Source organism: Streptomyces pinistramenti (assembly GCF_020564935.1).
Classification (GTDB): Bacteria; Actinomycetota; Actinomycetes; order Streptomycetales; family Streptomycetaceae; genus Streptomyces; species Streptomyces pinistramenti.
Genome location: NZ_JAJCXB010000047.1, coordinates 1 through 55,774 on the forward strand (window position 1 = coordinate 1; position 55,774 = coordinate 55,774).

Annotated in this window: 55 protein-coding genes, 3 tRNA genes and 1 pseudogene (1 of these 59 cut by a window edge); 37 read left to right on the forward strand and 22 right to left on the reverse strand. The window is 71.0% G+C overall.

What is annotated here, in order from left to right; all coding sequences use genetic code 11:
- Positions 1-2,672, reverse strand: a 2,672-nt coding sequence (locus LIU39_RS26070; RefSeq protein WP_227049349.1) for a PAS domain-containing protein, incomplete at its 3' end; no start/stop codon positions are given.
- A 238-nt stretch (positions 2,673-2,910) separates the two neighbouring features.
- The gene (locus LIU39_RS26075; protein WP_227049350.1) at positions 2,911-3,471 is read right to left on the reverse strand and encodes an SSI family serine proteinase inhibitor; all 561 of its coding nucleotides are present in this window, start codon (positions 3,469-3,471) and stop codon (positions 2,911-2,913) included.
- A gap of 238 nt (positions 3,472-3,709) precedes the next feature.
- Here LIU39_RS26075 and LIU39_RS26080 point away from each other — a divergent pair.
- The 3 genes from LIU39_RS26080 (at position 3,710) to LIU39_RS26090 (ending at position 5,013) form a co-directional block, all read left to right on the forward strand.
- Positions 3,710-3,800, forward strand: a tRNA-Ser gene (locus tag LIU39_RS26080).
- A gap of 340 nt (positions 3,801-4,140) precedes the next feature.
- The gene (locus LIU39_RS26085) at positions 4,141-4,806 is read left to right on the forward strand and encodes an HD domain-containing protein (protein ID WP_227049351.1); all 666 of its coding nucleotides are present in this window, start codon (positions 4,141-4,143) and stop codon (positions 4,804-4,806) included.
- 134 nt (positions 4,807-4,940) lie between these two features.
- A tRNA-Arg gene (locus LIU39_RS26090) sits at positions 4,941-5,013 on the forward strand.
- A gap of 101 nt (positions 5,014-5,114) precedes the next feature.
- Here the strand turns inward: LIU39_RS26090 and LIU39_RS26095 are convergent.
- The gene (locus LIU39_RS26095; RefSeq protein WP_227049352.1) at positions 5,115-5,288 is read right to left on the reverse strand and encodes an integrase; all 174 of its coding nucleotides are present in this window, start codon (positions 5,286-5,288) and stop codon (positions 5,115-5,117) included.
- Positions 5,285-5,551 carry a hypothetical protein gene (locus tag LIU39_RS26100; RefSeq protein ID WP_227049353.1) on the reverse strand — a complete coding sequence of 89 codons (267 nt, stop codon included), beginning with the start codon at positions 5,549-5,551 and terminating at the stop codon, positions 5,285-5,287. The genes LIU39_RS26095 and LIU39_RS26100 overlap by 4 nt, the downstream gene beginning before the upstream one ends.
- 763 nt (positions 5,552-6,314) lie before the next feature.
- On the opposite strand from LIU39_RS26100, the gene LIU39_RS26105 reads away from it, so the two are divergent.
- Positions 6,315-7,103 carry a GntR family transcriptional regulator gene (locus LIU39_RS26105; RefSeq protein WP_227049354.1) on the forward strand — a complete coding sequence of 263 codons (789 nt, stop codon included), beginning with the start codon at positions 6,315-6,317 and terminating at the stop codon, positions 7,101-7,103.
- Between the two features lie 2 nt (positions 7,104-7,105).
- Positions 7,106-7,864 (forward strand): glycosyltransferase family 2 protein, encoded by a 759-nt coding sequence (locus tag LIU39_RS26110; RefSeq protein ID WP_227049355.1) that lies wholly within the window; start codon positions 7,106-7,108, stop codon positions 7,862-7,864.
- 29 nt (positions 7,865-7,893) lie between these two features.
- On the opposite strand, the gene LIU39_RS26115 is transcribed toward LIU39_RS26110, so the two are convergent.
- Positions 7,894-8,844, reverse strand: coding sequence for an FkbM family methyltransferase (locus LIU39_RS26115; protein WP_227049356.1), 951 nt, complete (start codon positions 8,842-8,844; stop codon positions 7,894-7,896).
- A 199-nt stretch (positions 8,845-9,043) separates the two neighbouring features.
- Here LIU39_RS26115 and LIU39_RS26120 point away from each other — a divergent pair, with 199 nt between their 5' ends.
- Entirely contained in the window at positions 9,044-9,493 is a 450-nt protein-coding gene (locus tag LIU39_RS26120) for a DoxX family protein (protein ID WP_227049357.1), read from the forward strand.
- Here the strand turns inward: LIU39_RS26120 and LIU39_RS26125 are convergent.
- Entirely contained in the window at positions 9,490-9,906 is a 417-nt protein-coding gene (locus tag LIU39_RS26125) for a hypothetical protein (protein ID WP_227049358.1), read from the reverse strand. The genes LIU39_RS26120 and LIU39_RS26125 overlap by 4 nt on opposite strands.
- 96 nt (positions 9,907-10,002) lie before the next feature.
- On the opposite strand from LIU39_RS26125, the gene LIU39_RS26130 reads away from it, so the two are divergent.
- The 3 genes from LIU39_RS26130 to LIU39_RS26140 all read left to right on the forward strand — a co-directional run bounded on the left by LIU39_RS26130 (position 10,003) and on the right by LIU39_RS26140 (position 12,238).
- A tRNA-Met gene (locus LIU39_RS26130) sits at positions 10,003-10,079 on the forward strand.
- Between the two features lie 193 nt (positions 10,080-10,272).
- On the forward strand, positions 10,273-11,229 hold the full coding sequence (locus LIU39_RS26135; protein WP_372464043.1) for a DUF2797 domain-containing protein: 957 nt from the start codon (positions 10,273-10,275) through the stop codon (positions 11,227-11,229).
- Positions 11,230-11,347: 118 nt separating this feature from the next.
- Positions 11,348-12,238 (forward strand): amidohydrolase family protein, encoded by an 891-nt coding sequence (locus tag LIU39_RS26140; protein WP_227049359.1) that lies wholly within the window; start codon positions 11,348-11,350, stop codon positions 12,236-12,238.
- A gap of 58 nt (positions 12,239-12,296) precedes the next feature.
- Here the strand turns inward: LIU39_RS26140 and LIU39_RS26145 are convergent, their stop codons facing one another.
- Positions 12,297-12,836, reverse strand: coding sequence for an NADPH-dependent FMN reductase (locus LIU39_RS26145; RefSeq protein ID WP_227049360.1), 540 nt, complete (start codon positions 12,834-12,836; stop codon positions 12,297-12,299).
- Positions 12,837-13,136: 300 nt separating this feature from the next.
- Here LIU39_RS26145 and LIU39_RS26150 point away from each other — a divergent pair, with 300 nt between their 5' ends.
- From LIU39_RS26150 to LIU39_RS26165, 4 genes are read left to right on the forward strand one after another with little or no spacing between them, the layout of a single operon-like run.
- A complete protein-coding gene (locus tag LIU39_RS26150) occupies positions 13,137-13,955 on the forward strand; it encodes a response regulator transcription factor (protein WP_372464044.1) in 819 nt (272 codons plus the stop codon).
- Entirely contained in the window at positions 13,931-15,616 is a 1,686-nt protein-coding gene (locus LIU39_RS26155) for a sensor histidine kinase (RefSeq protein ID WP_372464052.1), read from the forward strand. Before LIU39_RS26150 ends, LIU39_RS26155 begins: the two co-directional genes overlap by 25 nt.
- Before the next feature lie 26 nt (positions 15,617-15,642).
- Positions 15,643-16,929, forward strand: coding sequence for a bifunctional glycosyltransferase family 2/GtrA family protein (locus LIU39_RS26160; protein WP_227049362.1), 1,287 nt, complete (start codon positions 15,643-15,645; stop codon positions 16,927-16,929).
- Positions 16,929-19,010, forward strand: a complete 2,082-nt coding sequence (locus tag LIU39_RS26165; RefSeq protein WP_227049363.1) for an ArnT family glycosyltransferase — start codon at positions 16,929-16,931, stop codon at positions 19,008-19,010. The genes LIU39_RS26160 and LIU39_RS26165 overlap by 1 nt, the downstream gene beginning before the upstream one ends.
- Before the next feature lie 72 nt (positions 19,011-19,082).
- On the opposite strand, the gene LIU39_RS26170 is transcribed toward LIU39_RS26165, so the two are convergent.
- Together LIU39_RS26170 and LIU39_RS26175 are read right to left on the reverse strand one after the other, a co-directional pair.
- Positions 19,083-19,616, reverse strand: coding sequence for a GNAT family N-acetyltransferase (locus LIU39_RS26170; RefSeq protein ID WP_227049405.1), 534 nt, complete (start codon positions 19,614-19,616; stop codon positions 19,083-19,085).
- Positions 19,617-19,645: 29 nt separating this feature from the next.
- Positions 19,646-20,443 (reverse strand): annotated as a pseudogene (locus LIU39_RS26175) (NsdA family TPR-like regulatory protein); the annotation flags it as partial.
- Positions 20,444-20,493: 50 nt separating this feature from the next.
- On the opposite strand from LIU39_RS26175, the gene LIU39_RS26180 reads away from it, so the two are divergent.
- The 6 genes from LIU39_RS26180 (at position 20,494) to LIU39_RS26205 (ending at position 24,807) form a co-directional block, all read left to right on the forward strand.
- Complete coding sequence (locus LIU39_RS26180) at positions 20,494-20,751, forward strand: hypothetical protein (protein ID WP_227049365.1); 258 nt, start codon at positions 20,494-20,496, stop codon at positions 20,749-20,751.
- A gap of 335 nt (positions 20,752-21,086) precedes the next feature.
- The gene (locus LIU39_RS26185) at positions 21,087-21,332 is read left to right on the forward strand and encodes a hypothetical protein (RefSeq protein WP_227049366.1); all 246 of its coding nucleotides are present in this window, start codon (positions 21,087-21,089) and stop codon (positions 21,330-21,332) included.
- Positions 21,329-21,604, forward strand: coding sequence for a DUF7848 domain-containing protein (locus tag LIU39_RS26190; RefSeq protein ID WP_227049367.1), 276 nt, complete (start codon positions 21,329-21,331; stop codon positions 21,602-21,604). The genes LIU39_RS26185 and LIU39_RS26190 overlap by 4 nt, the downstream gene beginning before the upstream one ends.
- A gap of 206 nt (positions 21,605-21,810) precedes the next feature.
- Positions 21,811-22,008: a hypothetical protein gene (locus tag LIU39_RS26195; RefSeq protein ID WP_227049368.1), complete on the forward strand. Its 198-nt coding sequence runs from the start codon at positions 21,811-21,813 to the stop codon at positions 22,006-22,008.
- A gap of 365 nt (positions 22,009-22,373) precedes the next feature.
- Positions 22,374-23,921: an MFS transporter gene (locus LIU39_RS26200; protein ID WP_227049369.1), complete on the forward strand. Its 1,548-nt coding sequence runs from the start codon at positions 22,374-22,376 to the stop codon at positions 23,919-23,921.
- 115 nt (positions 23,922-24,036) lie between these two features.
- The gene (locus LIU39_RS26205; protein WP_227049370.1) at positions 24,037-24,807 is read left to right on the forward strand and encodes a TetR/AcrR family transcriptional regulator; all 771 of its coding nucleotides are present in this window, start codon (positions 24,037-24,039) and stop codon (positions 24,805-24,807) included.
- 75 nt (positions 24,808-24,882) lie between these two features.
- Here LIU39_RS26205 and LIU39_RS26210 read toward each other — a convergent pair whose 3' ends face one another.
- The 3 genes from LIU39_RS26210 to LIU39_RS26220 form a co-directional block, all read right to left on the reverse strand.
- On the reverse strand, positions 24,883-25,725 hold the full coding sequence (locus LIU39_RS26210) for a YceI family protein (RefSeq protein WP_227049371.1): 843 nt from the start codon (positions 25,723-25,725) through the stop codon (positions 24,883-24,885).
- A 178-nt stretch (positions 25,726-25,903) separates the two neighbouring features.
- The gene (locus LIU39_RS26215) at positions 25,904-28,408 is read right to left on the reverse strand and encodes an MFS transporter (protein WP_505016425.1); all 2,505 of its coding nucleotides are present in this window, start codon (positions 28,406-28,408) and stop codon (positions 25,904-25,906) included.
- 92 nt (positions 28,409-28,500) lie between these two features.
- On the reverse strand, positions 28,501-28,974 hold the full coding sequence (locus tag LIU39_RS26220; RefSeq protein WP_227049373.1) for a MarR family winged helix-turn-helix transcriptional regulator: 474 nt from the start codon (positions 28,972-28,974) through the stop codon (positions 28,501-28,503).
- Positions 28,975-29,377: 403 nt separating this feature from the next.
- Between LIU39_RS26220 and LIU39_RS26225 the strand changes: the two genes are divergently transcribed.
- Together LIU39_RS26225 and bla are read left to right on the forward strand one after the other, a co-directional pair.
- On the forward strand, positions 29,378-29,602 hold the full coding sequence (locus LIU39_RS26225) for a hypothetical protein (RefSeq protein WP_227049374.1): 225 nt from the start codon (positions 29,378-29,380) through the stop codon (positions 29,600-29,602).
- Positions 29,603-29,819: 217 nt separating this feature from the next.
- Positions 29,820-30,761 carry a class A beta-lactamase gene (bla, locus tag LIU39_RS26230; protein WP_227049375.1) on the forward strand — a complete coding sequence of 314 codons (942 nt, stop codon included), beginning with the start codon at positions 29,820-29,822 and terminating at the stop codon, positions 30,759-30,761.
- Positions 30,762-30,787: 26 nt separating this feature from the next.
- Here the strand turns inward: bla and LIU39_RS26235 are convergent, their stop codons facing one another.
- The 5 genes from LIU39_RS26235 to LIU39_RS26255 all read right to left on the reverse strand — a co-directional run bounded on the left by LIU39_RS26235 (position 30,788) and on the right by LIU39_RS26255 (position 34,594).
- On the reverse strand, positions 30,788-31,660 hold the full coding sequence (locus LIU39_RS26235; protein WP_227049376.1) for a hypothetical protein: 873 nt from the start codon (positions 31,658-31,660) through the stop codon (positions 30,788-30,790).
- A 114-nt stretch (positions 31,661-31,774) separates the two neighbouring features.
- Complete coding sequence (locus LIU39_RS26240) at positions 31,775-32,611, reverse strand: RNA polymerase sigma factor SigF (RefSeq protein ID WP_227049377.1); 837 nt, start codon at positions 32,609-32,611, stop codon at positions 31,775-31,777.
- A gap of 201 nt (positions 32,612-32,812) precedes the next feature.
- Positions 32,813-33,622, reverse strand: coding sequence for an RNA polymerase sigma factor SigF (locus LIU39_RS26245; protein ID WP_227049378.1), 810 nt, complete (start codon positions 33,620-33,622; stop codon positions 32,813-32,815).
- A 448-nt stretch (positions 33,623-34,070) separates the two neighbouring features.
- The gene (locus LIU39_RS26250; protein WP_227049379.1) at positions 34,071-34,364 is read right to left on the reverse strand and encodes a Dabb family protein; all 294 of its coding nucleotides are present in this window, start codon (positions 34,362-34,364) and stop codon (positions 34,071-34,073) included.
- A 65-nt stretch (positions 34,365-34,429) separates the two neighbouring features.
- Complete coding sequence (locus tag LIU39_RS26255; protein WP_227049380.1) at positions 34,430-34,594, reverse strand: hypothetical protein; 165 nt, start codon at positions 34,592-34,594, stop codon at positions 34,430-34,432.
- Between the two features lie 605 nt (positions 34,595-35,199).
- On the opposite strand from LIU39_RS26255, the gene LIU39_RS26260 reads away from it, so the two are divergent.
- The 4 genes from LIU39_RS26260 to LIU39_RS26275 all read left to right on the forward strand — a co-directional run bounded on the left by LIU39_RS26260 (position 35,200) and on the right by LIU39_RS26275 (position 37,290).
- Positions 35,200-35,973, forward strand: a complete 774-nt coding sequence (locus LIU39_RS26260) for a DUF2127 domain-containing protein (protein WP_227049381.1) — start codon at positions 35,200-35,202, stop codon at positions 35,971-35,973.
- A 71-nt stretch (positions 35,974-36,044) separates the two neighbouring features.
- Positions 36,045-36,524: a hypothetical protein gene (locus tag LIU39_RS26265; RefSeq protein WP_227049382.1), complete on the forward strand. Its 480-nt coding sequence runs from the start codon at positions 36,045-36,047 to the stop codon at positions 36,522-36,524.
- A gap of 206 nt (positions 36,525-36,730) precedes the next feature.
- Positions 36,731-37,018: a hypothetical protein gene (locus tag LIU39_RS26270; RefSeq protein WP_227049383.1), complete on the forward strand. Its 288-nt coding sequence runs from the start codon at positions 36,731-36,733 to the stop codon at positions 37,016-37,018.
- Positions 37,019-37,107: 89 nt separating this feature from the next.
- Entirely contained in the window at positions 37,108-37,290 is a 183-nt protein-coding gene (locus tag LIU39_RS26275; RefSeq protein ID WP_227049384.1) for a hypothetical protein, read from the forward strand.
- Positions 37,291-37,311: 21 nt separating this feature from the next.
- Here LIU39_RS26275 and LIU39_RS26280 read toward each other — a convergent pair whose 3' ends face one another.
- From LIU39_RS26280 to LIU39_RS26295, 4 genes are read right to left on the reverse strand one after another with little or no spacing between them, the layout of a single operon-like run.
- Positions 37,312-38,769: an amidase gene (locus LIU39_RS26280; RefSeq protein WP_227049385.1), complete on the reverse strand. Its 1,458-nt coding sequence runs from the start codon at positions 38,767-38,769 to the stop codon at positions 37,312-37,314.
- Entirely contained in the window at positions 38,760-39,974 is a 1,215-nt protein-coding gene (locus tag LIU39_RS26285) for an MAB_1171c family putative transporter (protein ID WP_227049386.1), read from the reverse strand. The genes LIU39_RS26280 and LIU39_RS26285 overlap by 10 nt, the downstream gene beginning before the upstream one ends.
- A gap of 7 nt (positions 39,975-39,981) precedes the next feature.
- Positions 39,982-40,491 carry a hypothetical protein gene (locus tag LIU39_RS26290; protein ID WP_227049387.1) on the reverse strand — a complete coding sequence of 170 codons (510 nt, stop codon included), beginning with the start codon at positions 40,489-40,491 and terminating at the stop codon, positions 39,982-39,984.
- A complete protein-coding gene (locus LIU39_RS26295; RefSeq protein ID WP_227049388.1) occupies positions 40,488-40,925 on the reverse strand; it encodes a helix-turn-helix domain-containing protein in 438 nt (145 codons plus the stop codon). Before LIU39_RS26295 ends, LIU39_RS26290 begins: the two co-directional genes overlap by 4 nt.
- A gap of 985 nt (positions 40,926-41,910) precedes the next feature.
- Here LIU39_RS26295 and LIU39_RS26300 point away from each other — a divergent pair.
- Entirely contained in the window at positions 41,911-42,915 is a 1,005-nt protein-coding gene (locus LIU39_RS26300) for a LuxR C-terminal-related transcriptional regulator (protein ID WP_227049389.1), read from the forward strand.
- Positions 42,916-43,127: 212 nt separating this feature from the next.
- Here the strand turns inward: LIU39_RS26300 and LIU39_RS26305 are convergent, their stop codons facing one another.
- Positions 43,128-44,495 (reverse strand): MFS transporter, encoded by a 1,368-nt coding sequence (locus LIU39_RS26305; RefSeq protein ID WP_227049390.1) that lies wholly within the window; start codon positions 44,493-44,495, stop codon positions 43,128-43,130.
- Positions 44,496-44,659: 164 nt separating this feature from the next.
- On the opposite strand from LIU39_RS26305, the gene LIU39_RS26310 reads away from it, so the two are divergent.
- The 11 genes from LIU39_RS26310 to metF form a co-directional block, all read left to right on the forward strand.
- Complete coding sequence (locus LIU39_RS26310; RefSeq protein ID WP_227049391.1) at positions 44,660-45,214, forward strand: winged helix-turn-helix transcriptional regulator; 555 nt, start codon at positions 44,660-44,662, stop codon at positions 45,212-45,214.
- Between the two features lie 263 nt (positions 45,215-45,477).
- Positions 45,478-45,849 (forward strand): carboxymuconolactone decarboxylase family protein, encoded by a 372-nt coding sequence (locus LIU39_RS26315; protein ID WP_227049392.1) that lies wholly within the window; start codon positions 45,478-45,480, stop codon positions 45,847-45,849.
- A 143-nt stretch (positions 45,850-45,992) separates the two neighbouring features.
- Positions 45,993-47,852, forward strand: a complete 1,860-nt coding sequence (locus LIU39_RS26320) for an FAD/NAD(P)-binding protein (protein WP_308409417.1) — start codon at positions 45,993-45,995, stop codon at positions 47,850-47,852.
- 31 nt (positions 47,853-47,883) lie between these two features.
- The gene (locus tag LIU39_RS26325; protein WP_227049394.1) at positions 47,884-49,080 is read left to right on the forward strand and encodes an acyl-CoA dehydrogenase family protein; all 1,197 of its coding nucleotides are present in this window, start codon (positions 47,884-47,886) and stop codon (positions 49,078-49,080) included.
- A 30-nt stretch (positions 49,081-49,110) separates the two neighbouring features.
- Entirely contained in the window at positions 49,111-49,542 is a 432-nt protein-coding gene (locus tag LIU39_RS26330) for a PaaI family thioesterase (RefSeq protein ID WP_227049395.1), read from the forward strand.
- 28 nt (positions 49,543-49,570) lie between these two features.
- Complete coding sequence (locus LIU39_RS26335; RefSeq protein ID WP_227049396.1) at positions 49,571-49,996, forward strand: PaaI family thioesterase; 426 nt, start codon at positions 49,571-49,573, stop codon at positions 49,994-49,996.
- A gap of 111 nt (positions 49,997-50,107) precedes the next feature.
- Positions 50,108-51,106, forward strand: coding sequence for a methyltransferase (locus tag LIU39_RS26340; RefSeq protein ID WP_227049397.1), 999 nt, complete (start codon positions 50,108-50,110; stop codon positions 51,104-51,106).
- A 2-nt stretch (positions 51,107-51,108) separates the two neighbouring features.
- Entirely contained in the window at positions 51,109-52,698 is a 1,590-nt protein-coding gene (locus LIU39_RS26345; protein WP_227049398.1) for an AMP-binding protein, read from the forward strand.
- An 89-nt stretch (positions 52,699-52,787) separates the two neighbouring features.
- Complete coding sequence (gene metK / locus LIU39_RS26350; protein ID WP_227049399.1) at positions 52,788-54,011, forward strand: methionine adenosyltransferase; 1,224 nt, start codon at positions 52,788-52,790, stop codon at positions 54,009-54,011.
- A 36-nt stretch (positions 54,012-54,047) separates the two neighbouring features.
- A complete protein-coding gene (locus LIU39_RS26355; protein ID WP_227049400.1) occupies positions 54,048-55,025 on the forward strand; it encodes a carbohydrate kinase family protein in 978 nt (325 codons plus the stop codon).
- Positions 55,022-55,774, forward strand: partial view of a methylenetetrahydrofolate reductase [NAD(P)H] gene (metF, locus tag LIU39_RS26360; RefSeq protein ID WP_227049401.1) — the 5' portion only. The gene runs 171 nt beyond the window's last position; only the first 753 of its 924 coding nucleotides appear in the window; the start codon lies at positions 55,022-55,024; its stop codon lies off the right edge, out of view. Before LIU39_RS26355 ends, metF begins: the two co-directional genes overlap by 4 nt.

Genomic DNA, 55,774 nt, shown 5'->3' on the forward strand with positions numbered 1-55,774 from the left:
CCGGGCTGCGCTCCGGCCGCGCCCGCCGGTCCTTCGGCCACCGGGCGGCGGGCCCGGCGGCGGCCGGTGCCCTCGGACTGCTCGGGCGTCCGGCCGGGGAGCGCGGGCAGCGCAGGCAGCGCGGACGGTGCCTGGTCGGCCGCGGCGGGCGGCAGCGCGAAGGGGGAGCGGGCGCCGCCGGCCGGCAGCGCCTCCGCGGGTGCCAACTCGCCCGGCCCGCGCTGTCCTTGCTGCCGCTGCTGTTCCTGTTGTGCCTGCTGCCGCGGGTGCGCCGACGACGGTCCGCTGCCGGTGCGCTCGCCCGGTACGGCGCGCTCGGGCGCCTCGGCCAGCGCGCGACGGGCCCGTCGGCCACCGGCCTGCTGCTGCGCCAGGCCCTGCGGCCCGCCCTGACCAGGAGCCTGGGGATGACCCTGACCCGGCACCTGGGGGCGCCCCTGAGACGGTGTCTGCGCTCCCCGTGACGGCTGTGGTGTCTGCGACGGCCGGGATGCCTGCTGCGGGAACCCGGCCGGGGTGAGATGCGCGGGCCCTGAACCGTCACCGCCGGGCTGCGCGCCACCTTCGGGCGCCGCCTGGCGCGCCCGCCTGCGCCCGCTCGCCGGCACGGCCTCGGCGCCCGCCGTGCCCGCCGGCCGCCCCGCCCCGTCCGTCCCGGAACCGGCCGTCGCGTCACCACGCCCGTCGCCGCCCTGGGACACCCCGGAGCCGTCCGTGCCGGGCCCCTGCCCCGGGCCCGAGTGCCGGGCACGCCGACGGCCGGTCGGCGACGCGCCGTCCGCACCTTCCGCACCACCGGCCGCACCGCTGCCCGAGCCCGCGCCACCACCGTTCGTGCCACCGCCCGCCGGACCACGCCCTCCCGGACGCCCACCGCCGGCAGGCCCACCGCCTCCGGACCCACCGGGCCCAGCACCCCCGCCCGGACCGCCCGTACCGTCCGGCCCCTCCGCACCGCCCGGCTTTTCCGGACCGCCCGAACCCTCGGCGCCACCCCTGCCCGCACCACCGGCACCATCCGCGCTTCCGGCCTGCTGGGTGCCGCGTGCCCGCGCCACGGGAGACGGCATCACCGTCGTCTCGTTCCCGGTCGCCTCGCGCGCCCGCTCCGCCTCCGACGGCACCGTGCCGTCCGGCGACACCGGCAGCTCCAGCACGTACGCGCTGCCGCCCGCGCCGGGCCCGCCCGGCACCTTGTGCGTCTGCATCAGCCCGCCGTGCTGCCGCACGATGCCGCGCACGAGGGGCTCATGGACCGGATCGCCGCCGCCGTACGGCCCGCGCACCTCGATCCGTACGACCGCACCGCGCTTCGCCGCCGCGACCACGATCGTGGAATCCCCCGCCGGTCCCCTACGGGCTCCAGCGGCCTGCCCCGCAGGGGTGCCCGCGCCGCCACCGCCCTCAGCGGTCGGCATCCGGCCCGTCGAGTCCACCCCCGCCACATCGGCGATCAGATGCGACAGCGCCTGCGCCACCCGCTCGGCGTCGACCGTGGCCTCGATCGGCGGCGCATGCACGGCGAACTGCGCGCGCCCCGGCCCGATCAGCTCGATCGCGCCCTCCACACCGGCCGCCACGACCGTGTCGAGCGAGACCTTCGTCCGCTTCAGCCGCTCCGCACCGGCGTCCAGCCGCTGATAGCTCAGGACGTTGTCCACCAGCGTCGTCATCCGGGAGTGCCCGGCCGCGAGATGGTGCAGGATCTGGTTGGCCTCGGGCCACAGCTGGCCCGCCGGATCGGACGCCAGCGTGTTCAGCTCGCCGGTCAGTTCCTCCAGCGGCCCGCGCAGCGACTGCTCCAGGACCGCGAGCAACTGCGCGTGCCGGGCGGCCAGCGCGTCGTACGGGCGGCGGTCGGTGAACGTCATCACCGCGCCGACGAGCTGATCGCCGTCCCGCACCGGAGCCGTCGTCAGATCGACGGACACCGAACGCCCGTCCTTCGCCCACAGCGCCTGCCCGCGCACCCGGTGCTTGCGTCCCGACCTGAGCGTGTCCGCGAGCGGCGTCTCCTCCCACGGCAACGGCGAACCGTCCGCCCGCGAGTGATGCATCAGCGGATGCAGCTCCTGCCCGCCCAGCTCGCTCGCCCGGTAGCCGAGGATCTGCGCGGCCGACGGGTTGACCAGGACGACCTTGCCCTCCGAGTCGACCCCCACCACACCCTCGGCGGCGGCCCGCAGAATCATCTCCGTCTGCCGCTGCTGACGCGCCAGCTCGGTCTCGGTGTCCAGCGTCCCCGTCAGATCCCGCACCACCAGCATCAGCAGCTCGTCACCGGTGTACCCGGTGCGGTGATCGGCGTACGCGGCCTCGAAGGCCGATTCGTACGGGGTCCTGCCGTCCTCCAGGTTGGCGCTGGTCACCTCGACCAGCAGCTCGGTCCCGTCGGTACGCCGCGCCACCATCCGCGTCGGCTTCGTCCGCCCGCCCTCGGACTCCTCGTCCCGGCGCCGCATGGAGCCCGGGATGCGCTTGGAGTCGAACGAGGGGAGCAGATCGAGGAGTCCGCGCCCCACCAGGCCGGTACCGGGCGCCTCGAAGGTCTCCAGCGCGATGGTGTTGGCGTTGACGACGGTGCCGTTGCAGTTGACGAGCAACAGGGCGTCAGGGAGGGCGTCAAGTATGGCTGCGAGGCGAGCAGCGCCTCGGGATGGCCTGCTGCTCACGACGACGCTTCCTCCCTGGGACCACCCCCGCACTCGCGGGGCCGACCTCCCTGTTACGCACCTTGCCGACCCGTCGGGGCGGATCGCTGGAAGGGAGTCTACGGGCAGTTGCCCGGGACGCGGAGGCGGATGACGAGGAGGTAGCGCCACGGCCCTGTGCGACTCGCCGCACGCCCGACATGTGCCCCGCGTCCTGACCTGCCCTCCCACTCCGGCACGAACCGGGTCGGGCAACTCGTTACGAACCGGTCTTCGGGAGCAGTGGCTCGAAGCGGTCCCAGCGGGCGATCTCACACCCGTCGGTGCGCCGGAAGTCGGCGTTCACCGGTCGCCCCGCCCAGGTTCCGGTGATCCGCGCGGTGGCCGCGCCGCCGTACATCATCGTGCACTTCGCGTTCTGCGGGACCGGCGCGAAGGCGTCCTTGCCCCACCGCGTCATCCGGTCGAGCCGGTCGCAGGCGTCCGCGGCCTGGAAATGATTTCCCCCGTCGGGGTGGCAGTACAGCTCGAAGGTGCCATCCGTCCGCTCCGAACCGGAACCGCTGACGGTCACGGTGAGGTGATCCGTGGGGCCCTGGAGACCCGGGGTGCCCCAGAGGCGGCGGTGCCCCGTGCGGTCGAGGACGCCGGTGGTGTCGGTGGCGTCGGCGGGACCGGTGGGGTTCGGCCCGGTGGCGTTGCGCGGACCGGAGACCGGGAGCGGGATCGGCGCGGCCGATGCGGCAGGCGCGAGCACGGCGAGCGCGGACACGGCGGCGGTGGCGGCAGCGGTGAGGAGGGACATCGGGCGGTGCGGCATCACAGCTCCAGTGGACGGACCGATGACGGGTACGCGACACGTACGCGCCGGGTACGCACGGCGGAATACCGGCACGACCCGACACTCTTAACGCGCCGCCGACCCCGACGTTTCGCTGCAGGAACGTCTTTGCCGGAGGGCCTGCCTGCCGAGTACCGTAGGGGGCGATTGGTGACAGCCCGCAGAGCTGTGCCATCATCTGGACACGCCACAGCGCGCAGACGCGCGTGAGGTGTGTGGAGGCGTCGCCTAGTCCGGTCTATGGCGCCGCACTGCTAATGCGGTTTGGGGCTTACCCCCCATCGAGGGTTCAAATCCCTCCGCCTCCGCTCCTCTTGTTCGGGCCCCGTTCCTCCTGGAACGGGGCCCGGATGCGTTTCGGGGCCTGGTGATTCCGGGGGGCCTGGGGTTCCTGGGGCTTCCGGGGATCTTCCGGGGGCTTGGGGGTGTCCGCCGTCCTGGTCCCGGGGCGCGTCAGCCGCCCCCTGGGAGCGTCCCGCCGTCCCGGAGCGCCACCGTCCCACCCGGGAGCCGCACGCCGCAGAAGCAGCGAGCCGCTATCCGTACAGCGCCCCGCCCCGCCTCCCCATCCCTCCTGCCACCCGGACCTTTGAGCCATCCGTCCGCCGTGGACTGGGCACCCGCCGTCCCGCGGGCCACGCTGGACTCATGACGAACGCCACCCCGGGCCCCACCGCCCCCCTCCGTATCGCCGGCATCCCCGTCCCCGACAGCAAGCTGGCCCAGGAGGCCACCGAGCTGGTCCGCGACGTCACCGACGAGCTGATCTACCACCACTCCCACCGCGTCTACCTCTTCGGCGCCCGGCACGGCATCCAGCACGGCCTGGAATTCGACGCCGAGCTGGTCTACGTCGGCGCGCTCTTCCACGACCTCGGCCTGACGGAGAAGTTCCGCACCTCACAGCAGCGCTTCGAGATCGACGGCGCCGACGAGGCCCGCGCCTTCCTCGCCGCCCGCGGCATCCCCGAAGACCGCACCCGCCTGGTCTGGGAAGGCATCGCCCTGCACACCACGCCGGAGATCCCGCACCACATGGCCCCGGAGATCGCCCTCGTCACCGCCGGTGTCGAACTCGACGTCCTGGGCATCGGCTACGACACCCTCCCGCCGCAGACCCGCGAGGCGATCGTCGCCGCCCATCCCCGCCCCGACTTCAAGCGCCGCATCCTGCACGCCTTCCACGCCGGCCTCGCCCACCGTCCCCAGACCACGTTCGGCAATGTGAAGGCCGACGTCCTGGACCGCTTCGAAGAGGGCTACACCCGCCCGAATTTCGTCCGGATCATCGAGGACTCCCCCTGGGAGCAGTAACCCCCAAGACTCGACCACAAGGGCGTTTGTGCAGGTCAGAGGCGGTGTGGGCAATGGATTTCGCCTCACGGCGCGGTTCATGTAATGTTGTTCCCGCAACGCCGACCGGCAAGAAAAACCGCCGGGAAAGCCAAGCGCTCGTAGCTTAACGGATAGAGCATCTGACTACGGATCAGAAGGTTGCAGGTTCGAATCCTGCCGAGCGCACAGCAGGCCGGAGGCCCCGTCGAGAAATCGACGGGGCCTCCGGTGTTTCTCTCGACGGCAGTGATTGACGGCAACCGCCTCGGAGGGTGGGGCGCGGGGGATCAGATGGCAGCCGGGAGACCGGCCGCTCCGTCGTCATCGTCCGGCGGGTTGCCGTCACGCCTCAGCGCGTCCCCGACGCGGTCGAACGCGGAACGCTGGGAGTCGAGCCGTACGAAGGCGTAGACGTCCATGGTCAGGCGAATCGGGCCGTGGCCCAGGACTTCCATGATCATGCGGGCATCGGCGTCCTGTTCGTGGAGCAGGGACGCGCAGGTGTGACGCAGAGGTGAAAGCGGACCTTGCGGACCCCGGCGCGGGTGCACAGCACATCGAAGGGCCGGTTCAGGTGGTGCGGCTCGATGGGCGTCCCGTTCTTCGTGGTGAAGACCAGCCCGTTTCCCGTCCCCTTCCAGCCGTCGTCCGCAGCCTTCTCGTCGGCGATGTGCTGGGCGCGCTGGGCACGGAGCGCCGTCACACGCTCGGACGGCAGCGTCACGCGACGGGTGGAGCGCTGCGTCTTCGGCGCGACGATCAGTCCGTGCCGGCTGCGCCGACCACAGTCGCGTTGCGCAGTTCGCGGTAAGGAGTCGACGGGCATTCTCTCCGGTAACCCGGCATCGGCCGCCCCGGACCCAACTGGACAACCAAATCGGATCCCGGGCCGGCCAGTTCGGTCGACCACGAGACGGCATAAGGCGCCAAGGACGGCTTACGCACCGGGCACTCAGACACTTCCGAACTCCTGGCCATCGACATGCCCGTGCCTCTCGTCCCGCCCCTCAGGAAGCCACCCTTCCGCAGGCAGGCCCTCCAGCGCCGACCGCAACAGCCCCACACGTCAAGCAAGTTGAAGCAGTCGCTGCGATCCCGCGCGGACCGGAACGCCAGAGCCCTCGCCGCCTCCACCTCACCGGCCGTGAACCTCGGACCACCGGCAGAAAATCCACCGGCACATTCGGATTCAGCACCGCGTTCAAACGCGTCCGCGGTATCACCCCGCGCATCCACCGAACCGGCCCACCCTCCGCGCGGACGCCCAGCGACCAGCAAGAAGCTGCGTCACATTTCTCCCGCAGGTCACGGGCATGATGCGCGACCGGAGAGCAAAGGTCCTCCGGACATCGGCGAATTCCAGGGGGCCTTTGGCGTATGCGGCTGTGGGCGGCGCGGAACCGGGGGCGGCTTTTCGGGCGATGCCGGCAACTCCTCTTGAGGACTTATGCTGGGTTCGTCCGGAGAGCAGGGGCGGTGAGCGCTGCGTGGCCAAGAAGTACGAGCGGATTGCCGGGGCGTTGCGGCAGGCCCTTCGGGCGGGCCGGCTGGAGCCGGGGGAGCGGTTGCCGGCGGAGACGGCTCTTGCGCGGCAGTACGGGACCAGCGTGCCGACGATGCGTGACGCGCTGGCAGAGCTGCTTGCCGAAGGGCTCATCGACAAGCGGCACGGCGTCGGCAACTTCGTTCGCGAGCCCCGGCGGCGGGTGGAGTGTTCCAACGCGCGTCATCAGCGGGAAAAGGACTGCGCGCGCCCGGTGGAGACCGAGCGTCAGCGGGCCGGGTCCAGGGAGCGTGACACCGGGCTGACCGTCTCCGATGTCGCCTTCAGCGCCGAGTACCGGGAGGCGGAGGCCGAGGGGGATCTGGCGGCCGTGTTCTCCGTGCCCGTCGGCACCAAGGTGCTCCGGCGGAGCTATCGCACCTTCGCCCGCGACGGCGAGGCACCGTTCAGCCTCATCACGTCGTACCTCGTGCACGGCGTGGCCGCGCCCAACCCGGATCTCCTGGACGAGACCAAGGAGCCCTGGCCGGGCGGCACGCAGAACCAGCTGTTCACCGTGGGCATCGAGCTGGACCGCGTTGTCGAGCGGGTGACGGCCCGGCCTCCCACATCGGAGGAGGCCGAGGAGCTCGGCCTCCGGAAGGGCGTCTCCGTGATGCAACTCCGCAAGATTTCGATCGGCACCACCGGGCGGACCGTGGAGGTCGCCGACGTGGTGCTGCCCGGCGACCGCGCCGAGCTCGTCTTCACGACCCCGCTGGACAGGTGGTGACCGTGACGCACCTGATCTCGGTGATCACGGCCGTCCACCCGCCGTCCGCCCGCTACCTCGCCGACGCCTACGCGTCGCTCCTGGAGCAGGAGTTGCCGGCCGGCTGGGACTGGCAGTGGGTCGTCCAGGAGGACGGCGAGACGGAGAGCGTCGCTCCGTATGTTCCGGACGATCCCCGGATCAGCTTCGGGCAGGGGCGGCAGGGCCGCGCGGCGATGGCCCGCACGCTCGCGCTCTCCCGCGCCGATGGCGAGTTCGTCAAGGTCCTCGACGCCGACGACATGCTCGCGCCCGGCGCCCTCGCCCGCGACCTCAAGGCCCTCACGGACGACCCCTCGCTCGGCTGGGCCACGTGCCGGGTGCTGGACCACCTGCCCGACGGCACCACCGTCGGCTTCGACCAGGACCCGCCCCAGGGGCCGCTCGACCGCGGCACCGTCCTCCGGTACTGGCAGGAGAACAACTACCGTGCCCAGGTCCATCCGGCGACCCTGTTCGTGCGCCGCGACCTGCTGCTCGCGCTCGGCGGCTGGATGGCGCTGCCGGCCTCCGAGGACACCGGCCTCCTCCTGGCGCTCGGCGCGGTGAGCCGCGGCTGGTTCTCGGCGGACACCGGCCTGCTCTACCGGAAGTGGCCCGGCCAGGTCACGAGCCAGCCCGCGCACGCCGACGAGGCCGAGCGGAAGGCCCGTTTCGCGGTGGTGGAGGCGCGGGCGCGGACGCTGGCGTCCATGGGCGGGTGGCGGTTCGGCGGGGTGTAGCGGGGGCGTGCGCCGCGGCTGCTGTCTGCTCAGCCGGTGCCATCGGCGGGCGCCCGGGAAAAGATGAGCTCGCTCTCGTCGGCGGCGTCGCTGATCGGCTTCTGCCAGGGAGCGACCGCGATCACCGGAGGCGCTTGGCGGGCGGATGCCGGGTAGCCGCCGGCTGCGTACGCGTTGGGCAGCCGGTGGGCGCGGAAGCCGTGGCACGCCAGGGTCTCCAGCAGTTCTTCGGCGGAGTCGCCCAGTTCGGCCATCCGCCGCGGGGTGACCTCGATGGCCAGTTCCGCGTCCGGGCGCAGCGTGTGCAGCATCGGGGCCAGGCCGCGCAGGACGGAGCCCTCGGCGCCCTCCACATCGATCTTGATCACTCTCGCTCGGGCTATCTCCTCTTCCGTGACGACCGTGGGCAGAGGGCGAGCGACCGCGTCGAAGGTCGATTCCGCCGTTCCGTCGTACGGCACGATGCTGTTCGCGCCCAGGTTCCGCGAGCTGGCGAGGATGAACGTGACCGTCTTCTCGCGGTCGGACACGGCCGCGTTCACGGCGCGTATGTTGTGGCAGCCGTTGATACGGGCATGGGTGCGCAGCCGCGTGTGAAAAGCCGGCGATGCTTCGATGGACACGACGCCGCCGCTGGGTCCGACGAGTTTCGATGCCAGCACGCTGTAGTAGCCGATGTTGGCTCCGACGTCGATGAACACGTCGCCGGGCTTGAGGCGTTGCTCCAGCCAGTGCGTCAGGTGCGGTTCCCAGATGCCGAATGCGTAGAGGTAGCGCTGGATCAGATCCTGGGTGTCGGTGAGGAACGTCGCGCCGAAGAGGGTGCGGGACCGTCGCAGCCGGGGGTGGTCGCGGAGGCCGGTGTTGAGGAAGTGCTCGACGACGGCGGCCTTGCCGGTGGTGCCGGGGGCATGGCGGACGTACCAGCGGGCGAGGTCGAGGGCGATCTCGCGGGCGGCGGCGGATACGTCGGGGGACACGGCAGCTCCTGAGGTCGGACCGATGACGCCGTCTCCAGCCTACGGACGGGGTGTGACAGGACGGACGGATCTGCCGGTGCTGCGGTCCCTCGCGGCCGGGTGCGCCGGGTACGGCATCTTGCGGGCTCGCTCTCTTTGCGCTGAACTGACGGATCGTCAGGTAAGGAAGCTGGGCAACCCGCAGGAGGTCGTGCACGCCATGCAGACGATCTGGCTCGACGGTGCCGAATGGCTCGCCGTACTCCGCATCGGCCTCGGCCTGTGGTGGCTGGAGAGCTGGCGCCACAAGGACAAGAAGGAATGGTTCACCGGCGGTGGCGTGAACTGGGCCGTCGGTATTGCCGAAAAGCATCGATGGCCGGTGGTGAGCCGGGGATTCGCGGCGGTCGTCAAGCCGCGGCCGAAGGCGATGGCGTACGTCGTCGCCTATGCCGAACTGGCCCTCGGCCTCGGCCTGATAGCCGGATTCCTGACCCCCGTCGCCCTGGTGGCAGGGCTGCTGCTCAACCTGCTCTATTTCGTCCTGATGATCCACGACTGGGCGGAGCAGGGACAGAACCTGATGATGGGGCTCATCTCGGCGGTGGCGCTGTTCGGGGTGAGCTGGCAGAGCTGGTCGGTGGATGGGGGGCTGGGGTTGTTCACCTAGGGGATGTGGCGGGGGTCACGCAGGGGTTGGCGGGGCGGGGTGACGACGACCTGGTCCGGGTCCTCGTAGATGACGTGGCCGGGGGTGAGGGAGTGGAGGCGGTGGCAGGGGATGCGGTGGGCGCGGAGGACGGCGAGGTAGCCGTCGACGCGGGCGATCAGGTGGGGGGACGTCGACTTGAACCAGGAGGCGGCGCCGGGGTGCAGGTCGCGGTCGTAGACGTCGGGGTCGATGGTGGAGGGGTTCAGGAAGTTCGCGTCGTACCAGTCGTTGTGGGTGCGGCGGAAGTGTTCCTGGGCGGGGGTGAGCCGGCCTTCCTCGGCGAGGTTGTTGACGAGGGCGAAGACACCGGGGAAGTGGCCGTTGCGGTGGCGGGTCGCGGACTGGAAGCGGACGTAGTGGTGGGTCGGCACGGAGCCTCCTGCGGGTGGTGGGGCGGGGCGGGTGCGGGGTGCTGAGGACAAGGATTAGGCGTTGGGGATGAGTTCGCGTAGAGTCGTGTTTACCGACGCGGGGTGGAGCAGCTCGGTAGCTCGCTGGGCTCATAACCCAGAGGTCGCAGGTTCAAATCCTGTCCCCGCTACCAAGGCCGTAGGCCCGGGGGATTCGTCCACCGGGCCTACGGTTTTTTGTCGTGGAGCGGGGGATCGTGTTGCGGGGCCGGGGCCGGGTCTGCCGTGGGAGCAGGAGGGGCGTCCGTGGTGCGGCCCGGCGCTGCCGGTGCGGTGCGTAGTCGCAGGTCAGGGCGTTGCGTCGGTGGTCGGTCGTACGCTGGCGGGGTGTGGCGATGTACGGGACCGCGGTGGGCGGAAGGCGGCGGGCCGGCCGGGGGGTACGGGCAGCGGCTCGGGTGGTACTGCGCCGAGCGCGGTGCGCGGCGGACGAGTGCGCTGCCCACGGGCAAGGTGCTGGCGTTCGCCGCGACGGGGGAGCGGCGCTGCCTGGGGGTGTGGCGGGGCGGGCGGTGGATCGTCTGCCCGTACGCGGCGGTGATCGACGGCGCGGCGGCCAGGGATCAGTGCGCGGCATGTGCCCGGCTCGACCGGTCGCGGTCGGTGGCCGCCGACACCATGGCCGACGATCCGCGTCCGTACGGCCTCTACCTCGCGTACTTCGGGCCCGGACTGCTGAAGGTGGGCATCACGGCGGCGGCGCGCGGGCCGGCGCGGCTCGTGGAGCATGGGGCGGTGGCGTACGCGTGGTTGGGGCGGGGGCCCTTGATGGCGGCACGGCGGGCCGAGGCGCTGCTGGGGAGCGCGCTGGGGGTGCCCGACCGGTTTGCGAAGGCGGCGAAGCGGGCGGCCAGGGGAGCGCTGCCGCCGGTCGCGGAACGGCGGGCCGAGCTGGCCCGGCTGCACGCGCGGGCGCGGGAGCTGGACGGCTGGCCGGAGACGCTGACGCCGGTGGACTTCGCCTTCGGCGACCACTCCGGGGTGTTCGGGCTCGACCGGATTCCGCCGGGGGCAGGGGAGTTGGGCGCGATGACCGCGGGCGCGGAGATCGTGGGGGAGGTGCTGGCGGGGGTGGGCCCGGATGTGTATCTGCGGCTGCGGGTGCCGGGGGACATCGGCGGTGGGGAGGGCGGTGAGGCGGTGGCGGTGCTGGATGCCCGGTGGTTGTCCGGGTGGGTGCTGGCGCCTGCCGGGGGGCGCGTGACGACGGTTCCCGTACGGGAGGTGCCGTACGGGGAGGGGCGTGCGGAGGCGGATGGCGGGGGGCAGGAGGGGCTGTTCTGAGGTGGTGGGCGGGGCGGTCAGGGGCTTGGGGTGTGCGTGATGTGGGTGCGCGGCTCTTACCTGGGGTGTGTGCTCTCTGATAGGGGTGGGGCGGCGGGGCGGGTGCGGGGCGGAAGAGATGCGGGAGGCCGGTGTGGCGGAGGGTGACGAGCGGGTCGGTGCGTTCTGGCGGGAGCTGGGTCTGCCGGGACTGATCGATGTGCACACGCACTTCATGCCGGAGCGGGTGATGGCGAAGGTGCGGGCGTATTTCGACGCCGCCGGGCCGCTGCTGGGACGGGAGTGGCCGATCGCGTACCGCATGGAGGAGGACGAGCGGCTGGCCGTCCTGCGCGGCTTCGGCGTACGGGCGTTCACCTCGATGATCTATCCGCACAAGCCGGGGATGGCACGCTGGCTGAACGGCTGGGCGGCCGGTTTCGCGGCCCGCACGCCGGACTGCCTGCGGACGGCGACGTTCTTTCCCGAGGATGACGCGGCCGCGTACGTGGCGGCCGAACTCGACGGTGAGGTACGGGTGTTCAAGGCCCATGTGCAGGTCGGCGGCTATGATCCGGGCGATGCTCGGCTCGACGCGGTGTGGGGCGCCATCGCGGACGCCGGCATTCCGGTCGTCATCCACTGCGGGTCGGGGCCCATGCCGGGCAAGCACACCGGACCCGGGCCGATCGGCCGGCTGCTGGCCCGCCACCCCGGGCTGCGGCTGGTCATCGCGCACCTGGGGATGCCGGAGTACACCGACTTCCTGGACCTCGCCGAGCGCCATCCCGGCGTGCACCTCGACACGACGATGGCCTTCACCGACTTCGCGGAACACGACGCGCCCTTCCCGCGCGAGGCCCTGGGGCGTCTGCGGGACGTCGGTGACCGGGTGCTCTTCGGCAGCGACTTCCCGCACATCCCCTACGGGTACGCCCATGCCCTGGAGGCGCTGGAGCGGCTGGAGTTGGGGGACGACTGGCTGCGGGGGGTCTGTTACGGGAACGGGGCGCGGCTGTTCGGGATCTGAGGGGCGGGTGCGGGGCCGCCCGGGGAGAGCGGGCCTCGGGTCTCGGGGGGAGTGCGGGTCAGGTCGTGGCGCCTACCGCCGCTGCCAGGGCGGTGACGGCGGCGTGCAGGTCCTTCAGCGTCGCCTCGTCCGTGACGCGTTCCGTTGCGGGGTCGATCTTCGGGCCGATGGCGGGGATCTCGCGGCAGGCGGCCGTGACGACCTCGCCGGTCATCATGCGCAGCACCTCGCGCAGCTGGGTGTTGGCGTGGCCGCCGCCGGTGGGGAACGGCGACGCGGTGATCACGGCGACCGGCTTGTGCACGCATTCGCCGCTGCTGACCAGCCAGTCCAGGGCGTTCTTGAGGACGCCGGGCACACCGTGCGCGTACTCGGGGCTGACGACGAGCAGCGCGTCGGACGCCGCGACGGCGGTGCGGAGCGCGGCGACGGGAGCGGGCGGCGTGGCGTCCTCGCCGTCCAGGTCCGGGTTGAAGTGCGGCAGCGAGCCGATGTCCGCGGTGCCGGAAGGGCCGTCGAAGAAGTCGAGGGCGGAGCGCAGCACCGCGCCGTTCGACGACCGGGCCCGCAGGCTGCCGGAGAGGGCGAGGAGTCTCATGGGGCGACGGTACGGGGTGGTGGCGGGGGCGGTGGAGCGGGGCGGTGCGGAGGCGGACGGGGTGCCTGGCCGGGGCGCGGGAAGGGGCATCGTTGCAGGTCAGGGTGATTGTCAGTGGGGGCTGAGATGCTGACGGAGTGCTGGTCGGGCTGGACCGCGCGGGGGGCGGCCCAGCCCGGTTGCGCGTGACGGGGAGCGGGGGAAGCGGGGGCGTCGGGTGGCGTGACGGGAGGGGGATTCTCAGGAGATTCACAGATACCGGCAAGGGGGCTCTCACGGGGGCGGGTCACGCTCTGGCGCATGACCGTGACTTCATCGCTGTCCTCTGTTTCCCGGGTTCCTTCGGGTGCCCCGTCGTCCGGACCGGCCGCAGGCGCCGGGGGTGCGGCGAGAGCGGCCGGCAAGCAGCCGGAGCTGCTGCGGAACGACGGCGGCCCGGTGCGGGTGCTGGTCGTGGACGACGAGTCGTCGCTCGCCGATCTGCTGTCGCTGGCCCTGCGCTACGAGGGCTGGGACATCAGGTCGGAGGGGAACGGCGCGAGTGCGCTGCGCTGTGCCCGCAGTTGGCGACCGGACGCGGTGCTGCTCGATGTGATGCTGCCGGACATGGACGGGCTGACCGTCCTCTCCCGGCTGCGTCGTGAGCTTCCGGACGTACCGGTGCTGTTCCTGACCGCCAAGGACTCCGTGGAGGACCGGATCGCGGGGCTGACGGCGGGCGGGGACGACTACGTCACCAAGCCGTTCAGCCTGGAGGAAGTGGTCGCGCGGCTGCGGGGGCTGCTGCGCCGGGCGGGTGCCGCCGCCGCGCGCAGCGAGTCGCTGCTGACGGTGGGGGATCTGGTGCTGGACGAGGACAGTCACGAGGTGTCGCGGGCCGGTCAGGACATCCACCTGACGGCCACCGAGTTCGAACTGCTGCGGTACCTGATGCGTAACCCGCGCCGGGTGCTCAGCAAGACGCAGATCCTGGACCGGGTCTGGAGTTACGACTTCGGCGGCCAGGCCAACGTCGTCGAGCTGTACATCTCGTACCTGCGGCGCAAGATCGACGCCGGGCGCGAGCCGATGATCCACACCCGGCGGGGTGCGGGATACCTGATCAAGCCGGCGGGGTAGCGGGTCCGATGCCGCACGAGACCTCGTCGCCGCGGGTGCAGGGGACGGCCGGCGGGCCGGGGCGGGCCGCTGCGCAGGGCCGTGAGCCGGGCCATGACCCGGGTCGTGAGCCGCGACGGACCGGCGCCCCGCCGCGGTCCGGTGGGCGTGGTCCGGCGGTGCGGGGCAGGCGGCGCTGGTCGTTGCGGAACCGGCTCGTGGTGTCGGCGGTGGCGCTGATCGCGGTGGTCGGTGCGGTCATCGGGACGGTGACGACGCTCGCCCTGCACTCGTATCTGCAGCACCAGTTGGACGGGCAGCTGCGCGACGCGGTGGCGCGCGCGCAGGCGCCGCGGCCGCACGAGCCGCCGCACGCCGGGAGCCTGGACTTCGTCGCGCTGGGCAGCCAGCACTGGGGGACCGTCGGCGCCCGCGTCGGGCCGGACGGTTCGATACGGGACGGGGCGAAGAGCAACGAGTCCACCAGCAGGATCCCGTCCGAGCGGCTGGACGCGCTGTCCGGTGCGCAGGTCGCGGCGCTGAACACGGTGGAGCGGGACGGCCGGGCGCACACCACCGAGCTGCCGGGACTCGGCGACTTCCGGGTGGCGTCGGCGGATGACGGCTCGCTGATGCTGGGCCTGCCGATGGGCGACGTCGAGGACACCGTGGGCACCCTGGTGCTGGTCGAGGCGTGTGTGACGGGTGCGGGCCTGGTGGCTGCCGGGATCGCGGGGGTGGCCATGGTGGGGATAGCGCTGCGCCCGCTGCGCCGGGTCGCCGCCACCGCCACCCGGGTCTCCGAACTCCCGCTCCACCAGGGCGAGGTGGCGCTGCACGTCCGCGTTCCCGCGGGCGAGTCGGACACCCGTACCGAAGTGGGGCAGGTGGGCGCCGCGCTGAACCGGATGCTCGGGCACGTCGGCTCGGCGCTGTCGGCGCGGCAGGAGAGCGAGATGCGGGTGCGGCGGTTCGTCGCCGACGCCAGCCACGAGCTGCGCACCCCGCTCGCGTCGATCCGCGGCTACGCCGAGCTGACCCGGCGCGGCACCGAGCGCCCGGGGCCCGAGACCCGGCACGCGCTGGGCCGCATCGAGTCCGAGGCGGAGCGGATGACCGGTCTGGTGGAGGACCTGCTGCTGCTCGCCAGGCTCGACTCGGGGCGCCCGCTCTCGTGCGGGAGCACGGATCTGTCGCCGCTGGTCGTGGACGCGGTGAGCGATGCGCGGGCGGCGGGCCCCGGGCACCGGTGGCGGCTCGAACTGCCCGCCGAGCCCGCGCTGGTGCACGGCGACGGCGGGCGGCTGCACCAGGTGCTGGTCAACCTGCTGGCCAACGCCCGTACGCACACGCCCGACGGGACCGTCGTCACGGCGCGGGTGCGGGCCGCCGGCCGCGGCGGTGCCGTCCGCCTGGAGGTCGAGGACGACGGCCCCGGCATTCCCGCGGCGCTGCTGCCGGACGTCTTCGAACGGTTCGTGCGCGGCGACGCCTCCCGTTCGCGGGCGGCCGGCAGCACCGGTCTCGGCCTGGCCATCGTGCAGGCCGTGGTGACCGCGCACGGCGGCACGGTCGGCGTCGACAGCGTCCCGGGCCGTACGGTCTTCACCGTCACGCTGCCGCCCGCGCGGGGCGGGGCCTGCGACTCACAGCGGGGGCACAGGGTCAGCACACCGAGGTGACAGCGGGGTTGGCGAACGTCGTCGGTATGACGACGACTCAGCCGGCCCGCGTCCCCCTGGGATCCCTGCCGCCCCGTGCGCATCTGCGACTCGGTGAGATCACGACGGTGCTCGACGTCGTGATCCCGGTCCACAACGAGGAGACCGACCTCGAACCGTGCGTGCGGCGGCTGCACGAGCATCTGACCCGCACCTTCCCCTACGGGTTCACGATCACCATCGCCGACAACGCGAGCACCGACCGCACGCCGGATGTCGCGGCCCGGCTGGACGACGCGCTGGACGAGGTCACGGCCGTACGGCTTGAGCAGAAGGGGCGCGGGCGGGCGCTGCGTACCGTGTGGTCGCTGTCCGGGGCGCCGGTGCTCGCGTACATGGACGTCGATCTGTCCACCGACCTCAACGCGCTGCTGCCGCTGGTCGCGCCGCTGATCTCCGGGCATTCGGACCTGGCGATCGGCTCGCGCCTGACGCGCAGTTCGCGGGTGGTGCGCGGCCCGAAGCGGGAGTTCATCTCGCGGACGTACAACCTCATCCTGCGCGGTTCGCTGGCCGCCCGGTTCTCCGACGCGCAGTGCGGCTTCAAGGCGATCCGCGGTGACGTCGCCGAGCGGCTGCTGCCGATGGTCGAGGACACCGGCTGGTTCTTCGACACGGAGCTGCTGGTGCTGGCCGAACGGGCCGGGCTGCGGATCCACGAGGTGCCGGTGGACTGGGTGGACGACCCGGACAGCACGGTGCACCTCGTGCGGACCGCGGCCGACGACCTCAAGGGGGTCTGGCGGGTGGGGCGGGCGCTGGCCACCGGCGCCCTGCCGCTGGACCGGCTCGCCCGGCCCTTCGGGGACGATCCGCGGGACCGCGAGCTGCCGGGGGTGCCGGGCGGGCTGGCCCGCCAGCTCGTCGGCTTCTGTGCCGTCGGCGCGCTCAGCACGCTGCTCTACCTCGCCCTCTACTCCCTCTTCCGGATCGCCGAAGGTCCCCAACTCGCCAACGCAGCCGCCTTGTTGGTGTCGGCGATCGGCAACACCGCGGCCAACCGGCGGCTGACCTTCGGCGTACGCGGGCCGGGCCGGGCGGTCAGGCACCAGGCGCAGGGCCTGGTCGTCTTCGCCATCGGGCTCGCGCTGACCAGCGGTTCCCTCGCGGCGCTCGACGTTGCCGCGGGCAGCCCCTCGCACGGGACCGAACTCGCCGTCCTGGTGGCGGCCAACCTCGCGGCGACGGTGCTGCGCTTTCTGCTCTTCCGCGCCTGGGTCTTCCCCGACCGCGAGCGGCGCGACGGCCCGAACGACCTGACCAGGAGTGCCTGATGATCCCCCACCCGCAGACCGCGGCCGCCCCGCCCGTCACCCCGGTACGTCACGACGGCCTGCGCGGGCTGCCCGGCCGGATCGTGCGCGGACACCAGGACGATCCCGGCTGGGCCAGGCCCGCGCTGCCGGCCCTGCTGGCCGTCACCGCCGTGCTCCTCCTCTGGGACCTGTCGGCGTCCGGCTACGCCAACCAGTTCTACTCGGCGGCCGTCCAGGCGGGCAGCGAGAGCTGGAAGGCGTTCTTCTTCGGCTCGTCGGACGCGGCGAACTCCATCACCGTCGACAAGCCACCGGCCGCCCTGTGGCCGATGGCGCTGTCCGTACGGCTCTTCGGGCTCAGCTCCTGGGCGGTGCTGGTGCCCGAGGCGCTGATGGGGGTCGCGACGGTCGGGGTGCTGTACGCGGCGGTGCGGCGCAGGTTCGGCGCGGGCGCCGGGCTGCTGGCCGGTGCGGTGCTGGCGCTGACGCCGGTCGCCGCCCTGATGTTCCGCTTCAACAACCCCGACGCACTGCTGTGTCTGCTGATGACCTGCGCCATCGCCTGCGTCCTGCGGGCCTTGGAGGACGGGCGGACGCGGTGGCTGCTGCTGGCCGGGCTCTGCTTCGGGTTCGGCTTCCTCACCAAGACGCTCCAGGCGTGGCTGATCCTGCCACCGCTCGCCGCGGTGTACCTGTGCTGCGGTCCGGTGGCGGTGCGCCGCCGGATCGGGCAGGTGCTGCTCGCCGGGCTCGCGATCGTGCTGTCGGGCGGCTGGTGGGTGGCGGCCGTCGAGCTGTGGCCTGCGTCCTCGCGGCCGTACATCGGCGGCTCGCAGACCAACAGCTTCCTGGAGCTGACCTTCGGCTACAACGGCTTCGGCCGGATCACGGGGAACGAGACCGGCAGCGTCGGCGGTGGCGGCGGCCGGCGCGGCGGCGGTGGCTGGGGCGAGACCGGCATCACCCGGCTGTTCTCGTCGGACATGGGCGGGCAGATCTCCTGGCTGCTGCCCGCCGCGCTGATCCTGCTGGCCGCCGCGGTGCTGGTGCTGTGGCGGGCCAGGCGGGCGACGGCGGCCCAAGAGGCGGCCCAGCGCGCGGAGTTCCTGGCCTGGGGCGGGGCGCTGCTGATGACGTTCGTGACGTTCAGCTTCATGTCCGGGATCTTCCACCAGTACTACAACATCGCGCTGGCGCCCTACATCGCGGCGCTGACCGGCATGGGGGCGACGCTGCTGTGGCGGCGCGGCGGGCGGACGGCTTCGCTGGTCCTGGCGGTGGCCGTGGCGGCGACCACGGGCTGGTCGTACGTGCTGCTGGAGCGTTCGCCGGACTGGCTGCCCTGGCTGCGCTGGACGGTGCTCGCCGTCGGCCTCGTCGCGGCGGTCGGTCTGCTGCTGCCCGCACGGGCGGGCCGCCGGGCCGCGGTCGTGGCGGCGGGTCTCGGGGTGGCGACGGCGCTGGCGGGGCCGCTCGCGTACACGCTCGACACCGTCACCACCGCGCACGGTGGCTCGATCATCACGGCCGGGCCCTCGGTCCAGGGCGGCGGCGGGTTCCCCGGGGGACGGCACCAAGGCATGGGCGGGCGGCCCGGCATGAAGGGTGCGAAGGGCGCACCGGGGGCGGCGCAGCCCTCGGGCGGCGGCCAGGGCGCGGGGCCCGGCTTCCCCGGCGGTCCCGGCGGCTTCACCGGGCACGGCCGCGGCCACCGGGGCGCGGGCGGCGGCATGGGCGGACTGCTCGGCGGCAGCAAGGTGGCCGCCAAGGCCGGGGAACTGGTGACGAAGGACGCCGGCCGCTACACCTGGGCCGCGGCGGCGATCGGCTCGCAGAACGCCGCGAGCTACCAACTGGCCACCGAGCGTCCTGTGATGGCGGTCGGCGGCTTCAACGGCAGCGACCCGTCACCGACCCTCGCCCAGTTCAAGAAGCTGGTGGCGGACGGCAGGATCCACTACTTCATCGCGGGCGGACACGGTGGCCCCGGCGGCGGCCGGGGTACCGCGTCGCAGATCTCCTCCTGGGTGGAGAAGTCCTTCACGAAGGTCACGGCGGGCGGCGCCACCTTCTACGACCTGACGGCTCCGGCGGGCTGACCTGTCGGTTCCTCCCCGTGACGGGCGGCGGGCCGGAGGTGAGTCGTAGTGGCGCGCCCCCGCTCGTCCGTCCTACGTCTCAGCCCGGCGCAGGTCGAGGAGCATGACGTCATGAAGGGCAGCGCCTTCCCACGGGCGAGCCTCGCCCACCTTGCGGTACCCCCACGCCCGGTAGGCAGCCTGCGCCGCGTTGCTGTCCGGGTGGACATTGAGCAGCACGCGCTCGGTCTCGGTGCCGCCGAGCACCGCCTCGTGCAGTCGGCGCGCGACGCCCTGTCTGCGCCACGGCCCTCGTACGGCAAGCTCCATGAGACCGAACGTCCGGTGCCCGTCCTCGCGACGCATGTCATCGGGCACGGGTTGGGTGAGTTGATCCCACCAGCCCGTGTGGGGCCCGAGCGGGTAGCCGTGCGCCATGCCGAGCGGCGCGCCGTCCTCCGCGCGGGCGAGGGCGGCGCGGAAGGTGCGTTTGCGGGTCTGTGAGCGGAAGCGCCGGAAGGCGGCGGCGACGTCGTCTTCGGTTTCGCTATCGGGCGGCTCGGCGAACGCCTCGGCGTAGACCAGCCTGAACGCGTCCTCGGCCTGCGCTGCGGCCGGTCCGGTCATGCGCTCCACGGTGATGTTTCCCTGCTGCCTCACGTGGTGCTCCCTCGAACGGTTTCGATCATGCGCTCGCCGCACTCACGGGCCGCTGGACTGTCGACTCGGGCAGCGGCCCGCCGGAACTCCCGGATCTTGCTCAGCAACCGCGGCGATGAGATGCCACCGCACGCGTCGAGAACGGCGTCCATCTCCGCGCACGCCTCGTCGACCTCCCCGGCGCCGAGGAGTACACCCGCGAACTTCACACGGTACGAGGCGCTGTTGCGGGCGAGTTCGCCACCGATGCCGCGCACGGCTGCACGCAGGAACGGCACGGCGCGTTGGGGCTGCTCGGCACGCACGTACATGTCTGCCGTGGCGTAGTCGATCTCGAACGGGCCGGCGAACTGAGCCCAGTTGGGGACTTCCGGGTCCGTGTCCGTGCGCCCCTGATGGCTGACCGCACGGCTCAGGGCTCGGCGTGCCCCGGACAGGTCTCCCTTGTGCGTGGCGACGTTGGCGTCGCGCAGCGCGATCACCAGATGCACGGTATGCCCGGCGCCTGCGCGGGTGGCAAGCCGGTAGGCGTTCTCGACTGCACTCGTGGCTTCCCACGCGCGCCCTGCCTTGATCGCGAGGAGTACAAGGGTTTCCAGTACGGAGACCTGCAGAAGGGGGTTGTCGACAAGCTGCGCAGCCGCGAGAGCTTCCATACAGGCGGCGCGGCCCGCGTCGATATGTCCACCGTCGTAGCCGTACCAAGCGCGGTGTCCGTGCAGCTCGGCGAGCATCGTCTGTAGCTCGCGGCCGACGCGACTCGTGTACGAGGCCGCTCCGAGTGCGCCGGTGACTCGTCCTCGATCCGGCGCGCCTGCGTCATGGCCGGCAGGCTGCCCGCCGTGTGATCCGTCCGGTAGAGGCCATCCAACCGCGCGCGCAGCAGATTGATGTCTGCCGTGCCGATGCGCGGTCCCGCGGAAACCATGGCCGCCGCGGCGAGCGCGCCGGTGTCGGCGACGAACGTCCTCCTCTTCATCTCGCCGGCGTCGCCGACGGGCACTGCGACCGTCAAGCGGTGATGGGGGACCTCGAACCCCATCTCGGCGAGTGGCAGGCCGAACATCGCTTCAAGTACGGCCTGTTGGCTCGGGTGCGGTAACGGCGGGGGCGACTCGCTTTCCCATCGCCGTAGTTGGCGAACGCTCACCGACGCGTCGATGCCGAGGAGCGCGGCCTCGCGGGCGAACGCCTCGACGAAGGTCACCTGCGTATAGCCCGCCGCCTTGCGCAGCCGTGCTGGCTCGCCGCCGTCTCTCCCCGCCATTCACTTCCCCTCACGTGGGCGGATGGTCCCCCTCACCGTAGTGACGTGGCCCGTGCCGCGTCCGCGGAAACGTCCGCCTGAACGTCCGGTTGCGGACGGCCCGTGAATCCCGTCGAGGCGGTGCACTGGTGGGGCACAAGTTCAGATGAGGACGCCGGAGAGGAGTCGCCGTGTCCGATCGGTCGACGGCAGACGAGACGATCAGCGAAGCCCAACAGGTACACGACGAGCTGAGCGCCGCACTCGAACGCGCCGGGATCGTGCTGCCGTCGCTGGGCATCGATCCGGTGTGGCTGAGTGGCACGCCGCCCCGTGTGCTGATCGAGTTGGGGCGCTGCAATGTGGAGACGGCACTCGCGCTTGCCGCCGCTCTCAAGCCCCACGGGAGCGCGCGCGGGCAGGGGGCGAGGGCATGACCCGGCGCGTGTTCCCTTACGTGCCGTTCACCATCGAGCAGGACGAGACGGCAACGCCCACCTACGAAGCCGAATGCATCTCGGGCGACGTAATCGAGTGCGGTGAGGACTCAGGACCGCACCACGACCCGGAACCGGTCGAAGAGTGGATGCGCAAGCACACCCAAGACACCGGCCACGCTCGTTACCTCCGCATCTTCTCCGACTGCGCGGTCATACAGCCTCCGGCGGAGCGGGGCGAACTGCTGAGGGTGAACAAGGCCACGGCATGACATTTCCCCTGGCCGTCGAGCGTCCGGGGCGTGGGGCGTGGCCGTTGCCCGCGCAGACGGGCGACGGTAACGCGTGGACGACGGGCGCCTGTTGGCTGTACTGCCGACGTGAGAGCGTGCGGGTGCTGCGGGTTGGCTCCGTCACCGCCCCCGGTGCGACGGGTGATGTGTTCGTGTGCGGACCGTGCATCAGAGAGCTTGACCGCATGGTGCGCGGCCAGTTGCACGACCGGGACGCGCCCGCCGACCGCACGCAGTCCGCTGCCCCGCCGGAAGCGGGAACGACGCCCCGCAGCCCTACCGGCCGGGAAGACGCGATGACCAAGACATGTGAGCACCAGCGGACCGAGAAGCGCGACGGCAAGACGTACTGCCGGGGCTGTAAGCGGCAGCTCTACCTGTGAAGATTCCGCCCCTGCTGGGGATGACCTGTTGACGGTTCTTCCACATCGCGTGTCCGCGCAGGGCGACCCGTGGCACGCGGTGTCCGCGAGCAAGCCGGCGACGCAGACGGAGACCAGCAAGGGCGACGGGCAGGCGCCGGGCTCCGGCAGCGGAACGAGCTGTACTGACATGGGAACCATCCAGGGGCGGCCCCCGCCGCCCGTCGCTCCGTAGGCGCAGGGAAATGGGTTGTACGCCGCACACCCCGCCCTTGTACGGTGTACAGCGCTTCGTCCCCGCTCCGGGGTGCCGCCCTCGTCCCGCCCGGTCCGGCGTGGACGGCAGGGCCCGACGGCGCCCCCGCTCACCCGTACAGGGAGCCCGTATGCCACCCGTGGCCACCGCTGCCACCCCTCTTGGCTCGCCCGACAGATCCGCGACCCGCTGGCTGGTGCTCGGGGTCATCTGCCTCGCCCAGCTCACGGTCGTCCTCGACAACACCGTCCTGAACGTCGCCATCCCCTCGCTCACCGAGAATCTGGGCGCGACCACCGCCGACGTCCAGTGGATGATCAACGCCTACTCGCTGGTCCAGTCGGGACTGCTGCTCACCGCGGGCAACTCCGCGGACCGCTACGGCCGCAAGAAGATGCTCGCCACCGGCCTGCTGCTGTTCGGTGCCGCCTCGCTCGGCGCCACCCTCGCCCAGTCGCCGGGACAGCTGATCGCCGCCCGCGCCGGGATGGGCGTCGGCGGCGCGCTGCTGGTCACCACGACGCTCGCCGTCGTCATGCAGATATTCGACGACGCGGAGCGCCCGAAGGCGATCGGCATCTGGAGCTCGGTCAACTCCCTCGGCTTCGCCGCAGGACCGCTGATCGGCGGCGCGTTGCTCGACCACTTCTGGTGGGGCTCGCTGTTCCTGGTCAACCTGCCGGTCGCGGTGTTCGCGCTGGTCGCGGTCCTCGCGCTGGTGCCGGAGTCGAAGAACCCCAGCGGTGAGAAGCCCGACCCGCTCGGCGCGCTGCTGTCCATGATCGGCATGGTCGGGGTGGTCTTCGCGATCATCTCGGGCCCGGTCGACGGCTGGCTCTCCGGCCGGGTGCTGCTCTCCGCCGCCGTCGGACTCGTCGGCCTGGCGCTGTTCGCGCTCTGGGAGCTGCACACCCCGCACCCGATGCTGGACATGCACTTCTTCCGCAACCGCCGCTTCATCGGCGCCGTATCGGGCGGCATCCTCGTCGCGTTCGGCATGGGCGGCTCGATGTTCCTGCTCACCCAGCATCTCCAACTGGTGCTCGGCTACGGTCCGTTGGAGGCCGGTGTCCGGATGGCGCCGCTGGCCGTCACTGTCGTCCTGGTCAACTTCACCGGCCTGAGCGCCAGGCTGGGTACCAGGATCGGCACCCCGGGCATGATCGTCTCCGGAATGTCGCTGCTGGCCGCCGGGCTCGTCCTCATCGCCACCCTCGGCGGCGACGGCTACGGCGGGATGCTGGCCGGCCTGATCGTGATGGGTATCGGCGTCGCCCTGGCCATGCCGACCATGGCCAACGCCATCATGTCCGCGATACCGCCCGCCAAGGCCGGTGTCGGCGCCGGCGTCAACGGCACCCTGATGGAATTCGGGCAGGGCCTCGGTGTCGCCGTGCTCGGCGCGGTCCTCAACTCCCGCTTCGTGGCACTGCTCCCGGTGGTCGCCGCGGGCGCGGGCTCGCTGCCCGCGGCGCTCGGCCTGGCCCGTACGGACGCCGACCGCACCGCCGTGCACGACGCGTTCGCGGCCGGCATCGGCACCAGCCAACTGGTGGGCGCGGCCGCCGTGTTCCTCGGCGGCCTGACCGCCGCCGTACTGCTGCGCCGGGCCGAGCGCGCCGCGGCCGACGACGGGATGCCGACGGTGGCGCAACAGGCCGCCGCCCCGGCCGAATAGCATCGACGGTGCGCGTCCACGGGCGCGCACCGCAGGCGGCGTACCGGTACCGGCCGGGAACGGAAGGGCCGGTGCGCCGCCTCCGTACCACCGGTTCAGCGAGAGGGAGGGCGCCATGGCAGCGACGGACGGCCGCGGCGGGAAACGGCCGAAGAGCGTCTGGCTGACCGAACGCCCCCCGCTCAAGCGGAAGGCGGACCAGCCGGCCGGGCTCGACCTCGACAAGATCGTCGGGGCGACGGTGCGGCTGCTGGACGCCGAGGGCCTGGCCAAGTTCTCCATGCGCAGACTCGCCGCCGAACTGGGCGTCACCGCGATGTCCGTCTACTGGTACGTCGACACCAAGGACGACCTCCTGGAGCTGGCCGTCGACGCGGTGGCGGGCGAGATGCGGCTGCCGGACGAGTCCGACGCCGCCGCCGACTGGCGCGACCAGCTGCGGGTGCTCGCCCGCGCCTACCGCGACATGCTGCTGCTGCACCCCTGGGCGGCCCGGCTGCTCGGCGAATTCCTCAACATCGGCCCGCACTCGACGGCCTTCTCCAACGCCACCCTGCGCGTGATGGGACGCAGCGGCCTCGACCCGGAGCGGGCCTCCGGCGCGCTGGCCGCCGTCTTCCACTTCGTCTACGGCTTCGCCACCATCCGCGCGCTGCACGAGGACCGCTGCCGGGCCGCAGGCATCAGCCTGGACGACTACTTCGCGCAGGTCGTCGCGGCTATCGCGGTCCGCCCCGAGCACGCCGAGACGATGGCGCTGTCCCAGCGGGCCGCCCAGGCCCAACAGGGCCACAGCGCCGTGGAGATGCTGAAGCGCGAATTCACCTTCGCCCTCGATCTCCAGATCGCGGGCATCGAAACGATGCGGGACCGGGCCGGAAGCTGAGCACCCCTGGAGGTGCCCGGCCCCGGCCCGGTCCCGTATCTGTCGGCCGCCGCGGTGCGGCCGGTGCCCGTGGTGTCAGCCCGTCGGCAGCGAGTCGCCCTGCACCGCCTGGATGTCGAGCTGGACCCGCAGCGTCGTGCCGATCGCCGCGATGCCGGCCGCGACGACCTGGTTGTAGTTCATCTTGAAGTCCTCGCGGCGCAGCTCGGCGGTGGCGCTGAAGGCCGCGCGGGTGCCGCCCCACGGGTCGGGCCCGGTGCCGAGGTAGCTGAGGCTGAGGTCGACCGGCCGTACGACGCCGTGCAGCGCCAGCTCGCCGTGCACCGTCCAGCGGTCGGGACCGGCCGGATCGAGTCCCGTGCTGCGGTAGGTGATGTCCGGGTACGCCTCCACGTTCAGGAAGTCGTCGGACCGCAGATGGCCGTCCCGCATGCCGTTGCCGGTGTCGATCGACGTGGCCTTGATGACCGCTTCGACGCCGGACTTCTCCAGGTCCTCGGCTATCTCGATCCGGCCGCTGAACTCGGTGAACCTGCCGTGCACGCTGGTGATGCCCAGGTGCTGGGCGGTCGCGGCCACCGTCGAGTGCATCGGGTCGATCGTCCAGGCACCGGGCGGCGGCAGCTCCGCGCCGCCCTGCCGCGCCAGCACCACGTTCCCGATGTCCATCCGGCCGCTGGCCGTGACGATCGAGCTGGAGGCGACCGGCGCGTAGCCGACCGCCGTCACGATGACCGTGTAAGGACCCGGCGTCAGCGGCTGTGCGTTGCGGATGACGCCGTCCTCGTCGGCCGATTCGCGCAGCACCTGCGCGCCCGTCATGTCGGTGACGGTCAGTACGGCGTGCTGGACCGCCCAGCCGTCCCGTGTGCGGACCTGCGCCCGTACTCCCGCAGCTCCCGCGCCCGTCGAAGTCATTCCCACTCCCGATTCTTGCCTGGTACATGGCGGGCTCCGGCGGCGGCCTGCAGGCCGTCCCCAGCCTGTGCGCAGTGCCGCCGCCGGAGCCCTGGGGTCCGGTCCCGGGCGCGTCTCCGCTCAAAGGCGCGCCCCGGTCCGGGGTTTGGTTACCCGGGTGGTGGTCCCGGGATCCGGGTCAGTCCCCGGGGTGGGCGAGTTCGACGTCGTAGCCGTCGACCCCGCGTGCGTCGATCTGCAGGCCGTTGGCGACCGGCGGGTAGCCGCTCGCGATGACCGTGTAGTCGCCCGCGTCCAGGTCGGTGAAGGCGTACGCGCCGTCCTCACCGGTCGTCGAGGTGGCGACGACGTTGCCCGCCGCGTCCACCAGGGTGACGCGGGCGTCGGGCAGCGGGCGCCGTGCGGAGCCGGCCCGGACGATGCCCTGGACCCGTGCGCCGGACAGCAGCTCGATCTCGACGCGGGTGGTGCCCTGGCCGCCGACCTCGACCGGCAGCGCGGTCGGCCGGAAGTCCGCGGCGTTCACCGCGACGGTGAAGGTGCCTGCGGGCAGCTCGTCGAAGGAGAAGTAGCCCTCCGCGCCGGTCTTGCCGGTGGCCAGCACCTCGCCGCGGACATCGGTGACGACGACCATCGCGCCGTCCACCGGACCGCCGGTGACCGCGCTGCGGACCTGGCCGCCGAGGCCGCTGGTGCCGCTGAGCAGGATGTCGTAGCCGAGCGGCTGCTCGCCGACGACGACCGTGGACGCCTGCGGCTGGTGGCCGTCGGCCGCCGCGATCAGCACGTACGAGCCGGCGCCGGGGGCGCTGAGCGCGTACGAGCCGTTGGCCTGTGCCACCGAGCGGCCGAGCTGGCGCCCGCTGAGCGAGATCAGCGTGACCGCCGAGCGCGGCACGGGGTGGCCCTCCGGGTTACGCACGAATCCGTGGATCGCGGGCCCGGCGGGGAGGTCACCGCCGCCGGCCGACGCGAACGCCGCCAGGGGCTGGGTGGCCGCCGCAGCCGCCGGCTGCGCCCACGAGGGAGTGTGATCGTCGTCGGAAGGAACGGAGGGGGCGCCCACCAGGGCGGGCTCCAGCTCTTCGACCTGGGCCGCCGCAGCGGCCGCCGGAGCGTCGGCGCCGGTCGGTATGCCGGCCGGTGTCGCCTCCTCGCCGTCGGCGTTCTGGGCCAGTCCGCCGCGAGTCTTCAACGCGACCTCCTTGATGAACAGGGTGAGCAGGAAAGCGAGCAGAGCACAGGGCGCCGCGATCAGGAAGATGTCGCCGACCGCGTGGCCGTACGCGCTCTCCATGACGGTACGGAGCGGTGCCGGGAGCGCGTCAAGGTCCGGGATGCCACCGCCGCCGCCGGCCGATGCCGCCGCCTTCGCCGCCTTCGGCCCGAGTTCGGCCAGACCGTCCTCGACGTAGTGGCTGACGCGGGTGGCGAGCACCGCACCGAGAGCCGAGACGCCCACCGCACCACCGAGGGAGCGGAAGAACGTGACGACGGACGAGGCGGAGCCGAGGTCCTGCGGAGCGACCTGGTTCTGCGTGCACAGCACCAGGTTCTGCATCATCATGCCGATGCCCAGACCCAGCAGGGCCATGAAGATCGCCACGTGCCAGTACGCGGTGTCGTACCGGATGGTGCCGAGCAGACCCAGACCCGCGGTGATCAGGACGCCGCCGGAGACCAGCCACGCCTTCCACCTGCCGGTCTTGGTGATGACCTGGCCCGAGACGGTCGACGAGATGAACAGGCCCGCGATCATCGGGATCGTCATCACGCCGGACATCGTCGGCGACTTGCCGCGCGCCAGCTGGAAGTACTGGCTGAAGAAGACGGTGCCGGTGAACATCGAGATACCGACGAACAGCGAGGCCGCCGAAGCGAGGGTGATCGTCTTGTTGCGGAACAGCCGCAGCGGGATGATCGGTTCCTTCGCCCTGGACTCGACGAAGACGAAGATCGCGCCGAGCACGACCGCGCCGCCGACCATCGCGGCGGTCTGCCACGACAGCCAGTCGTACTTGTCGCCGGCCAGCGTCACCCACACCAGCAGCAGCGAGACCGCCGCGCTGATGAAGAAGGCGCCCGCCCAGTCGACCTTGACACCCTCGCGCTTGACGACCGGCAGCTTCAGGGTCTTCTGCAGCACGATCAGCGCGATCACCGCGAACGGCACGCCGACGTAGAAGCACCAGCGCCAGCCCATCCAGCTGGTGTCGGTGATGACGCCACCGAGCAGCGGGCCGCCGACGGTGGCGACGGCGAAGGTGGCACCGAGGTAGCCGCTGTAACGCCCGCGTTCACGCGGGGAGATCATCGCGGCCATGACGATCTGGGCCAGGGCGGACAGACCGCCCACGCCTATGCCCTGCACGACACGGCAGGCGATCAGCATCCCGGAGTTCTGCGACAGACCGGCGACGACCGAGCCCGCCACGTAGATGACCAGCGCGATCTGTACCAGCAGCTTCTTGCTGAACAGGTCGGAGAGCTTGCCCCACAGCGGGGTGGTCGCGGTCATCGCCAGCAGCGAGGCCGTCACGACCCAGGTGTAGGCGCTCTGCCCGCCGTGCAGATCGTGAATGATCTCCGGCAGCGCGTTCGACACGATCGTCGACGACAGAATGGCGACGAACATGCCGAGCAGCAGCCCGGAGAGCGCCTCCATGATCTGACGGTGCGTCATGGGGGCTCCGCTGGAGGGGGCGCCGCCGCCTCCATGCTTGGCGTGGCCGCCCCGCACACCGGCTGGTGTGGTCGTAGCCATGTAGTTCCTTTTCATCCTGCGGGTGTACGGGTGGTGGAGTCGTGATGCGCCCGGGTCCGGCAGTCGCCGAAGCTCGTACGGAGCCTGGCGAGCAACTCGATCAGGTTGCCGACGTCGCTGTCGGTCCAGTCGTCCAGATACCGGGCGAGTGTTTGGGTGTAGCGCTCGGAAAGCTCCGTGAGGAGTTCCTTGCCGCTCGGGGTCAGGCGCAGCAGCCGCGACCGCTTGTCCGCCGGATCGGGCTTCCGCTCGATCCAGCCGCGCTCCGCGATGTGGGCGACGTGCCGGCTGGTCACCGACATGTCGATCGCGAGCAGCTCGGCCAGGTAGCTCATCCGCATCTCGCCGTGCCGGTCGAGAAGGGTGAGCACGCCGGCCGAAGCGGGCGGGCAGTCCTGGGGGAGGATGCGCCCCATTTCGCGCTTGACGGCTCCGATGGCACTGAGTTGCCTGGCCAGCTCTTCGTATTGAGTCTGAGCGGCCATGGGCTCCTCCACGCGTCTTTTGTTGCTTGAGGCAACCATAAACTCAGTTGGTTGCTGAAGGCAAACGTATCGGGGTGCTCATGGTAAAGGGACGCCCAAGGCCACCTACGCGCCTGGTCAAGCCCGCCGATCACCCGGAAGGAACCCCCAGGTCAGGGCGGCCACCCCACTGTGCGCCCGCTGTGTTCTTGCTGTGAGCAGGCTCTCTTCCCCCGGTTCCGGACGCCGCCCGCCACCTCTCCGGCGGCCCTGCGCATCGCCGGGGGACTCCGCGGCCCGCGAACCACCGCCGCGCCGCGTCCCCGTGGGCCGAACTCCGAGCCGCCCGCCCGCCGTTCCGTGCGTCGTCCGGTGCGCGCCCCTGGGGTGCCCCGGCGCCCCTGGTTCGCTAGGGTCCTTGCCCATGGCGACCAACCCGCAGAACCAGGCCGAGGGCAACTACGACCCGGCGGGCAGCACGCAGATGTTCCGAGCTTTCGTGGACGAGGGCGCCCCGGCCCCCACCGTCGGCGGCCGCCGCGCCGCGGCCCCGCAGCCGCAGTCCTCCGGGCCCCGCGTCGGCCTCATCGTCGGCGTGATCGTCGCCCTGGTGGTCGTGGCCGGCGCGGCCTGGCTGGCCCTGTCGTAACCACCCGCACCCGCTTCCCCTCCCTCCCCTCCTTCACCCACCCCCGTACGCACAGGGGCCCGGAGCTGTTCTCCCGGGCCCCTTTTCGTTTGTCCGCCGTCGCGTGGGCCGGGGTGAAACCATCCGGTCCGTCCGTGACGTCCTTGACAGGCAAGCTCGCGACCGCCCGGCAGGACGGTCCCCACAACGGTCCTGGCGACCACCGGAGAGGACGCACATGAAGAACACGGGAGCACGTCCGTCCCGTCGGGCGGTACTCGCCTTCGGCACCGGAACCGCGCTGGCCGCGACGCTGGCCACGGCCACCGGCGCGAACGCCGCGACACCGGCGGGCGGTTCGGCCACCCGCGGCGGCGGGCTCTCCCGGCAGCTGAGGGAGCTGGAGCAGGAGTACGCCGCCCGTCTCGGAGTGTTCGCCCGCGACACGGCCACGGGCAGGACCGTCGCCTACCGCGCGGACGAGCGCTTCCCGATGTGCTCGGTGTTCAAGTCGCTCGCCGCCGCGGCCGTCCTGCGGGACCTCGACCGGCACGGCGAGTTCCTCGCCCGGCGCATCCGGTACACCGAGCAGGACGTCAAGGACGCGGGCGCGCACACCCCGGTCACCGGCCTGCCCGAGAACCTCGCGCACGGCATGACCGTGGCCGAACTCTGCGCCGCCACGGTCGGTCAGAGCGACAATGCCGCCGGGAACCTCCTCCTGCGGGAACTGGGCGGCCCGACCGCCCTCACCCGCTTCTGCCGCTCGCTGGGCGACGGGACGACCCGGCTCGACCGCTGGGAGCCCGAGCTGAACTCGGCGGAACCCTGGCGGGTGACGGACACCACCAGCCCCCGCGCCATCGGGAGCACCCTCGGTGACCTCGTCGCCGGTGACGCGCTCACCGCCGGTGACCGGAAGCTGCTGACCACCTGGCTGGTGGCCAACACCACCAACACCGAGCGCTTCCGCGCCGGCCTCCCCGCCGACTGGACCCTGGCGGACAAGACCGGCGGCGGAGAGGCGTACGGCATCGCCAACGACGTGGGCGTCGTCTGGCCCCCGCACCGCCCGCCGCTCGTGCTGTCCGTCCTCTCCACCAAGTACGACGCGGCGGGCCCGACGGACAACCCGCTGGTCGCGAGGGCCGCCGCACTGGCGGCAGCGGCCCTCACCTGACGCGCGAGGCGGCCGTGCCAGGGGCGTCACTTCCAGTCGAACGTGACGTCCTTGGTGTCGAGGTGCATGCCCAGAGGCACGCGCCAGGCGTCCACGCAGATCCGGTAGGCGGCGGTGCGGAGTTGGCCGGATTTCAGCGGTAGCGGGAGGGCGCGGGACGAGGTGACCGTGGCCCAGTCGATGCCCAGGCCACCGATGATGTGGGTGCCGAAGGTGACGGTCCCGGCCGTGACCGGCTCCGTCCCGGTGTTCAGCACGTCGAAGGTGACCTTCTGGCATCGCCGGGTGTCGGTGTCGCCGAGCCGGGGCTTGCCGATCACGAGACCTGCGGGCGCGCCGGGGCCCGCGGGAACGGTGGGGGAGGGCGGCTTCGGGGCGGGGGAGTTGCCGTCCGGTGAGCCGGGGGCCGGGGAGCCGGGGGCCGGTGAACCGCTGGGTGAGCCCGTTCCGCCGTCGGCGGCGCCGCCGGGCGGTACGGTGCCTGCGCCCGGCTCGGACGGGCCCGGCGAAGTGGCCGGATCTGTCGCAGAGTTGGCCGGATTTCCGATGTCGTCCGAGGGGTGGCTGCCGGGGTTGGTGCGGTGTCCCGGGGGAGGGGCCGGGGCGGCGGGGGTTCCGGAGGGGCGCGCGTCGGCGCCGTCCAGCGGGGTCAGTTCGACGTCGTCACCGGGCGGCACAGCCTTCGTCGGTGCCCGGCCTTCGGGGCCCGCGGCGGCCGGTGCCAGATAGCCCGTGTCCGCCGGGCTGCCGCAGCCGGTGAGCAGTGTGCCCAGGCAGAGCGCGGCGGCTGCGGAGGCGGCGAGCGCGGGTGCCCGCGGCGTGCGGGGGGCGAGGCGGGTGCGCCGGGACGGCGGCGTGCGTCGCGGGCGCGGAGCGGGTATGCGGGGCAACTGTCGCATCGGCACAGTGTCAATGACGACCCGTCAGATTCCTAGAGCCGCGCGGCAGTGCACTTCACTGCTGTCCGCCGAGTGGTGCTCGATGGCCTCAACGACCTCTCGGCGGACCGTTCCTCATTCGGCGATGAGCCCTTCACGCAGCTGCGAGAGGGTACGCGTGAGCAGCCGGGAGACGTGCATCTGGGAGATGCCGACCTCCTCGCCGATCTGGGACTGCGTCATGTTGGCGAAAAAGCGCAGCATGATGATCTGCCGCTCGCGGGGCGGGAGTTTGGCCAGCAGCGGCTTGAGCGACTCGCGGTACTCCACCCCCTCCAGCGCGCTGTCCTCGTACCCGAGGCGGTCCGCGAGAGAGCCCTCGCCGCCGTCGTCCTCGGGGGAGGGCGAGTCCAGCGATGAGGCGGTGTAGGCGTTGCCGACCGCCAGGCCGTCGACGACGTCCTCCTCCGACACCCCCAGGCAGCGGGCGAGTTCGGGGACGGTCGGCGAGCGGTCGAGCTTCTGGGCCAGTTCATCGCTGGCCTTGGTGAGCGCGAGCCGCAGTTCCTGGAGGCGGCGCGGTACGCGTACCGACCACGAGGTGTCGCGGAAGAACCGCTTGATCTCGCCAACGACGGTCGGCATCGCGAACGTCGGGAATTCCACGCCGCGTTCGCAGTCGAAACGATCGATCGCCTTGATCAGACCGATCGTGCCGACCTGGACGATGTCCTCCATCGGCTCGTTGCGGCTGCGGAATCGGGCCGCCGCGTACCGCACGAGCGGGAGGTTCAGCTCGATCAGAGTGTCGCGTACGTACGTACGCTCCGCGCAGTCCTTGTCGAGCGTGGCCAGCCGCAGGAACAGGGAGCGGGAGAGCGTGCGGGTGTTGATGGCGTCGTCGTCGTGCACGTGCGGTGCAGGCGCGGGAATCGCGGGAAGCACCTTTGAGCTGCCCAGTTCTACGGACATGCCACCCCCTTGAGGTCGCGGGTCGGGTCGCTGCGGCGTCCCCGGACCGAGGCGGACCGGGAAGTGATACCTCCACCTGAATACCGGAGGCAGCGCCGTGGCAAACGCGGTTCCAGCAGAATGTCACATGTCGGCAACACGCTGTAGCGCCAAGTCGACATATCTGCGCAGGAACGCGGGGCCCTCGGTACCCCGTCCCGGTTACGCCTCGATCCTGTTTGCGGACCGCAGCCGAGCGAAGCTCCGCGACAGTAGCCGCGAGACGTGCATCTGCGACACCCCGAGCTCCGCGCTGATCTGAGATTGCGTCAAATTGCTGTAGTAGCGGAGCAGCAGGATCCGTTGCTCGCGCTCGGGCAGCTGGACGAGGAGATGGCGCACGAGGTCACGGTGTTCGACGCCGGCCAGCTCGGGGTCCTCGTAGCCGAGGCGGTCCAGCAGGCCGGGCAGACCGTCGCCTTCCTGGGCCGCTTCGAGCGAAGTGGCGTGATACGACCGCCCGGCTTCCAGGCAGGCCAGGACCTCTTCCTCGCCGATCTTGAGGCGGTCGGCGATCTCGGCGGTGGTGGGGGAGCGGCCGTGCAGCACCGTCAGGTCCTCGGTCGCGCCGTTGACCTGCACCCAGAGTTCGTGCAGCCGGCGCGGTACGTGGACGGTGCGGACGTTGTCGCGGAAGTAGCGCTTGATCTCGCCGACGACGGTCGGCATCGCGAAGGTGGGGAACTGCACGCCGCGGTCCGGGTCGAAGCGGTCGATCGCGTTGATCAGACCGATGGTGCCGACCTGGACCACGTCCTCCATCGGCTCGTTGCGGCTGCGAAAACGGGCGGCGGCGTAGCGGACCAGCGGCAGGTTCGCCTCGATCAGGGCGGCCCGGACCCGGGTGTGCTCGGGAGTGCCGGGGTCGAGCCCGGCCAGCTCCGCGAACAGCACCTGCGTGAGCGCCCGCGTGTCCGCGCTCCGGCTCTCGCGGGATGGAGCCTTGGGCGCAGTACGGGCCGTCACGGTCACGCCACCCTTCACAGTGCATGTATCCGGCAAAAGCGGTCATAGCATCACAAGACATGTGCAGTATGCGCAAGCACCGCATAACGCCGTGTTGGGTGGTGAGTTGAAGGGCGCGCGGCGGGGTGCGGAGGGTGTACGGGCGTGCGCGACGGCGCGACGTGTGAAGGTGCGGACGCCCGCGCGGAGCGCGTGAGCGGCACGCAGAGACGCGCGGGCGTGCGCCGTGGGGTTGCGGGCGCTCCGGGCCGCCGCGGGCGCTCTACGGGCCGTCAGGAGGCGCGTGGGGGCCGGAGGGTGGCGGCGGGGCCGGCCGCGGAGCCGGAGCGGGCGGCGCGGGCAGGCGTGAGCCCCTCGGCCGTGACGGTTCCGGCGGGCTGTCCGGAAGGCGGTCCCGGAGGGTTTCCGGGGGCGAGGGGCTCGGGGGTGCGGCGGGCGGTTGTGCCGCGGCCGCTCAGAACTCGTAGTCGGCGATCACCCAGGTGGCGAAGGCGCGCCACTGCGCGGCGGCCGCCTGATGGGCCGGGTGTTCGATGTAGCGGGTGAGGGCTTCCCGGTCGGCGACGGCCGAATTGATCGCGAAGTCGCGGGCGATCGGGCGGTCGGTGATGTTCCAGCCGCACTCCCAGTGCGTCAGCTCCGGGATCTTGTCCCCCAGTTCCGTGAAGGCCCGTGCGGCGTCCTGGACGCGCGGCTCGTCGCGGGAGACGCCGTCGTTGAGCTGGAACAGGACCAGGTGGCGGATCACTGGGGGCCTCCGTGCGGGCGGACGGTGCACGGCCGGACCGGCCGGCCGACTGGGGCTGGCAGCGGTCAGCTGACCAGCTGCGTCATGAACTCGCCGACACCCTGAGCAGCGGACGAGATGCCCTCGAAGCCTATCTGGACGAGATCGGCGGCCCGGCCCGGGGACGTGATGATCGTGTAGAGCACGAAGACGATGACCAGATACAACGCGATCTTTTTCGCTTGCGCCATCAGTCCCGTCTCCCCTACGGCAGTCCCTGCAGTTCCCCGGTGCAGTCGGGCGAGTTTAACCACACCGGCGCGCCGGCACCCCGGGGAGATCCCCGCCGGGCACCGGCCGGGCCCGGACCGCACGGTCCACCGTGTCCGGTCCGTCCGGTTCGTGCGGTCCCGGCCGTGGGCGCCGTCCTCATCTGGCCTTTAGGGACCAAAGGCCCCCCGGGGAAGGCCCTTTGCCTGCCGCGCGGGGTGTGCGGCGGAGGCAGGATGGAGGTGCCCCGGCGGGCCTGGCAGGAGTCCGCAGGGCCGGGATCCGGACCTCACTGCGGGGTCCGCGCCGCGCGATCCCCCCTGACCGCGGCCTGGACTTGGAGGTCCGGTCCCCTACGGGGGAGGCGGCCGGTCCCCCGACGAGGCTGCCTCCCCCGACACCCGCCCAGGGCATATCGCCCCATGTGTGCCGATCTCCGCCGCCGCTCGCGGTCTTGGACGGCCCCCGGCCCCCGCCGCCCCGTGATTCCCGGCACCATGGCTTCCGACACGCACTGCGCGCGCGCCCGTACGGAGCGGTACCGCTTCCCGGCGCGCGGGACGACAAGGGATACGGGGCAGCGACGATGAGGATCGACTGGGACCGGCGCACCTGCGCGCGCCGCGGGCACGTCACCTACCTGCCGCAGGAGGAGGCCCTGCGGCAGCGGTTGCACGCGGACACCGCGCTCGGGGCGGCCTGGCGCTGCCTGCGGTGCGGGGACTTCGTCCTCGGTGAGCCGCACGGAACGGGGCCGGCCGCCGACGCCCCGCTGGTGCCGCGCGGGAAGGTGCTGCGTGACCTGTTCATCCTGCGGTTCCTGGCCGTGGAGCGGGCGGTGCGCGGGGTGTTCATCGTGCTGGCCGCGGTCGGCGTCTGGAAGTTCAGCAACAGCAAGGACGCGGTCCGCAGGTTCTTCGACGAGAACCTCGACGTGATCCGCCCGGTGGCCCGGCACTTCCACTACGACCTGGACCATTCGCCGGTCGTCGGCACCATCCAGAAGACCTTCGGCTACCGGCACTCGACCCTGCTCCTGGTGGCCGTGCTGCTGCTGGTCTACGCGCTGATCGAGATCGTCGAAGGGGTCGGACTGTGGCGCGCCAAGCGCTGGGCCGAGTATCTGACGGTGGTCGCCACCGCGGCGTTCCTGCCGCTGGAGATCTACGAGCTGACGGAGAAGGTCAGCTGGCTCAAGATCGCCACGCTGGCGGTGAACATCCTCGCGGTGCTCTACATCCTGCTCACCAAGCGGCTGTTCGGACTGCGCGGCGGACGCGCGGCGTTCGACGAGGAGCGGCACAGCGCGTCCCTGATGGAGGTGGAGACCTCGGCCGGGGTGTCCGCCGCCACCGCATAATGGCTGACGACCCGCGGGCGCCCGAGCCCGCGGCGTACGGCCCGACGCACGAACCAAGGGGGAAGACGACCATGCACACGCACTCCGCGCACGGACCGGCCGGCGAGGGCGGCACCAACGGGGCGAACTCCGGCCGCCGCACGGCCGGTTCGGCGGGCCGCCGGCGGCCCGCCCTGGTGCTGGCACTGCTCTTCGGCCTGCTCGCCGCGGCCGCCGCGCCGGCCACGGCCGCGGCGCGCAGCGACGTCCCGCGTACCGCGGCTGCGGTGCGCCTGGTGGCGGCGCACGGCACGCAGGCGCCGGGCGACCGGGACTCCGGCACGCGGACGGCCGCCGCGGCTCCGGCCGGGGCGCCGGTGGTGGTCGCGAAGTCGACGGTCACCGAGCCGGTGTTCCTGGCCAAGGACAAGACGAAGAAAAAGAAGGGCTTCTTCAAGAAGCTCGGCATCTTCCTGCTCGTGCTCTTCGTGATCTTCCTGCTCGTCATCGTCCTGGTGATCTGGCTGATCATCCACTTCATCCGGAAGGCGCTGCGCCGTCGCAGGGACTGAGGCACCGCACCGGCCCCTCCGGCCCGGATTCCCGGGGCGGAGGGGTTTTCCGTGCGTCCTGCGGGCGCCAACCGGCCTCGGTTTACCGGGTGTTGCGCGGTTCCGCCCGTCCCGGTGAACCATGGCCCCGTATCGGGCGTCTTCCCGCTCGCGTCCCGGTGGTACCGGGAGCCGCTGCCCGCGACCGACGAACAGGAGAGCTGACGATGACCCGTGACGGATCCGCCGAGCGTGACGACCGGCCGGTCGGGGACGGGCCGTGGTGGGTCGGGGTGGGGCCGATCGGAGCGGTCGTCCTGATCGTCGTCGGGATCGTGGGGGAGGCGTGGGTCGTCTTCCGCTGGCCCGGCCTCCCGGACGAGCCGGACACCGCCTACTACGGGGTGAGCAGAGTCCTTGCCATCGGCCTGGTCCTGGCGGGCACCGCCCTGCTGGGACGCCTGCGCACCCGCGCCGGGAAGGGGCCGGAGGGCGAGGAGGGCGGGGAGGGGTGACGGGCCCCGCGGCTCCGTCGGGCCTTGGGCAGTGGCTGACTCTCGGTAAAGCAGGCGTCATTGTCGGTGGCCGACCGTAAGATCGCGGTATGCCTCAAACCTCCTGGTCCACCCCGGCCACGGTGCAGTCCGTGAGTGCGGCGAACGAGGCCATACGCACCTTCATGGCCGAACGCGCCGGCCGCGGGCTCTGGCCCGAGGAGCAGGACGCGTACGAGAAGCTGCTCACGGACTGGGCCGCCGCCGTCCACCGGAAGCCCGCCCCGGCCTGAGCCGCGCCGAATCGCCGGAATTCAGCCGGAGTTGCCGACGTGACCCGGGCGCACCTCTGCCATGCTCCTCGCCAGCAGGCCGGCCAGGTGCGTGACGGTGCGGTCGGCCAGGTACGGCCCGATGAGCTGGACGCCGAGCGGGAGGCCGTCGGCTGTGCTGCCCACGGGGACGGTGGCCGCCGGCAGGCGTACGGGCCCGGCGAGGTTGAGCCAGGCGGTCTGATCCCAGTAGCTCCGGCGCTCGCCGTCCACGGTGAGGTACCGCTCGGGGACGGGCACGGCGGTCTGGTCGGGGACGGCGGCCGTCGGCGCCGCCGGGGTGATGAGGACGTCGATGCCGCCGAAATAGGCCGCCCACCGCTTCCGCAGGCCCTCGCGCTCCTCGTTGGCGAGCAGCCAGTCGCGGTGGCGCATGGTGCGGGCCCGGAGGAAGGCCGCGCCGGGTGACGCCGCGTCGGGCGGGAGGTTCCCGGCGGCCGTGACCTCGCCGGCGAACGCTTCCGGGGCGGCGCCCGCGGCGGAGTTGGCAAACATCAGGCGCTGGAAGAGGCGGTCGGATTCGGCCATGCCGACGGGGCGTGCGGTGGTGTCGACACGGGCGCCGGTGCCGTGCAGGGCCTTGGCGATGTCGTCGAGCAGGGCGCGGGTCTCGGCGTCCACGCGGCAGTACGGGTCGTCCGCCCAGATGCCGATGCGGTACTCGTGGAGCCGTTCGTGCCGGGGGGCGGGCAGCTCAAGCCGCCAGGCGGCGCTGTCGTCGGGCGACGGGCCGGCCAGGACGTCCAGGGCGAGAGCGAGGTCGGCGGCGGTGCGGGCGAGCGGGCCGACGGTGAGCAGGTCCGAGGCCGAGAGCCAGCCGGGCGGGCGGGGGATGTGGCCGCGGGCCGGCACGATGCCGTGGCTGGGCCGCAGGCTGTGGACGCCGCAGTAGTGGCCCGGCAGGCGCAGCGATCCCGCCAGGTCACTGCCGAGGCCGAGGGGACTGAGGCGTCCCGCAACTGCCGCGGCCTCGCCGCCCGATGAGCCGCCTGCCGTGCGCTGCGGGTCGTGCGGGTTGGGCGTGGTGCCGAACAGCGGGCTGCCCGTCTGGATGTCCTGGCACATCGGCGGTGTGTTCGTCTTGCCGAGGACGACGGCGCCTGCGGCCCGCAGCCGCGCCACGGCGTCGGCGTCACGGGCGGGGACGTGCCCGGCCAGGTCAGGCGATCCGCAGGTGGTGCGCAGCCCGGCGGTCTCCAGCGAGTCCTTGACGGTGACCGGAAGGCCGAGCAGCGCGCCGCCGGTACGTCCTGCGGCCCGCCGCTCGTCCGCGTCGGCGGCTGCGGCCAGCGCGCCGTCGTGGTCGACGGTGATCACCGCGTTGTACTCCGGGTGCCGGTCGATGCGCTCCAAATGCGCGGCGGTCAGCTCGCGGCTGGAGACGTCTCCTCGTTCCAGGGCGTGCAGTTGCTCGCCTGCGGAGCGGTGCGTCAGGTCCATGAAGGTGTTTCCTGTTCGGCGGGTGCGGGGGTGAAGTGGGCGGCGATGCGGAGCAGGGCGCGGACGTCGTCGTCCGGGGTGCGCACGTCCTCGCGGGTACCGGCGTCGGCGTACTCGGCCGGGGTCTGCGGTGCCACGTCGTGGCGGTGGGCGGTGAGCGCGGCGCGGAGCTGGTCGGCGGTGACGGCACAGGCCAGTTCGGCGCCGTCGAGGCCGGCGGCGCGGTGGCGGCGCTCGGACGCGCTGCGCACCGACTCCTCCAGGCGGTGCCGCAGGGCCCATTGGCCGTCCCGGATTTCCACGGTCCGGCGGTAGAGGTGCCAGGTGGTGTCCCACAGGCGCAGCCGGGACGCGGCGGGGGTGCGGGCGGGCTGGAGCGCGATGGTGGGCAGGGCCCGGTGCACCGCTTCCCACAGCGGTGCCAGGCTCCGGTAGTCGCGGTGCGCGCGGATCCCGGCCCGCACGTGCGGGACGACGTGCACCGCCACGGTCGGGAGGAAGAATCCGGTCAGCACGAGCGCGTTGCCGCCGTCGGCGCAGAGCCACGCGAAGCTCTCGACGGCGGGCGAGGGGCGGCTCAGGCCGGACAGGGCGGCCCCGACACCGGCGAGACGGATGGCGCTGTAGCCGAAGGTCAGCACCGCTCCGGCGCCGACGATCCGCAGCCCGCGGGCGATCCATGCCTGGTCGGTACGGCGGGCGGCGGTCCGGCAGCCCAGGGCTAGCACGGCCTGGCCGGCGCAGTAGACGAGCACGTAGAGCGCCAAGTACGCCTGGTAGGTGCCGTTGTGGAGGTACGCGGCGGTGATGCCCTGCGGGGTGGTCCGGCCCGTGCGGGGGAGCTGGAGGAACAGCACCGTCAGGGCCAGGATCACCGCGGCTCCCGCCCCGCGGCACAGCCGGGCCCGCTGCCGTGCCCGCTCCGGGGGCAGCACCCAGTGGGCGAGGACGACCGGCTGGTGGGACACCTGGGCCACCACGGTGGCGAACGCCGCGAGGATGCCGATGGCGGGGCGTCCTGTGGCGTCGCCGAGCAGTGTCCAGACCGGCGCGATGGACACCAGGAAGGAGAGGGCGCAGAAGCCGTAGACGCAGGCGAGCGCGGCCAGCGCGGGGTCCTGGCGCAGCCGTCGCGGTGACCGGAGCAGCAGCAGGAATCCGGTCATGGCCAGCGCCGCGCACAGGGGATGGAGGAGTTGCTGCACGCCCGCGCTATCCCCTCTCGCGCAGCAGCGTCTCCGCCACGAGGTCGTGGCCGCCGGTGCGCGGGCCGGGGCGGTGGACGTGGCGCTGGAGATAGGAGCCGATCAGCTCGGCCTCCCGCTCGTCCTGGTACGCGTAGTCGCTGCGGCCCAGCATCATCTTCACCGCCGACGGGTCGAGGGTGGTGATCAGCCGGTCCGTGAGCGGCTTCGAGCCGAGGGAGTCCAGGTTTTCGTGGTGGGCGCACAGGATGTGGGCCACCTCGTGGGCGAGGATGTGGTCCTGGTGGGCGCGGCTGGTCTTCTGGTGGACGAAGAGGTAGTCGATGCCTTCCACGGTCCGTATCCACATGCCGCACACGCCGTGCACGCTGTCCACGGGGGCGGGCGCGAGGCGGATCGCGTGGCCCGACCGTTCCTCGATGGCCGGCAGCAGCTCCCGAATGCTCGCCGCCTGCGGGAGGTTGAGGTCACGGACGAAGCGCCGGCAGTCGCGCCGCGTGGTGTCCCTGCGCCTCACCGACCCTCGTCCGTCCGTTCGCCGGCCGGGCCGGGGCACAGTCCTTCCCGCTCGCGGATGTGCTCGATGGTGTCGATGACCTGCTCGACGCTCTGCGGGGAAAGCCCGGCGACCCGGGTGGCCACGCGCCGCACTCCGTACTCGCGCAGCTGCCGGACGAAGCCCAGTTCGCCCTCGACCCTGGCGGCGACGTCGTCGTCGAAGAAGTAGGACACCGGCACGCCGAAGAACGTGGCCAGTGTCTCCAGATGCCGTCGGGTGGGGTTGTCCCGGCGCCCGGTGCGCAGCTGCCACAGGTAGACGTGGGAGAGGGTCGGGCCGCCGCGCTCGCCCAGCAGCCTGGAAACTTCCTGGTTCGTGTAGGGGCCGCGGTCCGGCGGGTGCACCTCTTCGAAGAGCCTGTTCAGGCGCCCACCGAATGCGTCTACCGGCACGAAGGACCCCCGAGTGGTGTGTGTTGACGTTGCGTCGCAGGGTGTGTCAGATTCATCAGCGGCAGACTAGCTGAGGTTAATCACGCTAACCAGCCCGTCTCCCGCACCGCAGTAATACGCCGATCCCGAATCAACCGAGGCGAGGCCAATGTCATCGCGCACCTCGCACAGTTGCCTGCAATAAGGACCTCCTGCAAGCCAGGACGTTTGTATTCAGCCACCTCATTGTGCTGCCCCTGGGGGAGGAGCAAGCAGTGCCATGAACGATTCCCACGTCTCCCTATGGAGTACCCGGAGCGGCCGAAGGCGACAGGGTTCGCCGGCCGCGGGCGTATGCCAGGTCAAGCCCAGTTCACCGTGCGGACGTCGGCGATTCCCGGGCGGCGCGCAATACGGCGCCTTGTGGCCTGACCTGAGCTGCGCGGCACGTGGCCGGGATGCGGGCCTGGCGCCCACCCGCGAGTGGCGCCCCAGCGGGCCGGCCGCCGGGGCCTGGCCGTAGCGGGAGTCCTGCCGTAGCGGGAGCCTTGCCGTACCCGCTCCCGCGGGGGCGGCCGGCTCCGCGATGTCCCCCGGACCGCACCTTCACGCTACGGGGATTTCCCTGGATCGAATCAGGGCGCGCAGCGGGTATTTCCGTGCCGTGGCAGGCCGGTGAAGAGTGCGCAGCGAAATGCCGATGCGGGAATCAACGCTGTGCGGACGTGAGCCGGACGGCGGTCCTGTGCCCGCAAGAGTTCCGTCAACAGGCGTTTGGCACTGCACTGTGCATTCCTCATCGGCAGTAGCGTTTGAGCCATCCTTCGACGTCGCACATATGACAGGGGCACATGGGGGCGTCGACCGAAATCGGACGATGGGCCCGGAGTGGCCGATACCGCACGATGAATTCCTTCGGAGACGACCGCGGATTCCATCCGGCGTGACGTCAGGGACGCGGCGCTCACCCGTCTTTGATGCGTCGCGTAAACAGAGAGGAAATGAAATGGATGCTCTGGTTAACGAATGCTCGGCGACCGGCGAACCCTCCATGGAACTCACTTCCGCGGAGTTAGCGTCCTACCAGCGCATCGCCGAGCAGGGCCCCGTACGGGTCGGCGAGATGACGGCCGGTACGCAGGGCGACGTCAGCGTTCCCGCGGTGGACAATCTGATCGCCGCGGGCCTGGTGCGACGGCTGGGAACCGACCGTCTGGCGGCCGTCGATCCCGCCAGCGTGTCGGACCAGCTCCTGGAGAAATGGGAGGAGCGGGTGCGCGGCGCGCAGTTCGACCTCCTGTGGATGCGCAGTCAGTTCGCCGAGCTGAAACTGATCTACGCGACGCAGAAACAGCCCGCCCAGGGGCCCCAGCTGGAACGGATCGACTCGCACGAGGAACTGGTCAGGACCCTGGAGAGGCACGCGGCCGAATGCCGCAGGGAGGTCCTGTCCGCCAGACCCGGCGGGGCCCGCCAGGACGCGGAGCTGCTCGAAACCCGCCACCGATACCAGTCGCTGCTCGGGCGCGACGTACGGCTGCGCACCCTCTACCAATACTCCACGCGCTTCGACGCGTTGACGGCGCAGGAGGCCATCGAGTCGGGAGCCGAGGTCAGGACCGTGACGGGGGATCTCGCGCGGTTCATCATCTTCGACCGCACCGTGCTCTTCATTCCGTTGCAGGACGAGCCGGGCGGCGGCGCGCTCGTGGTCCGGAACTCCGATCTCGTCACCTTCGCCGCCGAGATGTTCCACTCGCTCTGGCTGACCGGCGAACTCCTCCACAAACCACGGGAGAGAACGTTCATCCAGGATCTTACGAATCAGACGAAGCAGTCCATACTGCAACATCTGATCGACGGCGCGGACGACCGGACGACGGCCCGCGCCCTGGGTATTTCGGTGCGCACCTGTCAGCGCCATGTCTCGGAGATGATGCGCCAGCTCGGTGCCTCCAGCCGGCTCCAATTGGGATTCCTGCTGCGGGAGCAGGAGCAGTTGGCATTGTGACGGGAAGGGCCGACCGGAAGAGCCGACCGGGGCGGCCGACCGGGGACGGGCGGCGGGACGGTTGACGGGGACGGTCGATCGGGATGGCCGACCCGTGCGGGCAGGAATCGGCCATTCCAGGGCGGGAATTGGCCGGTGCCGGGCGCGAACGGATGCGCATCCGCAGGGGGATGCGCATCCGCCGGAGGCGGACCGCCCGCCGGGCGGCGGCCTCAGACCGACGAGGCCACGCGCGGCGGTTCCACCGGGGTTGCGGGCTCCGGACGCTCGCGGCAGAGGGCGACGAGCAGCGCTCCGGCGATCGTGAGGGCGCCGGACACGGCCGCCGCGTAGGTCAGCCCTGCGCCCATCTCGTGGGCCGGACCGCCGCCGCGCGGAGCGAGCGCCAGGATGGCCGCGACCAGCGCGACACCCAGCGACGAACCGAGGTAGCGCGAGGCGTTGTTCGCCGCCGAGCCCACGGCGACGCGGTGGGCCGGCACGCTCCGCACGGCCAGTCCCGCGAGGGCCGCGTTGACCACGCCGCTGCCGAGTCCGGCCAGCACAAGACCCGGCACGAACCGCCACCACGAGGACTGCTCGGTGATCCCGATCAGCACGAGTTCGCCGACGCCGCAGACTACCAGGCCGGCCGCGACCTGAAGGCGGTCCCCGACGAGGGCGACGAACCGGCGGGCCTGCGGCGCGGCCACGAAGGACAGCCCGGACCAGAACGCGAGCAGCCCCGCGCTGGCCAGGGGGCTCATGCCGAGCATGGTCTGCGCCGCGATCGGCACGTACGTCATGAGGCCGATCACGCCCATGCCGGTCATCAGCGCGCCGACGATCGACGCGACGAACGCGGGGCGGCGCAGCAGCCCCAGGTCCAGCATCGGTTCCGCGACCTTCTTCTCCACCGCCACGAATCCGGCCAGCAGGAGCACCGCGGCCACCAGGAGGACCAGCACGTGCGGCTGGGTCCAGCCGCTGCGGCCCTCGGTGAGGCCCGCGATCAGCAGCATGATGCCGGCGCCGAGGGTGAGCACACCGGGTATGTCGAAGCTGCGCCGGTGCTCGCTGCGGGACTCCACCAGCGAGCGGCTGCCCCAGAGCATGACCAGCGCGGCGGCAACCGCGAGGACCCAGTAGGCGACCCGCCAGTCGGTCACCTTGCCCAGGAGCGCGGAGTACACCGGGCCGATGGCGATGCCGCCGCCGACCATGGCGCCCCACAGCCCGGTGGCGCGGGCCCGCTCGGGGCCGGGCGGAAAGACGTGGCCCAGGAGGCCGAGGCTGGAGGCCAGGAGTGCGGCGCTCGCCGCGCCCTGGACGATGCGGCCCAGGACGAACACCGGCGTGGCGGGGGCGGTGGCGCACACCACGGTGGCGAGCGCCAGCACCCCGCCGCCGATCACGAACACCCGCTTGCGGCCGAAGTCGTCGGCGAGGGTGCCGGCCATCATCAGGCAGGCCGCGAGGCCGACGCTGATGCTGCCCAGGATCCAGGTCTGGCCCGACGCTCCGGAGTCGAGCGCGGTCCTGATGGTCTGGACTGTCGAGACGGGGGCGGTGAAGTTGATCAGCACAAGCAGGGTGGCCACGCACGACAGCGTGAGGGTCGCGCGTGCGGAGGAACTGCGGGCGACCGGTTCGGTCGTCACTACTACCCCCAAGGGTCGGTGTACCGGACGAGAGAGCGCACTCTAGCAGGGTAGTTCAATCATTGAACTGAGGAGTTCGGTGAATGTACTGTTAAACTGTGCGGGTGGCATTGGGACGTGGCTACGCGGGTCAGGACTGTTCGATGGCCCGCGCACTTGAGGTCGTCGGGGAGCGCTGGACGCTCCTCGTACTCCGCGACTGCTTCTACGGGGTGCGGCGCTTCGGCGATTTCCACGCCCACCTCGACATCCCGCGGGCCGTGCTCGCCGACCGCCTCAAGGCCCTGGTGTCCGTAGGGGTGGTCGAGCGTCATCCGCACATCACGGGCGTCGAGGTCGACTACGTCCTCACCGAGCGCGGGGCCGACCTCTGGCCGATGGTGTTCTCCCTGGCGCAGTGGGGCGAGCGCTGGCTCGCCCCGCAGGGCGCCCGGCGGCTCTTCAGCCATGCGGTGTGCGACACGGACATCGACGCCGGCGGTGAGTGCCCCGCCTGCGGCGTCGTGCCGCCGCCCGCCGACCTCACGGTCCGCCAAGGCCCCGGCGCGGACCCGACGTTGCGCGACGACCGGGTCAGCGTGGTGCTGCGCGGCGGCCCGCACCGGCTGATGACGGACCTGTTCCCGGAGCCGGCCCGCACCGGCCCGGCCGGCTCCTGAGCGACGGCGCGCGCAGCGCCTGCTGCCGCCCGTAGGACGCGCTGTTGCGCCCCGGCGGGCCACCGCGGGAGAGTGGTGCGAAATGCCCGCCTTGTCACTCTCCTGTTTGCGACAGTCGTGATCAGGACAGTTGCCGAACCTGTCGGCACGGCATGCCTTTCTGCCAGGCTTTTCCCCGAGGGCGCGTCGGCGGCTCCGAGCAGAGACACCCCGCCCTTCGTGAAACGGATCATTCCACGGCGTTTCGGGGGAGGGGATCACGCATGCGTGGATCCGAGTGGGAAAACGGCGATGCACTGCGGCGCGAAGTCCTGGGAAACGAATATGTTGACGGCGTCTCCGGCGCCTGGGCCGGCGCGGCCGAATTGCAGGATCTGGTCGTGCGCTTCGCATGGGGAACCGTCTGGCAGCGGCCGGCGTTCGACCGGAAACTCAAGAGCCTGCTCACCGTCGCCATGCTGACCGCAATGAACCGCAAGCACGAACTCGAACTGCACATCGGCGGCGCACTGCGCAACGGATGTACCGTCGACGAACTCGTCGAGGTCGCTGTCCATTCCGCTGTGTACTGCGGGGTTCCCGCCGCGATCGACACCGTACGGTCGATCAAACAGATCAGCGATGAAGTGGCCTGACCGACGGCCCCGAGAGATCCGGCCGAGGCCATTCGCCCGCCGCAGGCCCGTCGGCCGTCACATTCCGCATCACCATAATTGGGAAAACCTGACGGAGTCCCATCATGAAACAGAGGACAGTGCACACAGTCGGAATAATCGGCGTGGGCCCTCGCGGTCTGTCCGTCCTGGAGCGCATTGTGGAGAACGCGCGGGACCGGGTCGACACCCCGATCGTCATCAACCTCTTCGAACCCTGGAATTTCGGTTCCGGTGACGTCTGGCGGACCGATCAGTCCCCCGACCTCATCATGAACATCGTCTCCTCCCAGATCACCGCCTTCGCGGACGACAGCGTGCAGATTTCCGGTCCGGTACGTTACGGCCCGAGCCTGTACGAGTGGTCGGCCAAGCTGGTTGCCGGGGAAATCCAGGGAAGCTACGGCCCCGAGGTGCTCGCGGAGGCCGCGGAGGTCGATGAGAACACGTATTGCCGCAGGTCCTTCTACGGCCACTATCTCGAATGGGCATACCGCGAGCTGGTGCACCACCGCCCGGCCAATATCGACATACGCGAACACCGGTGCAAGGTCGTCTCGGTGCTCGACACCGACAACGGCGGCCAGCTGGTGACCGACGACGGCGGGCAGGCGGTCGAGGTCGACGAACTGGTGCTGGCCACGGGGCACGGAGCGGTGGGCCTGTCCGCCGCCGAGCGGCAGCTGCGGAGCTTCGCCGACGGCGTGGGCGGTCTGTTCCAGCCGCCGGCCAACCCCGCCGACGTCGACCTCAGCCGGATCGCCCCGGGCCGGCGGATCCTCGTCCGCGGCCTCGGCCTGTCCTTCTTCGACTACATGTCGCTGCTCACCGAGGGCCGCGGCGGCAGATACCAGCGGGGCGACGGCGGGCTCCGCTACGTCCCGTCCGGGAACGAGCCGCACATCGTCTGCGGTTCGCGGCGGGGCGTGCCGCTGCACGGCCGGGCGGACAACGAAAAGGGCGACCTGCGCTACGAGCCGAAGGTGCTCACCGAAGCGCATATCGACAAGCTGCGGTCGAATGCCGGGCCCGACGGCGCACTGGATTTCCGGCGCGACTGCTGGCCGTTGATCGCCAAGGAAGTGGAGACCGTCTACTACACGCGCCTGGTGGAGATCAGGGAATCGAAGGAAGCGGCCGAAGAATTCAGCACGCTCTACACCTTCCTCCCCTGGGCCTGTGACTCGGAAGGCGTCGTCCTGCGCAAGTTCCATGTGCCGGAGGAACAGTACTGGGACTGGTCCAGGGTGGCTCAGCCGTGGACCGAAAGCGACATCGCATCGACCCGGTCCTGGACGGAATTCCTGGGCTCGTACCTGGCCGCCGACGTATTCGAAGCACGCCAGGGAAACGTCAGCAGCCCTGTGAAGTCCGCGCTGGACGTCCTGCGGGACATCCGCAACGAGATGCGCTACGTGATGAAGAACGGCGGCATCGAGGGCAGCTCCTACCAGAACGACGTGGAGGGCTGGTTCAATTCGCTGCACGCGTTTTTGTCCCTGGGCCCGCCCTGGAGCCGGATCGAAGAGCTGATGGCCCTGATCGACTGCGGTGTGGTCGAGGTGGCAGGGCCGCGCTTCTCGGTGGAATTCGACCGGGCGGAAGGAATGTTCGTCGGGCGCTCGGCAGTACCCGGCGACGTCCATCGGAGCACCGTGCTGATCGATGCGCGGCTGCCCAAGGTGGATCTCGCCAGGACGAGCAACTCGATTCTGGTCCATCTGAAAGAGCAGCAGCAGGTCAAGCACTTCACCGTGCGGACCGCTTCGGCCGGTGAATACATCACCGGGGGAGTCGCGGTCACCGACCGGCCTTTCCGCGTCATCCGGAGCGACGGCTCGATCCATGCCAGACGCTACGTATTCGGCGTGCCGACGGAGGGCGTCAACTGGGTCACCGAGACCGGCATCCGCCCGCACGTCAACTCCATCACGGTCGGCGACAGCGATTCCATCGCGCGCGCCGTACTGGGCCTTTCCGCGTGACCGCATTCCCGACATGAGGAGCAAGTGAAACATGAGCACGCTTTCCGCCGCGGAGCCCGACCCCCTGGACATTCTCGCGGTCGACGACGAACTCGGCGAGACCGAACGGGACATCAGGGACACCGTGCGGTCCTTCGCCCGGTCGGAGCTGGCTCCGCACATCGCCGAGTGGTTCGAAGCCGACACCATGCCGCGTGACCTCACCAAGCGTTTCGGGGCACTGGGACTGCTGGGGATGCACCTGGACGGGTACGGCTGCGCGGGCACCAGTGCCACCGCGTACGGCGTGGCCTGCCGCGAGCTGGAGGCCGTCGACTCGGGGCTGCGCTCCTTCGTCTCGACGCAGGGCTCGCTGGCCATGTACGCCCTCCACCGCTGGGGATCGGAAGAGCAGAAGCAGGAGTGGCTGCCGGCCATGGCGGCCGGCGAAGCGGTCGGCTGTTTCGGCCTGACGGAGCCGGACGCCGGCTCGGATCCCAGCACGATGCGGACGCGGGCCAGGCGCCAGGGCGACGACTGGATACTCGACGGCTCGAAAATGTGGATCACCAACAGCCCGATCGCCGATGTGGCCGTGATCTGGGCGCAGACCGATCCCGAACAGGGCACGAAGGGCATTCGCGGCTTCGTCGTCCCGACCGGTACCCCCGGATTCACCGTCAACAGGATCAGCCGGAAGCTTTCCCTGCGCGCGTCCGTGACCGGCGAACTCGTCCTGGAATCCGTGCGGTTGCCGGCGAGTGCGGTACTGCCCGAGGCCAGGGGCCTGTCCGGGCCGCTGACCTGTCTGAGCGAGGCGCGTTTCGGAATCATCTGGGGCGCGGTCGGCGCCGCCCGCGCCTGTTACGAAACGGTGCTCAACTATGCAGGCCAGCGGGAGCAGTTCGGGCGGCCGCTCGCCGGATTCCAGCTGACCCAGCGAAAACTGTCGGAGATGGCCGTACAGATCACCCAGGCATCGCTGCTGGCCGCCCGGCTCGGCCGGCTCAAGGACCGCGGCGAGCTACGGCCGGTACAGATCAGCGTCGGCAAGCTGGCCAATGTGCGCGCGGCACTCGACGTCGCGCGCAGTGCCCGCACCATTCTGGGCGGCAACGGAATCACCCTGGAATACCCGGTGTTCCGGCACATGGTCAATCTGGAGACGGTGCTGACGTATGAGGGAACCGAGGAAATGCACCTGCTCTCCATCGGCAAGGCGGTGACCGGTGTCCAGGCATTCCGCTGACCCGACCACCACCGAAGAGCGGGCAGAACTGTGAGCAACCACGCCACCGGGGCCGCGCTGCCAGATTTCGCTCTCCGGCACGCAAGCGAATTCGCCGCGGCCGCCGGACTGGTCATCGACGAGGCGGACGGCACCCGCGTACGCGGCCATATCGACCTCGGTGCGGACCACCACACGCCGTGGGGAATCGTGAACGGCGGTGTTTACACCACGGCCGTCGAAAGCGCCGCCACGATCGGCGCGTCCATGGCGGTGGCCGGCCACGGTCAGCGTGCCGTCGCCCTGCACATCTCCACCGACCTGCTGCGCTCGCGGACCGAAGGCCGGGCCGAGGTCACCGCCGAGCCCGTGCATCAGGGCCGTACCCAGCAAATCTGGGCGGTCACCATCTCGGACGAACGGCCCCTCGCCCGCGGGCAGATCCGCTTGCAGAACGTCGACCTCGACCGGGGTTCTGCCTGATACGCACGGAGCCGTCAGAGGAGAGAGCATGGCCACATTCCCCGAGATGAGCCTCGACAAAGCGAGCCGCTTTCTGGCGGCGCTCGGCCTGGAATTCGACGAGATCAGGGCGGACGCGGTGACGGGCCGTATCGAGCTGGGCCCGCAGCACCACAATCCGTGGGCCGTCGTCCACGGCGGTGTCTACAGCACCATCGTCGAACGCGCGGCCAGCGTGGGAGCTTCCCGCGCCGTGCACGAAAAGGGCCTGTTCGCCGTCGGCGTGCACAACATGACGGATGTGTTCGTCGCGGCGGTCCAGGGCCCGGCCGTCGTCACCGCACATCCGGTCTTTCAAGGAGAACTCCAACAGGTCTGGTCGGTGGACGTGTCCGCCGACGAGGGCGGCACCTTGCTGGCCCGCGGACAGCTACGGCTCCAGAACATCCCGGCGCGGAAGTCAGGGAACGGCTGACGACCACCGGCAATTCGATGAATACGACGCGCGCTTCCACGGGCGTGCGGACTCTGAACATCCACGGAACCCGGGGCAGCCGGGAACGTGGGAATTCTGAAAGGAAAGCGCATGACTGCGTCACCGACCCGCAAGGTACTGGACCTGATGATCGGCTACTGGGCATCGCAGAGTGTCTATGTGGCGACCAAACTGAACCTTCCCGAGCACATAGCCGCGGGACATACGACCAGCCATGAACTGGCCACGGTGACCGGCACCCACGAGCGCTCCCTGTTCCAGCTGATGCGCTTTCTCGTGGGCCTCGGCGTGCTCCAGGGCGACGAGGAGACCGGCTTTTCCCTCACGCCGTCCAGCGAACTCCTCAAGGAGGACGCGCCGGATTCCCTGCGTGACCTCGTGCTGATGTACGGCGAGGAGTTCTACCAGACGTGGGGGAATCTGCTCCACAACGTCCAGACCGGCCAGCCGGCGTTCGAGGCCACGTTCGGTGCCTCGATGTACCCGTACTTCACCGCGAACCAGGAGTCCGCCCGGCGGTTCGACGGCACCATGGCCGGCGGCGCGTTCTTCACCGACCTGCCCCGCGTCTTCGATTTCTCGGATACCCCCACCGTTGTCGACATCGCGGGCGGAACCGGCGGACTGCTCGCCGAGGTGCTGAAGGCGTCCCCGCAGACCAAGGGCGTGCTGTTCGACCAGGCGCACGTGATCGAGGCCGCGAAGGAGGCCATGGCGGACCGTGGCCTCACGGACCGGGTTTCCTACGCCGAGGGGGACTACACCGAATCGCTGCCGGCCGGCGGCGATGTCTACCTGTGGTCGCGCATTCTGCACAGCCGCTCCGACGCCTCCTGCGTGGACCTGCTGAAGCGCTGCCGTGACGCCATGAATCCGGACGGCACCGTCATCGTGCTGGAGCGTACGATCCCGCCGACCGGCGAATCCTCGCTCGGGCTCTGGTTCGACATGCAGATGATGGTCCTGGTCGGCGGAACCGAGCGCAGCGAAAAGGAATACGTGGACCTGTTCGACCGCTCGGGCCTTGCCCTGCACTCCGTGCTTCCGCTGTCCCTGGACATGTTCGCCATTGTCGCGAAGCGCGCCTAACGATGGCGCCGTCATCCGCGACCGGCCAGGCATTCACCGAGCTGACTCCGGTCTCTTTCCTGCGTCGCGCCGCCGCTGTTTTCGCCGACCGCCCCGCCGTCATCGACGGAGAATTCCGTTGCACGTACGCGGAGTTGTGGGAGCGGGCACAGCGGCTGGCGGGACTGCTCGCGCAGCAGGGTGTGCAGCCGGGTGACCGGGTATGTGTGCTCGCCCCCAACACCCATCTGACACTCGAAGCGCATTACGGGGTACCGCTGGCCGGCGCGGTGCTGGTCGCCTTGAACACCCGGCTTTCCGCCGGTGAAATCGGCTACATCCTCGAACACAGCGGCGCCCGCCTTGTTCTGGTGGACAACGAACTGCTGCCGCTGCTCGACAACGCACTCGGCGAACTGGACGAGTTGGGCGAACGGCCCGGAGTCATCACGTCGGACGACTACGACCGATTGATCGCCGATGCCCCCCGCCACCATGTCGAGGTGACCGACGAGCGGGGTCTGCTCGCGATCAATTACACCAGCGGTACCACCGGCCGCCCGAAGGGAGTGATGTACCACCACCGGGGCGCCTATCTGAATGCGCTCGCCATGGCGTTCCACACCAAAATGGATACGGCGACGCGCTATCTGTGGACCCTTCCGATGTTCCACACCAACGGATGGTGTTTCCCGTGGGCGGTCACCGCGGCCGGCGGAGTGCATCACTGCCTGCGCAAGGTCGACCCGGTCGTGATCTGGCGGGCACTCGCATACGCCGGAGTGACCCATCTCTGCGCGGCGCCGACCGTGCTGACGATGCTCGCCGACCATCCCGATGCCGTCGCCCTGACGCACCCCGTACAGGTTTTCGCCGGTGGGGCACCGCCGCGTCCGGCACTGCTGGCCCGGGTGACCGAACTCGGCCTGGACGTCACGCATTTCTACGGGCTCACCGAAACCTTCGGAAACGCGTTGCTGTGCGTCCGGCAACCCGAATGGGAAGGTCTCGACCCCGATGAACGGGCCGGACAGGTCGCCCGGCAGGGCATCGCCAATATCGTCGGCGAGCCCGCACGGGTGGTCGACCGGGCAGGCAACGAGGTGCCCGCCGACGGCCGTTCCATCGGCGAGATCCTGCTCCGCGGAAACAACGTCATGCTGGGTTATTACCGGGACGAGAAAGCCACCGCCGACGCAACGGCCGGCGCATGGTTCCGTACCGGAGATCTCGCGGTGCGCCATCCCGACGGCTATGCCGAGATCAGGGACCGCGCCAAGGACGTCATCATTTCCGGCGGCGAGAACATCACGTCGGTGGAAGTGGAGAACGCGCTGACCGCACATCCGGAGGTGGCCGACGCGGCCGTGGTCGCCGGACCGCACGACGTCTGGGGCGAGGTTCCGATCGCTTTCGTCACCCACCGCCCCGGAGGCTCCGTCGGCGAACAGGAACTGATCGAGTTCGTGCGCTCCCGGCTGGCGCGTTTCAAGGCGCCGCAGCGCGTCCACTTCGGCCGGCTGCCCACGACATCGACCGGCAAATTGCAGAAGAACCTGCTGCGCGAGCGGGCCCACGAACTGTCCGTCGGAGGGAATTCCGGAACGCCATGACGGGAGCCGCCGCACGGCAGGCGGCGGGCCGACCGTCCGCCGCCACCCGTTCCGTCTCTTGAGCCGAACTGCCAGGAAAGGATGAGTAGATGTCCCGCCGCCTGTTCACCTCGGAGTCCGTGACCGAGGGCCACCCCGACAAGATCGCTGACCAGATCAGCGACACGATTCTCGACGCGCTCCTGAAGGAGGACCCGTCGTCCCGGGTCGCCGTCGAGACGTTGATCACCACCGGCCTGGTGCACGTGGCCGGCGAGGTGACGACGAAGGCGTACGCCGACATCCCCAACCTTGTGCGCAACAAGATCCTCGACATCGGCTACGACTCCTCCAAGAAGGGCTTCGACGGCGCTTCGTGCGGCGTCTCGGTGTCCATCGGTGCGCAGTCCCCGGACATCGCGCAGGGCGTCGACACCGCTTACGAGCAGCGGGTCGAGGGCGTCGCCGCAGGTGAGGACGGTGACGAGCTGGACAAGCAGGGGGCCGGCGACCAGGGCCTGATGTTCGGCTATGCGTGCGATGAGACGCCGGAGCTGATGCCGCTGCCGATCAATCTCGCGCACCGTCTGTCGCGGCGTCTGTCCGAGGTCCGCAAGAACGGGACCATCCCCTACCTGCGCCCTGATGGCAAGACGCAGGTGACGATCGAGTACGACGGTCACAAGGCCGTCCGTCTGGACACGGTCGTGGTGTCCTCGCAGCACGCGAGTGATATCGATCTGGATTCGCTGCTGGCGCCGGACATTCGGGAGTTCGTGGTCGAGCACGTCCTCAAGGAGCTGGTCGAGGACGGCATCAAGCTGGACACCGACGGCTACCGTCTCCTGGTCAATCCCACCGGGCGGTTCGAGATCGGCGGCCCGATGGGCGATGCCGGGCTGACCGGCCGCAAGATCATCATCGACACGTACGGGGGCATGGCCCGGCACGGCGGTGGCGCGTTCTCCGGCAAGGACCCGTCCAAGGTCGACCGCTCGGCGGCGTACGCGATGCGGTGGGTGGCGAAGAACGTGGTGGCGGCCGGGCTCGCGGCCCGCTGCGAGGTCCAGGTCGCCTACGCGATCGGCAAGGCCGAGCCGGTCGGCCTGTTCGTGGAGACGTTCGGTACGGCCACGGTCGACACCGACAGGATCGAGCAGGCCATCGGCCAGGTCTTCGACCTCCGCCCGGCCGCGATCATCCGCGACCTCGACCTGCTCCGCCCGGTCTACGCGCAGACCGCGGCCTACGGTCACTTCGGCCGCGAACTCGACGACTTCCCCTGGGAGCGCACCGACCGGGCCCAGGCCCTGCGCACGGTCGCCGGCTCCTGAGCCCACCACCTTTCGAGCCCAGGTCCGGAGAGAGATATGCGTATCGCTGTCACGGGATCCATCGCCACCGACCATCTGATGGTTTTCCCCGGTAAGTTTTCCGACCAATTGCTGGACGGACATCTCGACAAGGTTTCCCTGTCGTTCCTCGCCGACAAGCTGGAGATCAGGCAGGGCGGCGTCGGCGCGAATATCGCGCTCGGTCTCGCCCGTCTCGGCATGAGTCCGGCATTGCTGGGCGCAGTGGGGCGCGATGCCTCCGATTACCTTCAGTGGCTGGCCGCCAACGGCGTGGAAACAGAAGGGATAAAGGTCAGTGCGGCGCTGCACACGGCGCGTTTCGTGTGCACCACGGATTCCGAACAGCGGCAGATCGCCACGTTCTACGCGGGCGCCATGTCCGAGGCCCGCGATATCGCCTTGGCACCGGCGGTCCGCGAGGGGCTGGATCTGGTGGTGGTCGCGCCGAACGATCCCGAGGCGATGCGCCGCCACACCGACGAATGCCGGGAGTACGGCATCGCCTTCGCGGCCGACCCGTCGCAGCAACTCGCCCGCCTCGAAGGACCGGCGGCCCGGCAATTGGTGGAAGGGGCGCGCTTCTTGTTCACCAACGAATACGAGGCCGCCCTGCTCCGGCAACGTACCGGGTGGACGGTGCAGGAAATCCTCGCCCGGGTCGGCACCTGGATCACCACGCTCGGGCCGGACGGCGCGACGATCGCGCGCACCGGAGAACCCGAGATCACCGTACCGGCCGTGCCCACGGGCGATGTTCTGGATCCGACCGGAGTGGGCGACATCTTCCGGTCGGGATTCCTCGCCGGCGTGGCCTGGGGCCTGCCGTACGAGCGGGCGGTGCAACTGGGCTGTGCGCTGGCATCCGTTGTCCTGGAATCCATAGGAACCCAGGAGTACGAGCTGTCCGTCGATCACCTGATGGCAAAGATCGACAAGGGGTACGGGGCGACGGCTGCCGCCGAGATCCGGCCCCATCTGGAGGAAGCGCTGTGAATGCCGGGACCGCCGAATTCTCCCGGCCCGTACGGACCCGGGTACGCGACATTCTCGCCGGCGGTCGGCGTTCCTACTCGTTCGAGTTCTTCCCGCCCAAGAGCGATGCGGGCGAACGCACCCTGTGGAATTCGATCCGGCGCATCGAATCGCTCTCCCCGACCTTCGTATCGGTGACGTACGGCGCGGGCGGCTCGTCCCGCGACCGCACGGTGGCCGTGACGGAGCGGATCGCCACCGAGACGACGCTGCGCCCGGTCGCGCACCTCACGGCGGTGGGTCATTCGGTCCAGGAACTGCGGAACATCATCGGGCAGTACGCGGACGCCGGCATCGGCGATGTGCTGGCGCTTCGCGGCGATCCCCCGGGCGACCCGCGCGGCCCCTGGATTCCGGGCCCCCAAGGTCTCACCTACGCCGAGGAGTTGGTCTCCCTCGTCCGGCAGTGCGGCGATTTCAGCGTCGGGGTGGCGGCCTTCCCCGAGCGGCACCCGCGCTCTCCCGACTGGGAAAGCGACATCCGCCACTTCATCGCCAAATGCCGGGCGGGCGCCGACTATGCCATCACCCAGATGTTCTTCCACGCCGATGACTATCTGCGGCTCCGGGACCGGGTCGCGGCCGCCGGCTGCGATATCCCGATCATTCCGGAGATCATGCCGGCCACGGATTTCCGGCAGATCAAGCGGTTCGCCGAACTGAGCAATGCCCGCTTCCCGGAGGTGTTGGCACGCAGGCTGGAAGACGCC

Excerpts from the sequence above, each read along its gene's own strand:
- LIU39_RS26225 (WP_227049374.1), top strand. The coding sequence starts at position 29,378 with ATGGCGACCAACCCGCAGAACCAGGCCGAGGGCAACTACGACCCGGCG.
- LIU39_RS26335 (WP_227049396.1), top strand. The coding sequence starts at position 49,571 with ATGGCCACATTCCCCGAGATGAGCCTCGACAAAGCGAGCCGCTTTCTG.
- LIU39_RS26300 (WP_227049389.1), top strand. The coding sequence starts at position 41,911 with ATGGATGCTCTGGTTAACGAATGCTCGGCGACCGGCGAACCCTCCATG.
- LIU39_RS26075 (WP_227049350.1), bottom strand. The coding sequence starts at position 3,471 with ATGCCGCACCGCCCGATGTCCCTCCTCACCGCTGCCGCCACCGCCGCC.
- metK (WP_227049399.1), top strand. The coding sequence starts at position 52,788 with ATGTCCCGCCGCCTGTTCACCTCGGAGTCCGTGACCGAGGGCCACCCC.
- LIU39_RS26345 (WP_227049398.1), top strand. The coding sequence starts at position 51,109 with ATGGCGCCGTCATCCGCGACCGGCCAGGCATTCACCGAGCTGACTCCG.
- LIU39_RS26315 (WP_227049392.1), top strand. The coding sequence starts at position 45,478 with ATGCGTGGATCCGAGTGGGAAAACGGCGATGCACTGCGGCGCGAAGTC.
- LIU39_RS26150 (WP_372464044.1), top strand. The coding sequence starts at position 13,137 with ATGACCGTGACTTCATCGCTGTCCTCTGTTTCCCGGGTTCCTTCGGGT.
- LIU39_RS26195 (WP_227049368.1), top strand. The coding sequence starts at position 21,811 with ATGGTGCGCGGCCAGTTGCACGACCGGGACGCGCCCGCCGACCGCACG.
- LIU39_RS26170 (WP_227049405.1), bottom strand. The coding sequence starts at position 19,616 with ATGACCGGACCGGCCGCAGCGCAGGCCGAGGACGCGTTCAGGCTGGTC.
- LIU39_RS26265 (WP_227049382.1), top strand. The coding sequence starts at position 36,045 with ATGCACACGCACTCCGCGCACGGACCGGCCGGCGAGGGCGGCACCAAC.
- LIU39_RS26275 (WP_227049384.1), top strand. The coding sequence starts at position 37,108 with ATGCCTCAAACCTCCTGGTCCACCCCGGCCACGGTGCAGTCCGTGAGT.
- bla (WP_227049375.1), top strand. The coding sequence starts at position 29,820 with ATGAAGAACACGGGAGCACGTCCGTCCCGTCGGGCGGTACTCGCCTTC.
- LIU39_RS26355 (WP_227049400.1), top strand. The coding sequence starts at position 54,048 with ATGCGTATCGCTGTCACGGGATCCATCGCCACCGACCATCTGATGGTT.
- LIU39_RS26160 (WP_227049362.1), top strand. The coding sequence starts at position 15,643 with ATGACGACGACTCAGCCGGCCCGCGTCCCCCTGGGATCCCTGCCGCCC.
- LIU39_RS26280 (WP_227049385.1), bottom strand. The coding sequence starts at position 38,769 with ATGGACCTGACGCACCGCTCCGCAGGCGAGCAACTGCACGCCCTGGAA.
- LIU39_RS26145 (WP_227049360.1), bottom strand. The coding sequence starts at position 12,836 with ATGAGACTCCTCGCCCTCTCCGGCAGCCTGCGGGCCCGGTCGTCGAAC.
- LIU39_RS26190 (WP_227049367.1), top strand. The coding sequence starts at position 21,329 with ATGACCCGGCGCGTGTTCCCTTACGTGCCGTTCACCATCGAGCAGGAC.
- LIU39_RS26325 (WP_227049394.1), top strand. The coding sequence starts at position 47,884 with ATGAGCACGCTTTCCGCCGCGGAGCCCGACCCCCTGGACATTCTCGCG.
- LIU39_RS26140 (WP_227049359.1), top strand. The coding sequence starts at position 11,348 with ATGCGGGAGGCCGGTGTGGCGGAGGGTGACGAGCGGGTCGGTGCGTTC.
- LIU39_RS26340 (WP_227049397.1), top strand. The coding sequence starts at position 50,108 with ATGACTGCGTCACCGACCCGCAAGGTACTGGACCTGATGATCGGCTAC.
- LIU39_RS26220 (WP_227049373.1), bottom strand. The coding sequence starts at position 28,974 with ATGGCCGCTCAGACTCAATACGAAGAGCTGGCCAGGCAACTCAGTGCC.
- LIU39_RS26255 (WP_227049380.1), bottom strand. The coding sequence starts at position 34,594 with ATGGCGCAAGCGAAAAAGATCGCGTTGTATCTGGTCATCGTCTTCGTG.
- LIU39_RS26085 (WP_227049351.1), top strand. The coding sequence starts at position 4,141 with ATGACGAACGCCACCCCGGGCCCCACCGCCCCCCTCCGTATCGCCGGC.
- LIU39_RS26215 (WP_505016425.1), bottom strand. The coding sequence starts at position 28,408 with ATGACGCACCGTCAGATCATGGAGGCGCTCTCCGGGCTGCTGCTCGGC.
- LIU39_RS26270 (WP_227049383.1), top strand. The coding sequence starts at position 36,731 with ATGACCCGTGACGGATCCGCCGAGCGTGACGACCGGCCGGTCGGGGAC.
- LIU39_RS26095 (WP_227049352.1), bottom strand. The coding sequence starts at position 5,288 with ATGATCATGGAAGTCCTGGGCCACGGCCCGATTCGCCTGACCATGGAC.
- LIU39_RS26120 (WP_227049357.1), top strand. The coding sequence starts at position 9,044 with ATGCAGACGATCTGGCTCGACGGTGCCGAATGGCTCGCCGTACTCCGC.
- LIU39_RS26200 (WP_227049369.1), top strand. The coding sequence starts at position 22,374 with ATGCCACCCGTGGCCACCGCTGCCACCCCTCTTGGCTCGCCCGACAGA.
- LIU39_RS26260 (WP_227049381.1), top strand. The coding sequence starts at position 35,200 with ATGAGGATCGACTGGGACCGGCGCACCTGCGCGCGCCGCGGGCACGTC.
- LIU39_RS26240 (WP_227049377.1), bottom strand. The coding sequence starts at position 32,611 with ATGTCCGTAGAACTGGGCAGCTCAAAGGTGCTTCCCGCGATTCCCGCG.
- LIU39_RS26235 (WP_227049376.1), bottom strand. The coding sequence starts at position 31,660 with ATGCGACAGTTGCCCCGCATACCCGCTCCGCGCCCGCGACGCACGCCG.
- LIU39_RS26210 (WP_227049371.1), bottom strand. The coding sequence starts at position 25,725 with ATGACTTCGACGGGCGCGGGAGCTGCGGGAGTACGGGCGCAGGTCCGC.
- LIU39_RS26165 (WP_227049363.1), top strand. The coding sequence starts at position 16,929 with ATGATCCCCCACCCGCAGACCGCGGCCGCCCCGCCCGTCACCCCGGTA.
- LIU39_RS26205 (WP_227049370.1), top strand. The coding sequence starts at position 24,037 with ATGGCAGCGACGGACGGCCGCGGCGGGAAACGGCCGAAGAGCGTCTGG.